The sequence below is a fragment of the Chlorobium phaeovibrioides genome (assembly GCF_003968655.1).
In the GTDB taxonomy this organism is placed as follows: Bacteria; Bacteroidota; Chlorobiia; order Chlorobiales; family Chlorobiaceae; genus Chlorobium; species Chlorobium phaeovibrioides.
On the sequence record NZ_RXYK01000013.1, the window covers coordinates 1 to 55535 of the forward strand.

A 55535-nucleotide genomic window follows, 5' to 3' on the forward strand; every position below is an offset into this window, starting at 1 on the left:
GCTTCGGAGTTCTGTCCTGCGGTGTAGAGTTTATTGCCGCTTGCAAGACCGGCTTTCGCCTTGTCTTCCTGAGCAGCTCGGTGAGCGGGCATCACAATCGAAGCGGCACGAAACAATGGACGACGAAATGGTCCTCAACGCTGCATTCCTCGTCAACCGCGGCGACGTCGATGCATTTGTCGCGACCGTTGAAGCCCTGGACAGCCAGTACCTGAACGCCCTGCATTTCAGGATCGTCGGTCCCCTGCCATGTTACAGCTTCTATACTCTTGAAGTCACAGCGCTTTTTGAAGAGTTCATTGCTGAGAAACGAGCCGTGCTGGGTCTTGATGCCCGGTCCTGTGAGGCAGATGTCAAAAAGGCCTACCATGCCAAAGCGAAGGTGGCGCATCCGGACGTACATGTGCCTGCAGGGGCGAATAATGGTGCTGATTTTACGGTCCTCAACGAGGCATATATGACACTGCACGACTATTATAGCGCGCTCAGGAATTCGGCGTCCTCACGCCATGGCCATGAAGGGCAGGATTCCAGTAATGTGGTTTTTTCAGTTAAAATACTCAATTGACGATGGAGCGGGACGGCAAATACATCTACTGCATCATCGGCGCCGACTGTGAATGCGACTTCGGGCCGATCGGGATAGGTGGCAGGGGAGACCTTGTTTCCACTATAGGGTTCGAGGGGATCAGCATGGTCGTCAGCGACCACCCCCTCAACCGTTTCGTGGTCGATCCCGACGGGATCCTGGCGCACCAGCGGGTCATCGAGGCGGTCATGAAGGAACACGAGAGTGTCATTCCAGTCAGATTCGGCACCGTTGCCGCCACTCCCGACGAAATCCGCAACCTCCTTGACCGCCGGTACGGCGAGCTGTCCGAACTGCTCTTAAGGCTTCGCAACAAGGTTGAGTTCAATGTAACGGGTCGCTGGCATGATATGGCCGCGATATACAAGGAAGTAGAACGGACGCATCCGGAGATCAAGGAGCAGCGGGCCAGAATCGAGTCGATGCGGGACGGTGACGGGGAGGCTCTGAAGCAGTCGCTCATCCTCGAGACCGGCCACCAGATCGAGGCGGCCCTTGAGGTCATGAAGGAGGAGAAATTCGATGCAGTGGCCTCGTTGTTCCGCAAAACGGCAATGGCCTCAAAGATGAACCGGACCACTTCGCCCGACATGTTCATGAACGCTGCATTCCTCATCGACAGGGGGCGGGAGGTTGAATTCGACGGGATCATGGAAATCCTCGGCCAGAAAGACGCAGATCGTTGTGATTACCGCTACAGCGGGCCTCTGGCGATCTTCAATTTCGTCGACTTGAGGATCCTTCCTGAAAAATGGGAACTATAAACAGGGTAGAGAAGCAATGGCACATGAGGCGGCAGAACAGGATGGACTGTATATCTACGGAATCATCAACAACAGCGGGGCGCTGGATTTCGGACCCATCGGCATCGGCGGACGGGAGGAGAGGGTCTATGCGGTGATCCATAATGACATCGCGGCCGTCGTCAGCCGTACCGTGGTAAAGGAGTTCGAGCCGAGGCGGGCGAACATGATCGCCCACCAGAAAGTGCTGGAAGCCGTCATGGTATCCCACGCGGTGCTTCCGGTCCGGTTTTCGACCGTCTCTCCCGGTCACGATGACATGAAAGTGGAAAAGATACTGGAAGAGGACTATTTGAGGCTGAAGAAGCTGCTTGTGAAGATGGAGGGAAAGAAGGAGATGGGGCTGAAGGTGATGGCCAACGAAGAGAAAGTGTATGAGAGCATCATCACGGGATACGACAACATCCGTTCCCTTCGCGACAAGCTCATCAACCTCCCGCCCGAGAAAACCCATTACCAGCGGGTAAAGATCGGCGAACTGGTTGCTGCTGCACTCGAAAAGGAGGTCGGGACTTACAAGGATGCCGTTCTTGACGCGTTGAGCCCCATTGCCGAGGAGGTCAAAGTCAATGACAGCTACGGCAGCATGATGGTTCTGAACGCCGCGTTTTTGATCAGGACGGCCCGTGAGGAGGAGTTCGACCGGGCGGTCAACGCTCTTGACGACCGGTACCATGACATGATGACCTTCAAATATGTCGGGACCCTGCCGCCGTATAATTTTGTAAACATATCGATAAACATCAAGGGGCGCTGACATCTTCATCCTCGACGACATACTGCTTGCACCGCTCAGCGGCATGGTTTTCCTCGGCAGGAAGATCAATGAGATCGTCCAGAATGAAATGTCGGACGAAGGCGCAGTCAAGGAACAGCTGATGAAGCTGCAGTTCCGCTTTGAGATGGATGAGCTCAGCGAGGAGGAGTATGACCGGCTTGAGGATGAGCTTCTCTCCACCCTTGCCGACATAAGGGCACAGAAAGAAAACCGGTGAACGGATTGCGTTTTCACCGTTTCAACCATAAACAACATGAGAGGCAGTTATGGGCAGTTTGATCGAAGCAAAGAACGTCATCACCGCTTTCCTGAAGGAAACCACATCAAGCAGTGATGTTACCGTCATACGGCTTGACCGGGACCCCGATGGCTGGAAAGCCGTTGGCGAGGTCTATGAAGACGATTCGTTCCTGAAATCAATGAACCTTCCCCCGAAGAAAGCGCGGCGCTTTTATGCCGTTTCGGTTGACGGTGACCTGGAAGTCACTTCGTACAGCAGGCTTGCTTCCTACAGCGAAGGGGATTCAGGGGAGGACTGAACGTATGGCGCAGAACATACTGTATGTCTACTGCATCGTCCGGCAGCTCCCGGGTGCCGATATCGTCGCCCGCTACCCCGATCTCGTTTTCATAGAGGCCGGGAGTGCATACGTTGCGGCAAAATATGTGTCGCCGCTCGAGTATTCCGACGCCAGCATGAAACTGAAGCTGGCGGACGAAGAGTGGCTCGACAGGAACGCCCGTGAACATCTGTCGGTGAATGTGATGATCATGGCACAGCAGACCATCATTCCGTTCAACTTCGGTACCATTTTCAAGACCAGGGAATCTCTATCCGGCTTCCTCGGCGATTACGGCAGGAAACTTGATGAGAGTTTCGATGCCCTTGAGGACAGGGAGGAGTGGGCCGTGAAAGCATACTGCAACGAATCCTTACTCCTGAAGAATCTTCATCTCGAAAGCCCGGCCATTGCCGCCATCGAACAGGAAATCCAGGCGGCATCCCCCGGAAAGGCCTATCTGCTCAAGAAGAAAAAAGAGGCGATGTCGGCCTCGGCGCTTGAGGGCGTGCACCAGGGGCATGCCAAGGCTGTATGGGGTGAGCTTGCAGCGCTTTCAAAGGAGCATGTACTGAACAGGCTCATTCCAGAAGATGTTTCAGGGGTGGATGGCCGCATGATTGTGAACGGGGTGTTCCTCATCGCCAATACGGACGTCGGCGCATTCATCAGGACCACTGAAGACCTGGGCGAACGGTATCGTGATGCCGGCGTGTTCCTTGACGTCACCGGCCCCTGGCCGCCCTATGATTTCGTCGACATCCCCTATTGAATTTATCCTATGCAGGAAGACCTTTATACCGCGAACCGGCAGGTAACCCTTCTCGATATCCTCGACCGGGTGCTGAACAAGGGCGTCGTCATCAGCGGCGACATCATCATATCCGTGGCGGGCATCGACCTCGTCTATGTGGGACTCCGGGTTCTCTTGAGCTCGGTTGAGACCATGGAGCGCCTGGATGCTGCGAGGGCGGAAGGTCTGCAGCAATAAAATAAATCATCCCGCAATCTGATGCCGCTTCTCATTCATGCGCTCATTCTACGGCCTGAAGCTCTCGGAGATCTTTCTTCCGCCCTTCAGCATATCGGCGACGTGACCGGTGCCGGCCCATTGGAGCTTGTGGCAGTAAAGGACGCCGGTGCTGTTGCAGTTCCTCTTGAGAAGGTGCCGTCTCCCCCCTCACAGGAAGAACTGCTCCGGTATGCCGACGCCGTAGAGCAGCTTGCCGCACTGGCGACCATCCTGCCCATGCGCTTCGGTTCGACTGCCGCATCGCCCGAAGAGCTGCTCCGGATGCTTTCGGCCAATCGGGATCCTATCCTTGCCGCTCTTGAGCGGGTTGAGGGACGGGTTGAATACTCCCTCAGGATTCTGGCTCCCGGCGAGGACGGGGCCCACCCCCGGGACCTTGAGGGCACCGTACCCGACGCGCTTTCCGGCGGCGGTATCCAGAGAGAATATCTGCGCCGGAAATATCAGGCCCATCGCCAGGCGGAGCAGCTGAGCCGGGAGGCGACGGAACTGAGGGAGGAGCTGAAGCTGAAGCTATCGGCACTCGACCCGTCGACGCAATTTGTCCTGTCGGATGCTTCCGCATTCCTCGTTGACCTCTCCATTCTCATCAGCCGCCCGGCCGCAGCAGGGCTCGGGCCTGTATTCGACCTGTTTGGCAAGGAGCATCCCGAACGGCCGCTCATGGTTACGGGACCATGGCCACCCTATACTTTTTCCAGTCTTACTATTCAATGAGCATGCATGAAGACAAGGTACAGTTCCAGGCTTCCTCGGTAGAGGAGGCGCTCCGGCAGCTTGAGGGGATGAAGCAGGGGAAGGAGTCGCGCATCGAGGCCAACCCCGACAATGTGGAATCCGGCCTTGCCCGGCTGGTGCTGACCCTCATCGAACTGCTCAGGAAGCTTATGGAGAAGCAGGCCATGCGACGCATCGACGGGGGGTCACTTGACGAGGCGCAGATTGACGAGCTTGGCGAGACCCTCATGAAGCTCGAAATGAAGATGGATGAGCTCAAGAAGACCTTCAACCTCACCGACAGCGACCTCAACCTGAACCTCGGCCCGCTCGGGGACCTCATGTGAGGGGAACTCCCATTCCGGATTTTGTGCGGTAGCACTCCATAGCTTATATTGGCGCACGTCCTACTTGTCTGCGATCGTCCCGGCTCCGGGGCCCGCATACGGCAGTAAACAATTGTTTTCAGGAAATCTTGACGGGTGCAGCCTGCCCTATGGCCGCTTCCCGCCATCTGATCGGCAGTGAGCAGTATGGCAGAAAGGGTGAAGAAACTATTCCGCCAGTCCGGGGTCATCCCCGTTCTCGACGAGAGCGTGGTGCTCATCACCGCCCGGCGCTCTGACCGGTGGATCATTCCGAAGGGATACGTGGCCAAAGGTCTTTCGGCTCCGGATTCGGCAGCCAAGGAGGCTCTTGAGGAGGCCGGTCTGCTCGGAAGGGTCGGTGCAGAACCCGCAGGGGAGTACCGGTATCGAAAATTCGGGAAGCATTTTTCTGTTGAGGTCTATCCGCTGTATATAGAGACGATGCTTGAAGAGTGGGACGAAATGCACCAGCGCCGCCGCAGGATTGTTTCACCGGGGGAGGCACTGGATATGATTGTCCACGACAACCTCAAATCAATTGTGGCCGGTTTTTTCAACATGCTTGACTGAGCCTGCTCTCTGTCGCTTTTCTATTGCGCCAGATTATTTTCATTATCATAGTTCATGCGTTCAAAACGGTTGCCTTCATTTATTGCTGCCCTGGCTATTCTCCTTGCCGGATTTGTCATTGCAGCTCTCCTTGGCAGGAAACAGCCTTCGGCCAAAAAGCCTGAGGTCTCCTCAGCTTTCGCCTTCCAGCCGGCTCCTCTCGATACCGTTTCCAATGGCAGGGTGTTTCTTCCGCTGGAGATGAGCGGTCCCATCGAAGCGCTCCGGAAAATAGAGATCTACGCTGAGGTTTCGGGTGTTTTCCGTGATGCTGCTCGCCCGTTCAGGGAGGGGAGCGGGTTTCGGAAAGGCCAGACCCTGCTTCTGCTCGATGACGGGGCCTACCGTAACAGCGTCCTTGCCGAGAAAAGCCGGCTTCTGAGCCAGCTCACTCTGGTTCTTCCCGACCTGATCATTGATTTTCCCGATGAGGCTGAAAAGTGGAAGGCCCATGTCGGAGCGTTCCGTATCGACGCGCCGCTTGCGTCATTACCCGCTCCGGCGTCGGACCGTGAGCGCAACTATCTTGCGGCCCGAGGCATATACGACAGCTTCTATGCGGTCAGGAGCATGGAAGAGACGCTGGGGCGTTACCGCATAACTGCTCCGTTCGATGGCCAGGTTACCCTTTCTGCCATCAATCCCGGGACTCTCGTCAGAACCGGTCAGAAAATCGGTGAGTTTGCTGCCCCCGGCCGTTATGAACTCGAGGTCAGTGTCGGGTTGCGTGACGCGGGTTTTCTTGAGCCGGGAAGCATTGTGATGCTTTCTTCCGAAGATATCGGGGGAACATTCAAGGGGGTTGTCAGGCGTGTCAACAAGGCGATTTCCTCTGCAACACAGACCGTGTCTGTCTATGTTGAGGTGAATGATTCTCGCTTGAGTGACGGCATGTTTCTTTCTGCCCGCCAGGAGATTGCCATGGACTCCGCTTTTGTGGTGCCCCGCAGGCTGTTGCGTCAGGATGACCGGATCTTTGTGATTGAGGATTCGCTGGTGGCTCTCAAAAAGGTGAGGGTCGTTATGGCTTCCGATGACAGGGCTGCGGTCCGTGGTCTTGATGAAGGGACCTTCATTGTGCTTGATCCCGATGCCGGCCTGCGGGAAGGCATGAACGCGGCGCATCTCCTGAAACGCTCATCATCGGGAAGGGCAGAGTGAAGAGCATCATCCGTCATTTCGTCCGCTACCCGGTGCTCGGCAATGTGCTTTTCCTTGCTGTCGTCCTGTTCGGCCTGGTTGCCTTTACCCAGATCAGGACTACCTTTTTCCCCGACATTCCGCCCAATTTCATCTATGTAAGCGCGCTCTATCCGGGAGCTTCGCCCGAGGAGATTGAGGAGGCGGTCACGCTCAAGATCGAAGACCGGTTGAAAGGAGTTGGCGGCATTGACCGGGTGACATCGGTGTCGACTGAAAACAGCATGACGGTGACTGTTGAACTCAAGAAGGGATTCGATCCCGACGATCTTCTGCAGGAGGTGACCAATTCGGTCAACCAGATAAGCACTTTTCCCGCTGAACTCGAGCAGTTGAGGATTTACAAGCAGGAGCGGATGGACTTTGTCATCGCCTATTCCATGTATGGCGATGTTGATCTCAACACCTTGAAAGGGTACGCCCGAAGCCTTGAACGCGAGCTGCGCAACAGCGGGTCAGCGACCAGGATAACCATAAGCGGGTTTCCCCTGGAGGAGATTGAGGTCGGTCTGCGGGAAAATGACATGCGGGCCTATGGCATAACTTTCAGCGAAGTTGCTGCGGCTGTGGGCAGGGCCAACATCAAGATTACGGGCGGGACCATCAGGGGGAGCAGCGAGGAGCTTCTCATACGGGCAGACAGCAAGGGTTATTATGCTTACGACCTTCGCAACCTTGTGGTCCGCTCCGACGGAAACGGCGCTGTCGTGCGTCTGGGTGAGTTGGCTGATGTTCGGGATCGCTGGTCGGACGATCCCGACAGGAGCTGGTTCAATGGCAAGCCGGCCGTTATTGTTGATATTGAGCGCAGTGCCGATGAGGATATGTTCGATATTGTAGGGAAGGTTGAGACCGTGGTTGAAGCTTTTGACCGTCGCCATGAAGACATCAGCATCGATGTACTTCGCAACGGATCGGCCATTGTTAAGGAAAGGGCTGAAATTCTCAGCAGCAACGGATTTTTTGGCATGGTGCTCGTTGTTCTTTTTCTCGCCTTTTCTCTCAACCCCCGTCTTGCTCTCTGGGTGGCCGCCGGCATACCGTTCTCGTTTGCCGGCATGTTCATGCTCGGCGCCGTTTACGGTCTCTCCATCAATGTGGTCTCTCTTCTTGCTATGATACTCGTTGTGGGCATCATTGTCGATGACGGCATCGTCATTGCCGAGAGCATCTATCAGCGGTTTGAAAAAGGCGAAAAACCTCTCGAGGCTGCCTTGAATGGCACCATGGCTGTCATTCCTTCCGTCACGGCGGCGGTGCTGACTTCGGTGGTTCTTTTTTTCCTTTTCCTGTTCCTTGACGGCGATCTTGGCCAGCGGGTGAAGGATATTGCCTTCGTCGCTTCCACGACATTGCTTGTTTCGCTGCTCGAGGGCATCTTCATCCTTCCTGCCCACATTGCCCATTCAAAGGCTCTTCACGGCCGTCCTGAAGGGAAGGGATGGGTGCTTCGGAAGTCGGAGGAGTTCCTCCATTTCCAGCGCGATGTGCTCTATGCGCCTGTCCTTCGCTTCAGCATTGCCAACCCGCTTATCACGGCTGTTGTGCCCGTGGCGCTTCTTGTCATTACTTTCGGTGCCATGCGGGGCGGGTTGATCAAGGCGACTTTCTTCCCGGTCATCGAGCGCGACAATGTTCAGATTACCCTCGAGATGCCTGCCGGCACGCCGGGAGTTGTGACTGCTGAGGTGCTCGCCGTTATGGAACAGAAGATCAGATCTGTCGATGAGGACTATCGCAGAAGTGCGGGTGGTGGTAAGGGGCTGGTGAGCGCTATTGCCCGGGATATTGGGCCGCAGGCGCATGAAGGGGGGTTGAGGGTTACTCTGGTTGAGAGCCGGCTCCGTTCGATAGGCAGCCTCGAGGCCGGCAACAGGTTTCGCGATGCCATTGGCAGGGTGCCCGGGGTAAACAAGCTTCTTGTTGGTGGCGGGAGTCTCTGGGGTATGCCGGTTTCCATAGCTCTCAAAAGCGACAACCTTGCTCAGCTTGACGGTGCCCGTCGCATGCTTGAGTCTGAACTGAAGGGGATGGAGCAGCTCAAGGATGTTGCTGACAACGACCCGCCGGGCCTGGAGGAAGTAAATGTGCGGCTGAAGGAGAAGGCTTACGGGCTTGGCCTGACGACCGGAGAGGTCATGAGCCGGGTGCGCAGCGCGTTTTTCGGCAGCGAAGCTCAGAGTCTGGTGCGGGGCATTGACGAAGTGAAGGTGTGGGTCCGTTACAGTCGGGCTGAGCGTTCCTCGATCGGAGCGCTCGAATCGATGTTCATCAGGCTCGATGACGGGCGTACGATTCCTCTCAGGGAGATTGCGGATCTTTCAGTCAGCCGCGGCATTTCCTCAATTAAACATATAGATGCTCAGCGTGTCGTCAAGATAGAGGCGGATATTGCGGACCCGAAGACCTCTGTTCCTCAGCTTCTTGATGTCATCACCGGACGCATCATGCCGCCGGTACTGGCGGCCTATCCCGATGTGAGCTTCAATTTCGAGGGGCAGAGCCGTGAAAGCGGTAAGACCACAGGCTCTATGCGCATTGCGTTTCCGGTGCTGTTGTTCATCATGTATCTCATCATCGTCGTCACTTTCCGTTCGTTCAGTCAGGCGTTCCTCGTGATGCTGCTCCTGCCTTTCACTCTTGTAGGTGTGGCATGGGGTCATTTCATTCAGGGTTACATTCTCAGCATCCTCTCTCTCTTCGGGGTGATTGCCCTCATCGGCATTGTGGTCAACGATTCGCTGGTCTTCATCAGTACCCTCAACAGCAGAATAAAGGAGGGGGAGCCTTTTGGCAATGCCTTATACGAGGTTGGTCTCAGTCGGTTCAGGCCCATCATTCTTACAACCATCACCACCATTGCCGGGCTGGGTCCGCTGATTTTCGAACAGAGCCGTCAGGCGCAGTTTCTCTCGCCGATGGCCATATCAGTTGCCTACGGTCTCCTGTTCGGCACCACCCTCACATTGATCATTATCCCTGCGCTTCTTGTTCTGCATAATGCAGCACGCCGCAGATTGTTTTCATTCATCGCCCGGAGACCAATAACGCCTGAAGAGGCCGAGCCGGCATGGCGTGAGGAGGCTTTTAGTCGTGAACAATAGGAACTCAGTCAAATGGTCGGTTTTCAGTGGGAATGGGGCGTCCTTTTTCTTCCTGCTCTTCGTCCCGGCCTTTCTTGCTGCTTCCGGGGTGTCTGCCGCTGAAGCCCCTCTCCGGGCGCCTTCAGTTGAGAGGCTCACCCTTGAGGGTGCGCTACGCGATGCTTTGGAGAATAATACCGACATACGGGTTGCCAGAGGGGAAGAGGAGATTGCCCGAAATGGTGTTCATATCGGCAATGCAGGCCTTCTTCCGAAAGTCTCGGCAGTCTCGTCTGTTTCATGGAAAGAGCCTGGAGAAGGCGCAGTTTCAGAGCTTGAGTCGACCACCACCGTTGCGGAGCTGCAGGCCAGCTATACCCTGTTTGATGGATTCGGCAACATCCGGACTTTCACCAGACTGAAGAACAGCGGCAGGCTTGGAGCGCTCTTGGCGCGGGAGCGCATTGAAACAGTTGTGATGGAGGTTGTCAGGGCCTATTTTGCTGCAGCAAATTCCCTTGACCAGCTTGATGCCTCAAAGCAGGCTGTCGATATTTCCGAAGAGCGTCTTCAACGCGCCAGACTTCGGGCCGAGTACGGTCAGGCCAACACTCAGGAACTGCTCTCCGCTGAGGTGGATGCCAACAATGATCATGTTGCTCTTCTCAATGCCCGTCTGGGACGGGAAAGTGCCATGCGTTCGCTCAATGTGCTGCTTGGCCAGCCGGTAGGCAGGCAGTACGCCCTTGCCGATTCAGTTGTGTTTTCTGCTCTTCCCCCCCTTGATTCATTACGCTTGGGGGCATTCGAGGCAAATGCCGGATATCTGGCAAGTGGCAGGGAGGTTCGCGATTCCCGCCTCGCGATGCTTATTTCCCGTTCAGACCATTATCCCGAAGTTTCCCTTCAGGCGGCATGGGGCCTCAACCGTTACGCTGGTGGCCGTGATGCGGGCCTGGATGAGACGACTCCCGGAACATCTGCGGCTGTCGTGATGAGCTGGGATATCTTCAACGGACGCCAGAGTGCAATAAAAACAGAGAATGCCCGGATAGCATGGCTCAACAGCCGCCTTCTCCATGACAGGGCTGCCCGTAAGCTCGAACAGGAACTGAGGGACGGGTGGGAATCATGGTTGAACAGTCGGGAGGTACTCGGCTTCGAAGAGAAGAACATTGAATCGGCCCGACTGAATTTCAGCCGGACCCGAGAGCTCTATGTGCTTGGTCAGGTTACCGGAACCACATTCAGGGAGGCGCAGCTGAATCTGATTCAGGCCGAAAAAAGCAGGGCATCGGCCCGCTACGATGCGAAGATCCGCGAGCTCGACCTGTTGCGCCTGGGCGGCAGGCTTCTCACCCCCTTCGAAGAGGAAGAACAATAAGCGGAGCACTTTTTTTGGTGGGATCGTTATTTTTCTTTGATTCTTCTCGACCGAGTGGTATATTTGGAGCCTTCCGTTAAGAAGGAACGGGGCATGGCGCAGCTGGTAGCGTGCCTGCTTTGGGAGCAGGAGGTCCCGAGTTCGAGTCTCGGTGCCCCGACACAAGTGAAGCGGGAGTGTCGATGTGCCCGTAGCTCAATGGATAGAGCATCAGCCTTCTAAGCTGAGGGTTACTGGTTCGAGTCCAGTCGGGCACACCAATGGAAGTCCGGAAGTTTAGGTTTTCAACGGTGATTGTAGCTCAGTTGGTTAGAGCGCCAGGTTGTGGCCCTGGAGGTCGGGGGTTCGAGTCCCCTCATTCACCCATGTTTTTTGGCCCCATCGACTAGCGGTTAGGTCACCACCCTTTCAAGGTGGCGGGACGGGTTCGAATCCCGTTGGGGTCACACTTCAAAGCTCTGTCCATTAGCGGTGCAGGGCTTTTTTTATTTCATTCATGAACGCAGATTTTCTTCTTATGAAAATATCTGTCAACTGGCTCAAGGATTTTCTCCCCTCTTTCTCTCCTGATATCCCTTCCCTTGTCGATCGCTTGACCTTTCTTGGCCTTGAGGTTGAGGAGGTTCATGAGACTGTGCTTCCCGATGAACGAGTGCTGGTTGGCCGGATTCTTGAGGTTGCGCCACATCCCGATGCTGACAGGCTGAGACTATGCATGGTGGACACAGGAGCTGCGGAGCCGCTGCAGATTGTTTGTGGTGCGCCGAATGTGAAGCCGGAGATGCTCGTTCCTGTGGCAACGGCCGGAGCCCGTCTTGCTGTGGAGGATGGCAAGCCTTTTGTTATCAAACCCTCCAAAATTCGTGGACAGAAATCATTCGGGATGATCTGTGCTGCTGATGAGCTGGGGCTTTCTGGTGACCATTCCGGTGTTATGGAACTTGAAGAAGCCTGTGTGGCTGGTGAGCCCTTTGCCCGTTATCTTAAAGCTGACACGGTTCTTGAAATAGCTGTCACTCCCAACCGGCCGGATGTGCTTTCGCATCTCGGCATAGCCCGTGAACTTGTAGTTTCACCTTCAGACATTGCAATGCCCGATGCCGCTCCAGTAGAATTCAGCGCTACGGGCTCGCGTGTTGAAATACTTGATGGTGCTGCCTGCTCCTCCTATGCGGCCATTGTTATCGAGGGCGTGAAGGTTGGCCCTTCCCCTGCCTGGCTCTCTGCAAGGCTGGAAAGTATCGGCCTGCGTCCAAAGAACAATATTGTCGATATTACCAATTACATGCTTCACGCACTCGGTCAGCCGATGCATGCGTTTGATCTGCATACACTGGAGGGTGAACGGGTGGTTGTCCGCAGCGACATTGAGGGTGAGTTCATGGCCCTCAACCAGCAGCTCTGCCGGGTGGAGAAGGGAATGCCCGTTATTTGTGATGCCCACAGGCCTGTGGCCATTGCCGGCGTTATGGGTGGACTTGATTCAGCGGTAACGGAGGAGAGCCGGGACATATTGCTTGAGGTTGCTTCTTTCTCTTCCTCTCCGATTCGTCGTTCAGCCCGTCTTGCAGGCATCAGTTCTGATTCTTCCTACAGGTTCGAAAGGGGAGTGGACCCTTCCCTCACGCTACCGGCAGCCCGTTCTGCCGTTGCCATGATTCTTGATCTTGCCGGCGGCCGGGTTGCTGAGGCATGCCACAAGGGTGAGGCCTCTCCTCCTCTCCGGGAGGTGTTGTTCCGTCCTCTGAAGGCCAATGCACTGCTTGGTACCGATATCAGCGAAGCTTCTATGCAGGCAATGCTTGAACGAATCGGTTTCAGGGTGCTCTCCCGAACGGATGAGGGTATGAATATTGCTGTGCCATCGTTCAGGGTTGATGTCATCGGAGAAATCGATTTGATTGAAGAGGTTGCCCGTCTTCACGGGTACGATAATATCACTGCGTCGCCACGAATGGCGGCAACATATCCCATTCATCGCAGCATACCGGAATTCTTTCCCGATTTTCTCCGCTCCATTATGGTAGCGCTCAATTTCCGGGAGGTGCTGACAAACCCGCTCATGAAGCGGGAAGAGGCAGAGCTTTTCTCCGATAGGGTTGTTGCGGCGCTGAACCCAATCAGCGAGGGTCTTGAGGTGCTTCGTCCATCGCTTGTGCCGGGTATGCTGAAGGTGATGGCCCATAACATCCGTCACGGAAACCGCGACATGAGGCTGTTTGAGGTTGCCAGTTCGTTTCAGACTGTTCCTGATGATGAGCGCGCCTCTTCTGCTTCGCTGGATGCATTCTCTGAAAAAGAAGGACTTGTCTTTGCTCTCAGTGGCAGCCGTTTCCCAAGGAGCTGGAACCAGCCAACGGACGGAATTGATTTTTATGATGCGCTTGGTGCCGCCCAGATGCTGCTGGAGAAACTGAATTTACTTGATAAATCAGCTGTTAATATTTATAATGAAAATACTGTCAGCATTGATTTGCCGTTGATGGCAGGGAAGAAGAGCGGCACCGTAAGGGTGGGTCTGGTTCAGCAGCTTCAGCGTGAAGTGCTTTCCCGGTTCGGGATTGAACAGGATGTGTTTGTTGCTGTGCTTGATGTTTCGGTTCTTGAGGCCGGGTTCACTCCGGTTGTTGCCTATGAACCCCCGTCAAAATTTCCTGTAGTACAGAGGGATCTTTCCTTTATCCTGCCCGGAGGCGTTTCCGTGCAGTCGCTTGTAGACCTTGTGAGGGAAAGCGATGGCCTTATAAGGAATGTTTCCGTTTTCGATGTTTTCGAACGGCAGAGTGGTGGAGAAGGTGAACGGAGTGTGGCTCTCGGGCTGGACATTGCCGATTACGGGAGAACGCTTCAGGATGAGAGAATCAATGACATTGTTCTTGCCATAGGGAACAGTGCTGAAAGTAAGCTTGGTGCGGTCATTAGACAGGTCTGATACGAAAAAGTTTCCATGCCGGAAAGAGAAGGAGAGAATACAGCTGCTCCATTGAGTCAGCTTGAAGCGAAGATTCGGGCCCTCATGAGTCGGCTGCAGGAGAGCCGCCGTGAGAACGAGATTCTGAAGTCCGAACTTGCAAGTCTTGAGAATATTCTTCGTACCTATAAGCTTCCCGGTGGTTCGGGGATTTCACCGGATGAAGAAAAGGGAAGCCTCTCGGATCCGGTGCCATACGCTGAAAAGCAGCAGATGAAACAGAAACTGCTTCTTCTGCTCCAGAAGATTGAGATGGAACTCCGTAACAATCAGACCGTATAAGAGACCTGATGGAGAAAATTGAAGTAACTGTTTACGGTGACACTTATCCACTTAATTCGTCATCTCCGGAGCTTACAAAAAAAGCTGCCGGGCTGGTGGAAAGCGGAATGCGGCATTATGCCAAACAGGCTCCAAATTGTGATCCGGTGAAACTGGCGGTACTCGCTGGTGTTATACTTGCCGAGAAGCAGATTGAGCTTGAGGGCGAACTTGCAGCGCTGCAGAAGAAAATAGCGGGACTCAACAGTTTGATGGATGAGAGTCTTCTATAAACAGTTACATTGATAGTCGAATTTGTCCGCACCATTCAGTCGAGGTGTCCGGTAAGTAAAAGAACTAACACTATTCTATCGGGAGCTGAACTCTTCTTGTACGATTGCAGGCCTTGAAGGATTTCGGACCGGTTCCGAAATACCCTGAACTGTGGTGACACTGTTCCATTGGAAGCAAAAAACCTGAAGGAAGCACCCACCGTGTATCACGGGTTCTTGAATCTTACACATCTTGCGATGGTGCGGATTTTTTTTGTTTAAAATGCGCCGCTCAGTGATCGGGGCATAAAAAGGAGGTAGAATCGTAATGGGAATTGTCATCAACCTGTTTTTACTTGTTCCCGCATCGATTGTTTTTTTTGCGGCAGGTTTTTTTCTCGGTCGTTTTTTTCTTGAACGGCTTGGCACAACAAAGGTTCTTGAAGCAGAAGAGCGTGCAGTGCAGATAGTTCAGGAGGCTCAGAAAGAGGCTAATGAGTACAAGGACCTCAAGGTCACGGAAGTCAATCAGGAGTGGAAAAAGAAGCGTCGTGAATTCGATCAGGAAGTGGTCATCAAGAACAACAAGTTCAACCAGATGCAGAAGCAGGTTCAGCAGCGCGAGGGCCAGCTTAAAAAACAGGCTCAGGACAATCGCGACATGGAGCGCAGGCTTCAGGACCACCGAAAGGAGAACGAGCAGGTTCAGGAGAGCGTGACGCTTCGTGCCGCAGAGCTGGAAAGGATTATTTCTGAGCAGAACGAACGGCTGGAGAGCATCAGCGGCCTGCAGTCGGAAGACGCCCGTCAGATGCTTATCGATAATATGATTTCGAAAGCGCGTGAGGAGGCGACGGAAACCATTCACCAGATTCATGAAGAGGCCGAACAGGAGGCTGAACGGCTTGCTGAAAAAACTCTGCTTACAGCCATTCAGAGAATCACCTTTGAGCAGGCGACTGAAAATGCCCTCTCCGTCGTACACATCCAGACCGATGAGCTCAAGGGACGCATTATCGGCAGGGAAGGCCGCAACATCAAGGCATTTGAGAACGCAACCGGGGTGGACATCATTGTTGATGATACACCCGAAGTGGTCATTCTCTCCTGTTTTGATCCCCTTCGCCGCGAGCTTGCCAAGCTGACACTCCAGAAGCTGCTTTCAGAAGGTGTGATTCACCCTGTGGCCATTGAGAAAGCCTATGAGGATGCCAGCAAGGAGATTGCCGATGTCATAATGAGTGCCGGTGAGGATGCGCTTTCATCGCTGCAGCTTCCCGACATGCCTGCCGAGGTTGTCAAGACGGTCGGAAAAATGAAATTCCATACGGTCTACGGCCAGAACCTTCTGCAGCACAGCCGCGAAGTTGCTATGCTTGCCGGCGTCATGGCTACAGAGCTGAAGCTCGACGCCCGTCTCGCAAAACGCGCAGGTCTGTTGCATGATATCGGCCTGGTTCTGCCGGCAACCGATGAGCCGCATGCCATATCGGGGCGCAACTTCCTCAAGCGCTTCAATGAATCGGGGGTCGTGCTCAATGCTATTGCCGCACATCATGGCGAGGTTGAAAAAGAGTCACCCATCGCCGAGCTTGTCGATGCGGCCAATGTCATCTCCCTTTCACGGCCCGGTGCCAGAGGTGCCATGACGGCAGATGGCAATGTGAAGCGGCTTGAGAGCCTTGAAGAGATAGCAAAAGGATTCCCCGGAGTCATTAAAACCTATGCTCTACAGGCAGGACGCGAAATCCGTGTGATTGTGGAGGGCGACAATGTCAGCGATTCACAGGCAGATGTGCTCGCTCACGACATTGCCCATAAAATTGAGTCTGAAGCTCAGTATCCCGGGCAGATCAAGGTTGCGATTGTTCGCGAAAAGCGCTCAGTTGCCTATGCCAAATAGGTTGTTTCTCGCTGAAGAGAGTTCCCGCTGAAAATAAAAAAGGCTGCTTCCTTATGGATGCAGCCTTTTTTATTGAGATCGTTTTTTGTCTTCCTTTAGGGGGATGCGCTAAAAAACGCCTTTGGTGGAGGGGACGGCATTGCCTTCAACCTTGATTGCATCTTTCATGGCATAAGCAAACGCCTTGAAAATCGCCTCAATCTTGTGGTGGGTATTGCGTCCTTCAAGAATGGCTATGTGGATATTGGCGTTCATGCTCCCGGCAAGAGAGGTGAAAAAGTGCTCAACCATTTCCGTTGAGAGCCCCTCAATGAGCGGACGGCTGAATTCAGCGCGGAACACCGAGCAGCTGCGTCCTCCAAGATCAACCGCACAGCGTGCAAGAGCTTCATCCATCGGGATCATTGCCCACCCATATCGCCGAATGCCTCGCTTTTCTCCCAGAGCCTCCGTAATGGCTCCGCCAAGCACAATGGCAATGTCTTCAACCGTGTGATGGTCGTCCACCACGAGGTCTCCCTGACACTGCAGTGTGATGTCAATGCCTGAATGGCGGCTGAAAGAGGTCAGCATGTGGTCGAGAAACCCAATGCCCGACTCTATCGAGCTGGAGCCTGTTCCATCAAGAGAGATGCTGATTGTGATGTCGGTCTCTTGTGTCTTTCTTGCTGCCGTTGCCCTGCGGGTCTGTTTTTCTTCTTGTTCTGCCATAAAGAGGGGTTGATAAAACTTGGCTTGGATTTTTTTTAAAAGTTGCTAACTTAAGGACCTTATCTGATAAAGATACACTATTTGAGAATTAATTAAAGCGGCCGGGACATGCATGTTTTTATTGTCGTTTTAGGACTGATAGCCTCACTGCTCCTTATCGGGGTCATTATGCTGCAGAGTCCGAAAAGCGGTAGCGGCCTGACAGGCGGCATAGCAAGCCTGGGCACAGTACAGACCATGGGAGTCAGACGGACGGGTGACTTTCTCGGGCGTGTGACAGCCATTCTTGCGGGTGTTGTCATGCTTCTCTGTTTCATTGCCGTATTTACCCTTCCGGAAAGGGCAGGAGTAAAGACAGGACAGAAAAGCATACTGCAGGAAACACCGGTTACCGCACCTCCAGCTGTTCCCTCAGCACCAGCGCTTCCCGCAACACCGCTCAAGTAGTTTTTTTATGCACTCGTGGCTCAATTGGTAGAGCAAGTGACTCTTAATCACTGGGTTCCAGGTTCGAGTCCTGGCGAGTGCACCATGCAAAAGACCTCTTATGAGGTCTTTTTTTTGTGGTAGGTAATAGGGGACGTTGTTGAATATCGTGAATAAAGTTATTCACGATATTCAACAACGTCCCCTAGTTACGTCCCCTAGTTTCGTCCCCTAGTTTTCGGCTGCATCTTTTGGGGGGAAGATGCGGCTGTTTTTTTTATTGTATATTCTTCCACACTGAAGAGAGGGGCCCCCGGGTCCGCACATTAAGAGCAATGAAGGAATGAAACTGATTGACCGTTACATACTCAAGGCACATGTCGGTCCTTTTTTCTTTGCCTTCCTTACCATCATTTTTGTGCTGATTCTGCAGTTCTTTGCCAGTTTTGCGGATCGTTTTATCGGCAGGGGTATCGGGTTCGGGGCTCTGGTGGAACTCATTGCTCTGCAGTCGGCATGGATGGTGGGGCTTGCAGCTCCCATGGCTGTGCTGATTGCCGTTGTCATGGCGTTCGGGGCATTGACCACAACTTCGGAAATGACTGTTTTCCGTGCTTCAGGCGTGTCGCTTTATCGTCTTATGATTCCCATTCTTCTTGCAGGCCTGGTACTTTCTTTTTTTGTGGAGCGGTTCAATAATGTTGTGCAGCCGCTTGCCAATTATCAGGCCCGGTCGCTGATGGATGATATTGTTAAGGCGAAACCGAATTTTGGGATTACTGAAAATGCCTTTTCTCCCTTGGTGGACGGCTATTCAATTCTTGTCCGGAAGTCCGATGAGCGTACCGGTGGTATTGGCGACATTATCATTTACGATTCAACACGGCCTGATTTCCGGAGTGTGATTACAGCTGAAGAGGGGCGTATCAGCTTTTCTGATGATGGCGGCTATCTTCTTCTGACGCTGCGGAATGGAGAGATTCATGAGGTTCAGCAACCGGATTACAGGCTCTATCGGAAAATGTCGTTTCAGCAGCATCGGTATGTTTTTGAATCTACGGGTTTTGGTTTTTCGCGAAGTGATGACAGGCGCAACCGTGCCGGCGGGAAGGAATTGTCAGCAAAGGAGCTGCTGCTTGTGGCGGGTGAATACCAGAGAAAGGTTGACGATTCTGAAAAGCATATAGGTATGTCGCTTGAAATGTTCGAGCAGGCGCTCTCTGTTGTGACTCCGGCCGGAGCGGTAAGCTATCCTCAGCTCAAAAGCCCCAATGCGGCAGCGGCATCTGCGGTGGCTGGTTATCTTGACAGGCAGATCACTGTTCTGCAGAGTGAACTGAAGAACAGGGATGTGAATCAGGGAATGGTCAACCGTTTCATGGCTGAATACCACAAGAAATATGCCCTTGCATTTGCCTGCTTTTTCTTTGTGCTTGTGGGTGCGCCTCTTGGTATTCTTGCCCGGCGGGGTGGTTTTGGCATTGGAGCCATTCTCTCTCTCTTCTTTTTCGTTCTCTACTGGATCCTGATGATTGCCGGAGAGAAAATGGCGGTTCGTGGTGTCCTTGAGCCCTGGGCTGCAATCTGGATGGCTGACGCCGTGATGGCGGCAATAGGCCTTACTCTGGTCATCAGCCTTACAGGCGCCGTTTTCAACTCCAATCGTTGATTTTGGCGGATGATTATCAGATTGGCTGTTTGTGGCCTTCGCTGTCTACGGCGACGAAGGTGATGTTGGTGCTGAAGGCCATTTCGCGGATCCCGTTTTCAATTTTTTCGGTATAGGCTTTCACTGAGTAGTCCACTGCGGTGTTGCCTTTGTGTTTCTGTTCGGTGACAAAGGCGAGAATGGTTCCGTTTCGTACGCTTTTGCGGAACTCCACCTTGTCCATGGCAACGGTTACAAAGTTGCGACCGGGATAGTCAAGCGTGACGGCAATGTAGCCGACCTCATCAATCCATTTCAGCAGGTGTCCGCCGAAGAGGAATCCGTAGTGGTTGAGATGTTCGGGCAGGACCAGCTTATAGTTTTCCATTGTGTTTTTTTCTAAGGGGGTTCAGGGAAGTTCTTTTTCGGGTTTGACCATGAGGACCTTTTCGCGTTCTACAACAACCTGGCCCGGGGGAAGATTCCTTCCTCTGCGGACATGTTTTTTCAGCGTATAGATGACGGGCACGAGCCCTGAGTGTTTTGCTTTTGAGTGCCATGCGGCTATTGCGGCTGCTTTTTGGATTGCGTCGCTATGGTCGGGGCTGGCTCCTTTGAGAACGCAGTGCGAGCCGGAGGTCCCCCTGGCATGGAGCCAGATGTCGTTGGGACGGGCATGTTGGAAGGTCAGGGTGTTGTTGTCGGCAGCATTTTTCCCTATAAGAAGCGTTATGGTGTCGCTGATGCGGATGCTTTTGAAGGGGAGTCGTTCAGCCGTTTTTTTCTGTGCTGCGCTTCCTGTTGACTTTCTTCGCTGCCGGGCGTCTGAGGGTTCTTCGGCGGTCATTCCTGCAAGCTCTGCTTCAAGTTCTGCTGCCTCCACTTCAAGCTTTTTTCTTCGCTTGAGAAGCCCCTCTATTTTCCCTTTTCCTTTTGAGGATTTCTGGAAATAGTGTTCTGCATTCTGCTGCAGGTTGAGTTCCCTCTGGAGCGGAATTGTTCGGGGCGGGCTTTCGGGGGAGAAGATGTCGGTGAGTGTGATGGATTCAGGTCTTGTTCGCTCCAGGTAAAGTGAGGCGATGAGGAGATGGCCTGAGATCTCATTCTTTTGGGCTTCCGCGGCAACTGCATCGGGGTTTATGGTCTGCAGTTCTTTGCGGATTTTTTTGAGTCGTTCTTTCAGGGTTGAGCGGAGGGGAGGCTCCTGCATAGCTGTGCCGGTGTGGCGGAGTGTGGCAATGCTGTAAGCCGCAAGCCCCTGAAGGATGTTTTCGTGCTGCAGCGATTCATTCAATGGGGAGTGGAGAATACTGAACTCAGGAGCCCCGTCTTGGTTCCTGCCAGTCTGGATATGAGGGTTCTGCAGCTCATGGAGAAGCGTGCGGAAGTGGCTGTGAAGGGCGGTTGCGGGGTGGTGGTTCTCAAGTCTCGTGAGAAGTTCTCTCTGCAGTTTTCTGTCAAATCCCGGCAGGGCGGCGACTGTGTGTTCAATGTCGCCGTTGTGTTGCTGAAGCAGCTCCTCAAAATCTGCCAGCGAGTCTGCCAGCGAGTCAAGCTGCTCGATGATTGAGGAACTCTCTTGCTGTTCGGGAAGATGAGTGCCCTTGAGGATGGTGCTGTTTTTGAATGCGTCGATAACTGTTCTCTTTTCAAGAAGAAAGGCGTTGCTGTTTGTGGCGAAGAGCTGCAGCATGATGCTGAGGCCGCTCTGGAGCGTGATGGTTATTTCACGGTCGACCGGGGAGATGGCGACTGATTGTACGGTGTCATCTTCACTGATATGCCAGAGTGAGGCACTCTGCTTCTTTTTCCGGTGATGGCCGCTTCGCATGAAGAGCGCCGTTTTGGGGTTGCGGATGAAGAGTGTCAGTTCCAGCGGTTCTCCGGCTCTGTTCAGGAAGCTGAGGACAAGCTGGTTTTTCTCCTGTGAGTGCACCCCCGTAAGGGTTCCTCGTGCAAGCGTTTCATGCAGTTCCCCTGCGGCGTGAAAGAGGGTGAAGTAATTGCGGAACATGGGCTCCAAAAGGTTGCGTGGGCACGATCTTTTTCTCTATTTTAAATAAAATGTCGATTTTTTCGTTCTGATAATGCTGAAAATACTACGGATATGACCGAAGAAAACACGGGCGGCTGCACCTGCGGCGGTGAAGTTGGTGACGGGCACTGCGAACAGGAAAAACGGCTTGGGTGGCATGAGTATTTCATGAGTGTTGCACGGCTGATTTCACAGCGGGCAACCTGCACCCGGGGTCATATCGGGGCGGTCATCGTGCGCGATAACAATATTCTCTCTACCGGTTACAACGGGGCTCCTTCAGGCCTTCCACACTGTAATGAAACCAATTGCAGGATATACCGGAGTACGCACCCCGATGGGACGGTTGAGGAGAATTGCGTCAATACCATCCATGCTGAAATCAATGCCATTGCGCAGGCTGCCAAGCATGGGGTCTCTATCAAGGATGCGGATATATACATTACGGCAAGTCCCTGTATTCATTGCCTCAAGGTGCTGATCAATGTGGGGATCAGGACCATTTACTACGAGAAGCCTTATAAAATCGAGCATATTTCCGAGTTGTTGCGCCTGTCGGGGATACGGCTGGTTCAGGTTCAGGTTGACGGGCCGGAAAAGCATTGTTCATGTTGATTGCTGAGGATTTGCGCCATATGGTGCGCTGCCTTGAGCTTGCCCGTCAGGGGGCCGGGGCGGTAAGCCCCAACCCGATGGTGGGCTCAGTCATAGTGTGTGATGGCGAGGTTGTGGGGGAGGGGTATCATGAGGCCTTCGGGGGCCCTCATGCGGAGGTGAATGCAATCGCTTCTGTTGGTGACGGGGCGGTGCTTCGCCGTTCAACCCTGTATGTGAACCTTGAACCCTGTTCTCATCACGGAAAAACACCTCCCTGTGCAGATCTTATTGTTGAAAAAGGAATCAGAAGGGTTGTCATCGGCTGCGGTGACCCCAACCCTCAGGTGGCAGGAAGAGGTGTGGCGAAGCTCCGTTCAGCTGGTGTGGAGGTGCTGGAGGGCGTGCTGGAGGCGGAGTCGAAACGGCTGAACGAGGCATTCATGACAAGCCATGCCGAGGGTCGTCCTTTTGTTGCTCTCAAACTTGCTGAAACGCTTGACGGGAGGATTGCCACTGCTGACGGGCAGTCGAAGTGGATAACAGGGGAGGCTGCCCGGTTGGAGGTTCACCGACTCCGCTGTTCGTATGATGCGGTATTGAGCGGTGCTGCCACCATCCGTGCAGATGGGTCGCGGTTGACGGTCAGGCATTGTGCCGGGAGGAACCCGCTCAGGGTGGTGCTGGATCCTTCTCTTTCCCTTTCACCCGATGCTCCGGTGTTCGGTGATGAGGCCAAAACTCTGCTCTTTGCATCACAATCCATGGAGGGATCGCCCTCTGCCCTCAGATATGCGGCCATTGGTGTTGAAATGGTGTTTGTTGAGGAGGGGACAGGCGGTCTTGACCTGCGGGCTGTGCTTGATGAACTGCACCGGCGGCAGGTGCTTTCGGTTTTGGTTGAGTCGGGCGGCCGGCTCTCGGCATCCCTTGCCCGGGAGCGGCTTCTGGACAAGCTTTATATGTTCATTGCTCCCAAACTCTTTGGCGGCGATGCTCTCGCCTCCTTCGCCCCATTGGGCGTCTCTTCCCCCGATGAGGCCCCCGCTTTCAGGTTTGAGCCTCCCCGCCTGGTTGGGGAGGATGTTCTTCTGGAAGCTTACACAGTCAGATAACCTTTCCTAACAATGGAGGATTCGTCATGCTTGATCGTTTTGTTAACAATAGTGACCTTGCTAAACTGCTTCTCAGGTTGTCGGTTGGCGGGCTGATGCTTTTTCATGGCATCAACAAGCTGCAGCACGGGTATGGTTTTGTTGAGAAAATGCTGGAGAAAGCTCATCTGCCCGGTTATCTGTCGCACGGCATTCTGGTGGGCGAGGTTCTTGCACCGATCCTTATTGTGCTGGGGCTTTATACCCGGGTTGCTGCACTCATGCAGGTGGCTGTTATGGTGATGGCCATCTATCTGGTCCACACCGGCGATATGTTTCGGCTGACCGAGCATGGAGCATATGCTCTTGAGCTGCAGGGGCTTTACCTGTTCGGAGCGCTTGCGCTGTTCTTTTTGGGTGCAGGCCGCTACAGGCCCGGCAAAGGAAAAGGGGTCTGGAGCTGAAGGGCGGGGAACTCTCTGGAAGGCGCAGTGGTTGAACCTTCCTGAACTCCAGAGACATGAGCAGGCAGTATTTTTTTTTAACTTGAGATTTTATTGTTTTATGGCAACGATTACTCTTAAAGGAAACACAATCCAGACTGTTGGAACCCTTCCTGCCGTCGGCAGCGAAGCTCCTTTTTTCTGCCTCGTCAAAACCGATCTTTCTGAAGCGGGCCCTGCGGATTTTGCGGGAAAAAGAATGGTGCTGAACATTTTTCCGAGTCTCGATACTGCAGTATGTGCGGCATCGGTGAGGCGATTCAACAAGGAGGCATCTTCTTTTGACAATACCGTAGTGCTTTGTATTTCTGCCGATCTTCCCTTCGCACACAAGCGCTTCTGTGAGGTTGAGGGTCTTGACGATGTGATCTCTCTTTCAGTATTCCGCTCGCCAGCCTTCGGCAGTGATTATGGGGTGAGCATAGCTGATGGTCCTCTCAGAGGGCTTCTGTCGCGTGCAGTGGTCATTGTTGATGCGGACGGTCGCATTGCATATACCGAGCAGGTTCCGGAAATTGTTGAGGAGCCTGATTATGATGCTGCTCTTGCAGCCCTTGCATAAAGAGAGTATACATGGCTTGTTTCATAATACCCGAAGTGCCGGCACTCTGCCGGCGCTTTGCGGTTCATGGGGCTGGGGGGGAACCCTGCAGGGTGATATTTTTGCTATATTGATCTCTCTTTTCAAGTCACAACAGTTTGCGCCATGTTTACCGGAATCATAAAAGATGTTGGCACAGTTGGCGGAATAAGCCGCCAGCGTGGGGGACTGCGGCTGAAGGTTCGCCACAGCATGCCGGAGGCTTTTGTTGGCCTTGCGGTGGATGAAAGCGTGAGCATCAATGGCGCATGCCAGACTGTTGTCGGCTGCACCCCCGACAGTTTTGAAGTTGACAGCGTCGAGGAGACGCTCGCAAAAACGACGCTTGGCTCCCTCAGGGAGGGTGCCCTTGTGAATCTTGAACGGGCTCTTCGGCCAATGGACCGCATGGGCGGACATTTTGTGCTTGGTCATGTCGACACTTCTGCTCCTGTTTCCGCCATACGGGAACTGGGCTCTAGCCGTGAAATCACCGTTTCGTTTCCTGCTGCTTTCGCGCCCGTTCTTGTTTCTGCCGGTTCCATTGCCATAGACGGGGTAAGCCTGACGGTTGCCCGTCTTGAGGACAACTCCTTTACTGTTGCTGTTATTCCCTATACCGTTGCTCATACCACGATTGCAGCTCTGAAGACAGGCAGCATGGTGAACCTGGAGTTTGACATTCTCGGGAAATATGTTGCCCGCCGTTTTGATGCACCAGCCGCATCTTCGGTTCCTGCTTCTTCCATGGATGAAGCGTGGCTTCGCCAGCAGGGGTTCTGAATGAACATTCGTAAGGGTACGCCCGACATGTTCGGGGTTTCGGGGGGAGAGGGAGGCAATCCATCGCCTTTCCAGCCTCTGGCTGAGAGGGTCCGGCCCCGTTCACTTGACGATATGAGGGGGCAGGAGCATCTGCTTGGTCCGGATGGTCCGCTTCGCAGGTTTCTTTCGGGAGGCCAGCTCCCCTCAATGATATTCTGGGGTCCTCCCGGAACCGGAAAAACGACGCTTGCCGAGATATGCGCTTCGGCTCTCGGGTTCCGCTTTGAAACCCTTTCGGCTATTGACTCCGGAGTGAAGGAGGTACGCAGGGCTCTTTCTGATGCGGCTTCTGCCAGGGAAAGGGGCGAACGAACGATTCTCTTCATTGACGAAATCCACCGGTTCAACAAGGCTCAGCAGGATACCCTGCTGCATGCCATTGAGCAGGGTGTGGTTGTGCTGATTGGAGCGACTACGGAAAATCCTTCGTTCGAAGTGAACGCCGCATTGCTTTCCAGAATGCAGGTCTATATTCTCAAACCGCTTACGGAGGATGATATTGCTTCTCTTATCCAGCGGGCCATGGACGGCGATTCCCTTTTTGCTTCCCGGAAGGTGGAGCTTGAGGATCCCGGATTTCTGCTCCGTTTCGCTGGTGGCGACGCAAGAAAGGCCCTCAATGCACTTGAGGCGGCTATGTCGCTGGTGCCGGAGGGGGATGGGCCGGTTCAGCTCACTGCCGATGTTTTTGAGCGGGCTCTCCAGCATCGGGCTCCGATGTATGACAAGGGGGGGGAGGCCCATTACGACACCATTTCAGCATTCATCAAGTCGCTGCGGGGGTCTGATCCCGACGCTGCCTTGTTCTGGCTTGCCCGGATGATTGATGGAGGGGAGGACCCGAAGTTCATCGCACGGAGGCTGGTGATTTTTGCCAGTGAGGATGTCGGTAATGCTGATCCCTATGCAATCACGCTGGCTGTCTCAGTGTTTCAAGCGGTTTCCATGATAGGGCTTCCCGAGGCCAGAATCAATCTTGCCCAGGGGGTCACCTACCTTGCCTCATGCGCCAAGTCCAATGCGGCATACGCGGGAATCAACGAGGCTCTTGCCGAGTCGAAGTTGCTGCAGAATCTCTCCATCCCCATGCATCTTCGCAATGCTCCCACAAAATTGATGAAGCGTCAGGGCTACGGTGCCAACTACCGCTATCCCCACTCCTTTCCCGGTCATTTTGTGGAGGAACACTATTTCCCCGAAGGGATGGAGCCAAAAACATATTACCGCCCGACTGAAGAGGGGCGTGAGAAATTTCTTGCTGATCGGCTCCGTTCTCTTTGGAAGAACCGTTACTGAAACAAGTCTATAATCCTGTAAATAACTAATTTTTTGATGGTTAAGAATATTGTCGTCTCTTTCCTGCTTGTTGCTGCTTCGTTTACCCCTGTCCATGCAGCAGATAAGGCTCCGAAAGACTCTTCTGTCGCGGGGGAGTTGCGGGTGAGGCTTGAGGACGCGGTGCGAATCGGGCTGCAGAAGAGCCGGACGCTTGAATTGGCACGCCTTGACAGAAGGATGAGCTCTGAAAAACTGATGGAGGCAACCTCTCCCGTGCTGCCCCAGATCACCTCCGGCTTCACTTATACCCGTTCACTGCAGCCCTCCGTCATGTTTCTGCCGAACTTTCCGGGCGATACGAGTCCGATGGAAATCAGTTCCGACAATTCCGCCACTGCGACGCTTGAGGTGAGCCAGTCTCTTTTCAATGGTTCCGCCTATGCTTCCATCCGTGCGGCTGCAACGGCCGGGAAAATGAGCGATGAGGCTTACCGGAATGCAGAGTCGGCGGTTCTTTCCGATATTTCCATGGCTTACTACGATGCTCTCATTTCGCGCGATCAGCTGAAGCTTGTAGAGGAGAGTATTGCCCGATGGGAGGAATCCAGAAAGGATACACAGGCCATGTTCCGTCAGGGGGTTGTTGCCGATATCGATACCCTCAAGGCCTTTCTCTCGGTTGAGAACCTCCGCCCTGATCTCATTCAGGCAGAGACCAGAGTGAATGCCACCATGACCAGGCTGAAAAACACCATGGGTGTTTCGCTTGAAACCCCTCTGGTTCTTCTCGATACCCTCTCGGTTGGTTCCCGCTCCTATCCCGGCGACCTTGGGGCTGCCTGGAGCGAGGCGATGGAGAAACGCCCCGACATCCGTCAGCTGGAGCTGCAGGTCAAGGCGGAAAAGGATAAAATTACCGCTGTTCGTGCCGAGCGTTTTCCCATGCTGACCGCCGTTGGTCAGCTGGAGTCGCAGACCGCCTTTGATGACGAAGTTCAGCTCTCCGATTCCCGATGGCCCGTTTCCTCGTGGGTTGGCGTGCAGGTGAGCCTTCCCATTTTTACCGGTTACCGTATCAGTTCGCGGGTGCAGCAGGCCAAGATTGCGCAGTTCCAGACAATGACCCGTCTTGAGGATCTCAGGGCGAATGCAATGGCTGAAATTGAGCTGCGGCTTTCGGCTTGGCGTGAGGCTGAGAAGCGCATTGATGTGCAGTCGAGCACCATAGCTATGGCGCAACGGGGGTATCGGATATCGTTGCTCCGTTTCAGGGAGGGTGTGGGTTCGCGTCTGGAGCTGACCGATTCAGAGCTGCAGCTCAACAAAGCAAGGACCAACTACCTGCAGGCCGTTTATGACTACCTTGCTGCCGGCGTCCTGCTCGACCGATCTCTCGGGCGTATTCCCCGCTGAGCGTTCAGGTTGTTTTTTCTACCGTGTAAATGACTGATGAGCTTCCTGTGGGGTTCAGAACAGAGCGGAGGGTGAAGCGTCCTGCTTGAACAAGTGCGGCTGGTATGTTTTGAGCACCGTGCGGTTTTCGGGTGCCTGTTGCAAGGAGCTTTTCACTGAGAAGGGTGTTGTAGATGGTGTCGGGCAGCCATTGGGAAGTATTGCTGACGGTGAGGCCATGGAGTGCCAGCAATGCTGAAAGAGTGTCGGGCGTGAAGTGCCAGAGGTGTCGGGGGGCGTCCCATGCAGCCCAGTATGCCCCGTAGTGTTGTGCATCGTAGCTGAACGGATTGGGAAGTGCGAGGATGATCTTTCCGTCTGGAGCAAGAAGCTGTTCCATCTCTTGGAGTGTGGCGTGAAGATCGTCAATATGTTCCAGTGTATGCCAGAGAACGATGCGGTCATACCCTTTGTCGTTCTCCGCCAGTTCGCCCAGAGCGTGAAGTATCCTCAGTCCGTATCGTTCCCTGGCGTAAGCAGCTGATTCTCTGTCGGGCTCAATGCCGGTGAGATGTTCCCTTTGCAGGCCGTTTTTCCTATGGAGCGTCCCGAGCAGCGTTCCTGTGGCGCAGCCAATCTCAAGGAGACGCGTTTCCTCCCTCTCTTTATTCAGCCCTTTCAGGACTACTGCAGCCCGCCAGGAAAGGAGCAGTTGGTGTGCTGCCTGCTGAAGCCGCTCAGCGGGGGAGTGTGCTGATTGCATATGAGGGCTGTATCCGCTGTGTTGGTAGTGCTGTTCCAGCTCCTCCCTGTCGGGACGGGGGTTCAGCATCATGAGGCCCGAAGGGTTTATCTGTACAATGTTCCATCTGCATCCCTTTTCGGGGTGGAATCGATCAGGAACCGAGAGGAAAGGTGTGGAGTCAGCGGAGCCGGTTATCGGGCAGATGGCATTTTCCATTGGAGACGGCCGATTCAGGAGGGGTCTTCGGCAAGACATTCTCCGATTGCCGTTTTCAGATTTCTGTAGAGGGCTCGCATATCGTTGCTGAGCACTTTGGCTTCGGCAAGTACCGGCATGAAGTTGGTGTCGCCCTCCCATCGGGGGACAATATGGAAATGGATGTGGGTGTCGACGCTGCCTCCCGCTACCCGGCCGAGGTTTGCTCCGAAGTTGATTCCCTGTGGTTTCAGTGTTTTTTCAAGAGCTCTGATTGAGAGATCGGTCAGCTCCATGACCTCAAGCTTCGTCTCCCGGTCGAGACCGGTGAAGGAGGCTGTCTGAAAGTAGGGAATGACCATCAGGTGGCCGCAGTTGTAGGGGTAGAGGTTCATGATGATAAAACACCTCTTGCCCCGGTAGAGGACGAAGCGCTCTTCATCTTCCTCGGGAGGAATGTCGGCAAAGACAGATTTCCCTGAACTTGCAGCGCTCTTTTCTTCCTTGAACGACTGCATGTATGTTTCACGCCATGGTGAGTACATCCTGTCCATGCCTGCTGCGGTCTTGTCCTGCGGTTGTGTATTGTACCAAAGGTGGGGCTCGAACCCACACGGGTGTTATCCCACTGGATTTTGAGTCCAGCGCGTCTACCAGTTCCGCCACTTTGGCAACTTCCCGGGGGGAGTGCGAGAGAAGGGACTCGAACCCTTACGCCTCACGGCACTAGTTCCTAAGACTAGCGTGTATACCAATTTCACCACTCTCGCAGTGGAGTGAGAATATAAATGGATTTTAACTTATTAAAAAGTTATCTTTATGAATACTTTTTCGCGCGTCATGCGCTTACATCAACAGAGCTTACCCCTTGTGCCCGTGCAGTTTGACAGACACCGTTCAGCAAATGTCATTTCATGGGTTATCAGTCCTGTGGTTGTTGCTCCGCTTGCCTATCTCTGTATTGTCATGTTCGGTTACCGTGATGATGCTGCCCGTCTGGCCTATATCTCCGTCCTCTTTTCTGCGAGCATTCTGGCTCCAATGCTCCTCATTTACGGGTTGAAAAAAATCGGCAAGGTATCCGACTACAACATCTCCTTCCGGGAGCAGCGGTTCCTGCCTCTCCTTGTGCTTGTTGCGGTAAATTTTCTTGGGTATGAGTTCATGCAGCAGATGCATGCACCAAGGTTTCTCGGAGGGATTCTTCTGTTCAATGCGGTCAATACTGTTCTGATTCTCCTGGTGACGCTCCAGTGGAAAATCAGCATTCACCTCTTTACCTTTGCCTCTTCGGCAGCGCTTGTCTTTCTCCAGTTCGGGGCGCAGTCGCTGTGGCTGCTTTCTGGCGTCCCCTTGTTGATGTGGGCGCGGATAGAGTTGAAAGCTCATAATTTCATGCAGACGCTGGTGGGTTCCATCCTGGGGTTTGCGGTCATGTATCTTGAACTGAAATGGTGGACAGGGCTGTGAAGAGGAAGCGATACGCTGTTGTTGTTGTTACCTATGGTGAAGTTGAAAAGCTGACGCTGAGGAACCTCTGGCCAAGTTCCCGCCGTATTCTCAAGGTCATTACCAGCCAGATTGTCAAAGTTCCCTCGTTTCTCATCTATCTCATTGCCGACTACCGCTCGATGAAACACTTCATCAACTGGCGCTGGAACGGGTATGAATCTTCGCTTCTTTCCACAAATCGGGCGCAGACGAAACGCCTTCGGTGCGAGCTGGAGTCAAATGCCGCCACACTCCCTTCAGGGGTGGATGTTGATGTGTTTGACGCATATTATTTTGTTCCCCCCTATCTTGAGGATCTGCTCCAGCGGCTTCGCCAGGAGTATGACGGCATTGTTGTTGTTCCGATGATTCCTGTTGAATCGGCATTTTCATGCGGGGTCGCCTGCAGGACGGTGTCCGATGTTTACGGCAATGAACGCTACAGCCTTGTCAGACTGATGAACAAGTTCTGGGCTGATGATGAACTGCAGCGGATTTATGTAGACCATCTGTTCAACCGGCTTTCAGGAACAAGGTTTCAGAAGGGCGCAGGAAAATTTGGTCTTGTCCTGGTTATTCACGGCACTCTTGTCAAAGATCGTGCAGGAAATCCCCCCAGGGTCTTTACCGGACTTGATGAAACCGGACGCTTTTTTGAGATGGTGAAGCGAAAAATCATGGCTGACCCCCGCAATGTGTTTGCCGATATCCGTCAGGGGTGCATGAACCATTCGGCAGGAGGGGAGTGGACCGCTGATACGGTTCAGAAGGCCATAGCGGAGTTCCGCGATGAAGAGTGCGACGGGATGGTTATGTTTCCCTACGGATTTTTTGCCGACAACAGCGAGACCGAGTACGAAGCCCGCCGTCTGCTCGACAGGTCGGGGCTTGGTATGCTTCAGTATGTCGGATGCATCAATGATTCGCCGGCTTTTGGCGGGTGGTTGTCGGGCAAGGTGGTTGACGAGGTACGCACCCTGAAAGGTATTCAGGATGCATATGCAACGCTTGGGGTTGATGAATGAGTATGTCAATGTAATGTTCTGATGACGGATGCTGATATGACTGAACCAACAGGCGACAACCAGAATGCGCGGTACAGCGAAGCGCTTGCATGCATTGAGCGGCAGGAGCATGACGAGGCACTTGCGCTTCTTGACGGGCTTCTTTGTGATGAGCCCCGCAACCCGCAGGCACTTTACGCACGGGCTCTTACCCTCATAGCAGCGGGTGAATACCGGAAAGCCGGCTGCAGCCTTCTTCGTTCAATTGTTCTCGATCCCGGCCATGTTCCTTCAAGAAGCTATCTTGGGTTTGTGCAGCTTACCCTCGGTAAAGAGGAGTCTGCACTCAGCACCCTCAAGGCCGCTCTTGAGATTGATCCCGGATATGTTGAGGCGTGGTGCGTTCTTGGCGATGTTTATCTTGACCTTGGCGAGTATGACGATGCAAAGGATGCGTTTATGGAGGCACTTCGGCTTGAGCCGGAAAATCCGGAGCCTCACCGGAAAATGGCCATGTACCTTGTTTCAAGGGGAGAAATGGAGAAGCTCAGGGAGGTCTGTGAGAGGCTCGGGACGCTTGACCCCTCAATGGCCGAACAGATTCGAACCCTCTTCTTTGATGAACAATGAAGCTTTTCCCTGATACCGATTCACGGAACCTTTTCATGAAAAAAGGTCTGCCGGTAGTGCTTGCAGTTGTGTGGGCCCCTGTTGTCTGGCTTGCGCTCAGTGGATTCATCGCTCCTCTCCTGAGGCCCGTCACTTCGTCTGATCTTCTTTCCCAGGTGGTTGTCATTCCCTTGACCCTCATTGCTACGCGCCTGTTATTAAGGCTTTTTGTGCGATTGAGCCGTTCTTTCAGTGGAACAACATCGTGAAAGGTTACGCTTTTTATGAAGAGCGTTTAAAATTGTTAACTTTCTCCCGACAGGGCCCTGTTTTTTTCTTGTCTGTGGGTAATTTTTTTTATATTTGCGCACCTGCTCCGGGTATTAACATTAGAATGGCATCACATGGACCAGACGCTGAGTGAATTTGGCAATGTCTTTGTATTTTTTCTTCTTGGCGTTGTCTTCGTCGCCGGGGGATATCTTACCGCCCGCATGCTGCGTCCCAGCCGCCCAAACCCAGTCAAGACATCTACTTACGAATGCGGTGAAGAGGCCGTGGGTTCAGCCTGGGTCAAATTCAATATCAGGTTTTATGTTGTTGCCCTTATCTTCATCATTTTTGATGTGGAGGTCGTTTTCCTGTTCCCCTGGGCAACCGTCTTCCGCCAGCTTGGGAGCTTCGCCCTCGTTGAGGCACTTGTGTTTGCAGGCATTCTCATTCTCGGGCTCGTCTATGCATGGGTGAAAGGCGATCTTGACTGGGTGAGGCCGACCCCATCCGTTCCGAAAATGCCGGAGATGCCGGCCTCCAAATCAACTTCCCAGAGGGACTGACCACTTATCCATCTCTATTCACAGCTATCATGGGTTTACTCGACGCAGCGGTTTCAAGGCAGAATGTACTGGTAACTTCAGTTGACAGTGTCCTGAACTGGGCCCGCCTCTCCTCCCTCTGGCCAATGGGTTTCGGTCTTGCCTGCTGCGCCATTGAGATGATGGCGACCAACGCTTCCAACTATGATCTTGAGCGGTTCGGTATTTTCCCCCGTTCCTCTCCGCGCCAGTCGGATCTGATGATTGTGGCCGGTACGGTTACCATGAAAATGGCCGAGCGTGTTGTGCGCCTGTATGAGCAGATGCCTGAGCCCCGCTATGTGCTTTCGATGGGAAGCTGTTCCAACTGCGGCGGTCCCTACTGGGAGCATGGATATCATGTTCTCAAGGGTGTTGACAGGGTCATTCCCGTCGATGTCTATGTTCCCGGATGTCCTCCCCGTCCTGAAGCTCTGATTGGCGGCCTGATGAAGATTCAGGAGCTGATACGCATGGAGGGGCTTGGCGTTTCAAGGGCTGATGCGCTGAAAAAACTTGCTGAAGCAGAAAGTGATCCCCAGCCTCTCATTGAAGAGGCGAGAAAGCAGAAAACAGCATAAGAAATTGAATAACCCGGCAGACTAACGGCTGAATAACGGAAGAATGGAAGAAGGAAAGGTATTGTCCAATGCGGCGCAGGAGAGTGGAGCGGCATATGCCGTCATCCATGAAAAATTCGGCGAGGCCATATCGGCATTCGACGACAACGCCACCATGCCGTTTTTCGAGGTTCTTGATACAGCGCTCTGGACTGATATTGCGCTTTTCATGCGCGACCATCCAAAGCTGAAGTTCAACTACATGGCCTGTCTTTCAGGTGTCGACTACCCTGAGGAGGGAAAGCTTGGCCTGGTTGCCAACCTTGAGTCTCTTGGTGTGTTCGGTCACAAGCTTGCCGTCAAGGTCAAGTGCCCCCGTGAGGGAGGATCGATTCCCAGTGTTGCCGGTGTGTGGCATACGGCCAACTGGCATGAGCGCGAGGCGTATGACATGCTGGGAATGCTCTTTGAGGGCCATCCCGACATGCGCAGGATTCTCTGCCCTGACGACTGGGAAGGCTGGCCGCTCCGCAAGGATTACAAGGTACAGGAGAGCTATCATGGCATCAAGGTGCCATACTGACATGGGTTTAAAAAGTTAAAGCCGCATCTCTATGCAGGAATTGGAAATGGCTGGACAGGGATCCCTCCGTCTGAGCCGAAAAAGCGATACTATTGTGGTTCTTGAAAAGGACCTTTCAACCGAGCAGATGGTGCTCAGTATGGGTCCCCAGCACCCCTCAACCCATGGCGTGCTTCGCCTTGAGTGCCTGACAGACGGTGAGGTTGTTACCGAGGCTGAACCATACCTTGGTTACCTGCATCGCTGCTTTGAAAAGCATTGTGAGCATGTCGATTATCCGGCGATTGTTCCCTATACCGACAGGATGGATTACCTTGCAGGCATCAACAGTGAAATGGCATACTGTATTGCTGTGGAAAAACTGCTTGATCTGGAAATTCCCCGCCGGGTCGAGTTCATCCGCGTCATTGTTTCCGAGCTGAACCGGATTGCCTCCCACCTTGTGGCCATCGGTACCTACGCAATTGATCTTGGTGCATTTACACCGTTTCTTTTCTGTTTCCGGGACCGTGAGCACATTCTCAATATGCTTGAGTGGGCTACGGGTGCACGGATGCTCTATAATTATATATGGGTCGGTGGTCTTGCCTATGATGTACCGGCAGGTTTCAACGAACGGGTTCTGGAGTTTGTCAACTATTTCCGTCCCAAGGCTCTTGAACTACAGCAGCTGCTGACAGAAAACGAGATTTTCGTGAAGAGGACCAAGGGCATCGGCATCATGCCTGCCGATGTTGCCATCAATTATGGATGGTCAGGCCCCATGCTTCGCGGCTCAGGTGTCCAGTGGGATATAAGACGCAATGATCCGTATTCCATCTACCCCGAACTTGATTTTGCCGTCCCTGTTCCTGACGGGAAGCTCTCCGTTGTGGGCGACTGCCTTTCACGCCACCTTGTGCGTGCTCTTGAAATTGAGGAGAGCCTCAAGATAATCGAGCAGTGCATTGACAAAATGCCCGGTACCCAGGGTTTTGATCCACGCTCAGCCGTGCCGAAAAGAGTCAGGCCGAAAGCGGGCGAGGTATACGGCCGTGCCGAAAATCCCCGTGGCGAGCTTGGTTTCTACATTCAGAGTGACGGGAAATCAACCAGTCCGCTGCGCTGCAAGGCCCGCTCTTCATGCTTTGTTAACCTGTCGGCCATGAAAGACCTTTCACGGGGTCAGTTGATTCCCGATCTTGTTGCCATTATCGGCAGCCTGGACATCGTTCTCGGGGAGGTTGACCGATGATACACTCCGCCTTACCGCAATTCAGCATGCCACTTCTTATGGGTAACAGCCTCAACGCGTGGTCGGACGCCCTTGCAGGGTTCCAGCCTGCAGGACTTCCTCTTGGTCTTCTCATCATAGCCGCCATTCCACTGGTCTTCATCGCTCTCTACGCTCTTACCTACGGTGTGTACGGTGAACGGAAAATTTCAGCTTTCATGCAGGATCGCCTCGGTCCCATGGAGGTCGGCAAGTGGGGCATTCTGCAGACACTGGCTGACATTCTGAAACTGCTCCAGAAGGAGGATATTGTTCCCACCTCCGCCGACAAGTTTCTCTTTGTCATCGGCCCCGGTGTTTTGTTTGTCGGTTCGTTTCTCGCTTTTGCCGTGCTCCCTTTCAGCCCCGCCTTTATTGGAGCAAACCTGAATGTGGGTCTCTTTTTTGCCATTGGCATTGTGGCCCTTGAGGTGGTTGGCATTCTTGCGGCCGGCTGGGGTTCAAACAACAAGTGGTCGCTCTATGGCGCTGTGAGAAGCGTTGCGCAGATTGTGAGCTATGAAATTCCCGCTGCAATTGCGCTGCTTTGTGGCGCCATGATGGCCGGAACCCTCGACATGCAGCAGATCAACATCCTCCAGTCGGGCACATATGGTTTTGCGCACTTCTTTCTTTTTCAGTCGCCCATTGCATGGCTGCCGTTTCTCATCTATTTCATCGCCTCCCTTGCCGAGGTGAACCGTGCTCCCTTCGATATCCCTGAAGCTGAATCAGAGCTGGTTGCAGGGTACTTTACCGAGTACTCAGGCATGAAGTTCGCAGTCATATTCCTCGCGGAGTATGGCAGCATGTTCATGGTGTCGGCCATTATTTCCATCGTCTTCCTTGGCGGATGGAATTCACCGCTGCCAAATATTGGTCCAATAGCCCTGAACGACATGACCACCGGGCCGGTATGGGGCGCATTCTGGATTATCTCAAAAGGCTTTTTCTTCATCTTCGTGCAGATGTGGCTTCGCTGGACCCTTCCCCGGCTCAGGGTTGACCAGCTGATGTATGTCTGCTGGAAGGTTCTTACACCCTTTGCTTTCGTCAGTTTCGTTCTGACGGCGATCTGGGAAATCTATGTCCCCTGAGGGGCGAGTACTGAGAGTCAAGTAACCGTTGAATGACATTATGAGCGAGTATTTCAAAAATATTGCAACCAGCGCCAGCACCATAGCTACCGGTATGGGCATAACGCTGAAGCATTTCCTCAATGCCTTCAACCGCAAGGGTGATGCGGGTATTGATGATGTCGATTATTTCCGGCAGGTTGACGGTCTCGTCACGCTTCAGTACCCGCGTGAAGCGGTTCCTACACCTCTGCGTGGCCGCTACCGCCTTCACAACGCCATTGATGACTGCATTGGATGTGGACAGTGCGTCCGTGTATGTCCTGTGAACTGCATTGAGATAGAGACCATCAAGGTGATGCCCGAAGATCTGGCGGCCTGTGGCAAGACTTCAGGGGGGCAGCAGAAGAAGTTCTGGGTTCCTGTTTTTGATATAGATACGGCAAAGTGCATGACCTGCGGTATGTGCACCAATGTCTGCCCGACCGAGTGCCTTGTGCATACGCCGGTCAGCGATTTTTCTGAATTCGACCGTCAGAACCTGCTCTACCATTTCGGCAATCTGAGCCGCATAGAGGCCGATGCCAAACGCCGGAAGGCGGCTGAGGCTCAGGCTAAAGCGCAGGCCGAGAAGGAGTGTAAGGCGGCAGAAGCTAAAGCTGCGCAGGCCGAAGGCCCTGCAGGCGAACAATAAACGCATACTGAGCTATGAGCAACCCGACCTATACGGCGATTTTCTATCTCTTTGCGGCCATCACGGTGTTTTCAGCCGCGTTTGTCGTTTTTTCGCGCAATGTCATCTATTCGGCATTTTCGCTTCTCTTCACCTTTTTCGGCATAGCGGCTCTCTATGTTTTTCTGAGTGCCGACTTCATTGCCGTGACGCAGGTTGTGGTGTATGTTGGGGGCATTCTGGTGCTTCTTCTTTTTGGTGTCATGTTTACCAATAACATCATGGATACCGACCTGAAAACCGATGTGCTGCATGCCATTCCCGGAACATTCCTTTTTCTCGGTATACTCGCCGCACTGCTCTTTACTTTCTACACCACCAACGGGTGGATGCCTTCTGATACCCAACTGCAGGGCAGTGTGGTGGAGCGGATTGGGTTTGAGACCATGTCGCGCTATGTCCTTCCTTTTGAAATGGCATCAATTCTTCTTCTTGCTGCGCTTATAGGCGCGGCATTTCTTGCGCGCTATGACAATGGCGGCACCAACGAACATTAAGCAGTTTTATTCATGGAACAGCTGACGACCATAGGAATCAATCACTACCTGACCATATCGGCGATTCTTTTCGCTCTTGGTCTGTACGCCGTCATGACCCGCAAAAATGCCATTGTCGTTCTGATGGGGGTTGAGCTTATTCTCAATGCGGCAAACATCAACTTTCTTGCGTTTTCCCACTATAATGGAGGGATGGAAGGGGTGATGTTCAGTCTGTTTGTCATCGTGCTTGCGGCTGCCGAGGCTGCAGTTGCGCTGGCCATCATCATCAATATCTACAAGATCTTCAAGAGTGTTGATGTCTCCTCGATCGACTCCATGAAAGAGTGAACAAGGAAAGACGAATTACCAGTTTTCAATTTTTTCTGTAAACCGAAAGGAACATGCACAGTTTAATCCAGTTGTCAATAGCCGTTCTGCTGCTGCCACTGCTCTCGTTTGTCATCCTCATTTTCTTCAACCGCCGCCTTCCCAGACGGGGCGACTTTATCGGTGTGGGGATACTGGGTGCAACCTTCGGGCTCTCGGCATATATTTTCTGGACTGTCATTGTACAGCATTACGATCCGGCGTTCCGTGTTGCATGGGATTTTACCTGGATTGATTTTGGCAATGTTCCAGGCGTCGGGCCGCTTGTCATCAAGATGGGCATTGTCATTGACAACCTGACCGCCATCATGCTGGCAATGGTGACGCTCATCAGTTTTCTGGTTCATCTCTACTCGACGGGTTACATGAAGGGCGACAAGCATTACGGTCGCTTTTTCGCCTATCTCGGCATTTTCACCTTCTCCATGCTCGGCATTGTCCTGGCCGACAACCTTTTTGCTATCTACATTTTCTGGGAACTTGTGGGTCTCTCCTCTTATCTGCTCATCGGGTTCTTCTTTGAAAAAGAGAGTGCCGCAGATGCACAGAAAAAGGCTTTCCTTGCCAACCGTGTGGGCGATATCGGCATGTGGCTCGGCATTCTGATTCTCTACTCACAGTTCCATACTTTCAGCTACCATGAGATTTTCGGCCATCTTGCAGCAGGGGAGTTCGGTATGTCCCATGCCTGGCTGACCGCCGCAGGAATTCTGCTTTTCATGGGCTGCGTCGGCAAGTCTGCCCAGTTCCCGCTCCATGTCTGGCTGCCTGACGCCATGGAAGGCCCGACACCTGTTTCCGCCCTTATCCATGCAGCCACAATGGTTGCTGCCGGCGTCTACTTTGTTGCCCGTATCTTTGTGCTTCTGACACCCGAAGCACTCTATGTCATCTCCTTTGTCGGTGCATTCACCGCGTTCATGGCTGCCACCATAGCAATCACCCAGCACGACATCAAACGGGTTCTTGCATACTCAACTGTGTCGCAGCTTGGATACATGGTTCTCGGCCTTGGTGTTGGAGCTTATTCCGCAGCCATTTTCCATCTTGTTACCCACGCATTTTTCAAGGCCTGCCTCTTTCTTGGTTCAGGTGCCATCATCCATGCCATGCATCATGAACAGGATATGCGCTGGATGGGAGGGCTTCGCAAAAACATGCCCTGGACATTCGTAACATTCTCTGTTGCAACCCTTGCGCTTGCCGGTCTTCCGCTCAGCAGCGGGTTCATGAGCAAAGATGCCATCCTTGCTGGTGCCATAGGGTTTGCCCAGGCTGAGGGCGGCGGAATCTACTACCTTGTTCCTTTCCTCGGATTCATCTCTGCCCTGATGACCGCATTCTATATGGGCCGGCAGATATGGCTTGTTTTCTTTGGTGAAAGCCGCACCCATCTGAAGCCTGCCGCTCCGGACGACCATCACGCTGCGCATGCACATGATGACGGCCATGAGGGGGAGCATCACGCAGTTCATGAGGTTGCCTGGAACATGCGCCTTCCGCTGGTCATTCTTGCAGCACTCTCAATTTTTGTGGTTTACTCTCCCGACCCGCTTGATGGCGGAAAGGGGTGGTTCATGCACATGATTCAGACTCCCGCAACGGTTGTTGGCGAAACGGTGCATGCAGAACCGGCTCTTCATATGGAAGCCGGGGAAAGTCTGGCTGCCGGTGAGGGTCATGAAGTGGTTCCGGGGCACGGTGCTGCTCAAATGCATGCCGAAACCCACACTGAGGGCCATACATTTGCCGACCCACGGCAGGCCGAAATAGGCCATCTGTCTCATGCGGCCCACAATCAGGCAATCATGATTTCAAGCATCATGGTGGCACTCGGTATCGTTCTTGCTCTTGTCTTCTATGTTTTCCGACTCATCGATCCCGACAAGACTGCAAAGGCAATACGCCCCCTCTACCTTCTCTCGTTCAACAAGTGGTACTGGGATGAAATCTATAATGCAACCGTAATCAAAGGCTCTTTGGGGATTGCGCGGCTTCTGTCTTGGTTTGATGCCAACATTGTTGACGGTGTGGTCAACGGTGTAGCCACCCTGACCCGGAAATTCGCATTTGCCAATGGAAGCTTCGACAGATATGCAGTTGACGGAATGGTGAACTTTACCGCATTCTTCGTCAATACCTCTGGAGCATTCATGAAAAAGCTTCAGACCGGAAAGGTGCAGACCTATGTCGTTATGGTCATTCTTGCACTCTTCGGGTACTTCGTCTATTACTTTACCCAACTGGTCTATTAAGCGCGATTTTCTTTTACATTGATAACTTACCGATAGGGAACATGCTCAGTTTAATTGTTTTTCTGCCTGTTATTGCCGGCCTGATCATTCTTGCCGTGCCCTCTTCACAAAAGCAGATCATACGGATTGTGTCGCTTCTTGCGGCGGTGGTCCAGATGGTGCTTGCTGTCATGATATGGCGCGGATACGATCCATCGCTTGCGGGCATTACCGCCATGGCAGGAGGCATGCCGGAAGGTTCGTTCCAGTTCATTGAGCGGCTTCCATGGATCAGCCTTGACCTCGGCAACATGGGCAGCATGAACATTGAGTACTTCCTCGGTGTTGACGGGCTCTCCATCACCATGGTCATTCTTACCGCCCTTGTTTCCACCATCGGCGTGCTTTCAAGCTGGACCATCAAGAAGCAGGTGAAAGGGTACTTCCTGCTCTACAACCTGCTTGCCACTGCGATGATGGGCTGTTTTGTGGCGCTTGATTTCTTCCTCTTCTATGTTTTCTGGGAACTGATGCTTCTTCCGATGTATTTCCTTATCGGTATCTGGGGCGGCCCCAACCGTGAATACGCGGCAATCAAGTTCTTCCTCTATACCCTGTTCGGTTCCGTTTTCATGCTTCTTGTCATGATCGGCCTCTACTTCAGCGTCATTGATCCGCTCACCGGCAACCATACCTTCAGTCTTGTTGCCATGGCAAGCCAGGAGAACTACATCAAGGATGCCATTCTCGGCCCCGATAACGCAATGTGGCGCTATGTTGCCTTCATCGTGCTTTTCATCGGTTTTGCCATCAAAGTGCCAATGTTCCCGTTTCACACATGGCTTCCCGATGCCCATGTTGAAGCACCAACTCCGATTTCCGTCATCCTTGCCGGTGTGCTGCTGAAGCTCGGTACCTACGGCATGATGCGCATCAACTTTCCGCTTTTCCCGGAGGTATTCCAGGCTTCCATGTATGTCATCGGGGTGTTCGGTGCCATCAACATCATCTACGGGGCATTCTGCGCCCTTGCCCAGCAGGATCTGAAAAAGATGGTTGCATATTCATCAATCAGCCATATGGGATATGTGCTTCTCGGTCTTGCCGCAGCCAACAGCGAAGGGATGACCGGTGCGCTCTACCAGATGTTCAACCACGGCACCATAACCGCCATGCTCTTTCTTCTTGTGGGTGTTATTTATGACCGTGCCCACACCCGACAGATTGACAAGTTCGGCGGCCTTGCTTCCTATATGCCGGTCTACGCAGGTATTGTGACTGTTGCATGGTTTGCTTCTCTTGGCCTTCCCGGTCTCAGCGGATTCATCTCCGAAGCATTTGTTTTTGTGGGGGCGTTCAGCTCTGAAACCACCCGCTACATTGCCATGGTTTCCGTTCTCGGCATTGTTTTTGGTGCTGCCTATCTGCTCTGGTCGCTCCAGCGGATGTTCCTTGGCAAAAGGAAAGACGACGCTGCCTACGATCTTGTGACTGGTCCTGATGGACAGGAACAGATTCATTTCCACGACTGGAACGGTAAACTTGATCTTGACGGCCGTGAACTGGCCATGCTGATTCCGCTTGTGGTGATCACCATTTTCCTTGGCATCTACCCAATGCCCATCATGGGCCTGATGACAACCACCGTCAACCATCTGGTGGAGGTTCTCTCTCCGGTGATGATGGCAGTGGTGAATTAATCGGATACAACGAGGTAACAGAATAAACGAAGAGAATTATGTTCGAGCTGCCATCAGGTGCTGAAATCCAGAGTATCATTTCGATCCTGAAATCGGGTCTGGGGTTCTTTATCCCTGAAATCTACCTCTCTATTCTTTTTATGGGCCTGATCATTCTTGATCTGGCTCTTAAAGGCAGGAACAAGAGCGGCATTCTTGGGTGGGCTACCCTCATCGGACTCGGGGGAAGCTTCTATTTCATAGCCCAGCAGCATGCAATGCAGGCGGGGGAGCATTTTTTCGGGATGTATGTGCTTGACGAGTACGCCATCTTCTTCAAGTACTTCTTTGTGGCTTCCGGCATGTTTGCTGTTGTTGCCACGCTTGCTGACAGGAAGTTCGACGCAGAGGTTAAAAGCATCGGAGAGTACTATGCGCTTGTGGTGGCAATGGTTATCGGTATGGTTATGATGGCAGCCGCCTCAGACCTTCTGATGATTTTCCTTGCCATGGAGCTGGTCAGCCTCAGTGCCTACATCCTTTCCGGCTACTTCAAGCGGGATGCCCGCTCTTCAGAGGCCGCTCTGAAATATCTGGTGTACGGTGCAGTTTCCTCGGGGCTGATGCTCTATGGTTTCTCCCTCATCTATGGTATGACCGCCGAGACCAACATTCTGAAAATCAGCATGGAACTGGCCGATCACGGCTACGATCCGCTGGTGATGATTCTGGCGACTCTGTTGATCATGGCCGGATTCGGTTACAAAATCGGTGCTTTCCCTTTCCATTTCTGGAGCCCCGATGTCTATGAGGGAGCACCCACTCCCATTACCGCCTATCTCTCCGTTGCATCAAAGGCAGCCGGGTTTGCCCTTCTTCTCCGTTTTTTCTATATCGCCGTGCCTCATGGCGTCAGCCCATACGAGGACATTCTCGGTATTGACTGGCTCACGCTGCTCGTCATCATGTCGGTTGCTTCAATGATTTACGGCAATGTGGTGGCCATCTGGCAGAAAAATGTGAAGCGGCTTCTTGCCTACTCCTCAATTGCTCATGCCGGCTACCTGCTGCTTGGTGTTATTGTTATGGATGAAATCGGCACACAGGCAGTGCTCTTTTACCTGCTTTCCTACTTCCTGATGAACTATGCCGCCTTCTATGTGGTGGTACTCATTTCCAACAGGACAGGAAGTGAAACTCTTGACGACTACCGCGGCCTGGGCAGCAAAATGCCCCTTGCCGGTGCAGCGCTCACCGTGTTTCTCATCTCGCTTGTCGGTCTTCCTCCTACGGTCGGCTTCATCGGAAAGCTGATGATCTTCTCCGCGCTGCTTTCCAAAGGCGCTCTCTACATCTGGCTTGCGCTTATCGGTGTGTTGACAAGCGTTATTTCTCTCTACTACTACATGCTCATTCCTCTGAATATGTTCCTTCGCGAGTCGCTTGAGCCGAATGAAAAATCACTCAATCCCGGCTTCCTGGCTCAGCTCATGATGGCGGTGCTGATGATCCTCACCATCTGGTTCGGCCTCTTCTTTGAGCCGCTCTCGGAATTTGCCCGCTACTCGTCTGCCATGTTCGGCCTCTCACTTTACTGAACCAACAGTTCAACGGCCGGAAGAAGTCTGTAAAAGAAAACCCCGTTGCTTCACGAAGAAGGACGGGGTTTTCTTTTATATGGATGGGAGAGCTGTGATTTTTTCGGTTCAGGGGCGTATCAGCCTCAGAAATTCTCCTCTCGTTGATTCCGAGGAGATGAACTCGCCCGACATTGCAGATGTTGTTGTGACAGAGTTGAGCTTCTCAACGCCCCGCATCACCATGCACATGTGCTTCGCCTCAATGACAACTCCCACACCTTTCGGGTGCAGCACATCCTGGATTGCATCACGAATCTGCTGGGTCAGGCGTTCCTGCACCTGAAGGCGGCGTGCAAACACCTCAACCACCCGTGCCAGTTTTGACAGCCCCACTATCTTTCCATCAGGAATGTATGCAACATGTGCCTTGCCGAAGAAAGGGAGCATGTGATGCTCGCACATTGAAAAAATGTCAATGTCCTTCACCAGAACCATTTCATCATAGGATTCTGTAAAAACAGCTTTTTTCAGCATCTCTTCAGGATCCTGACGGTATCCTCTTGTCAGGAATGCAAGTGAACGGGCTACCCGCTCGGGCGTTTTCAGCAGCCCTTCGCGCTCCGGATCCTCTCCAACCCCTTCAAGGAGTGTATAGACAGATTCTGACATTGACTCCATTATCTCTGCTGGAAGTTGTGCCGGGTCGTTCAGGCACTCGTCGTCATCACAGCATGTGCCGCGTCCCGTAAGTGCCGGGTTATTCACCAAGGTAGCTGACACTGTTTTTTCCTGTTTCATGTATTTTTACAGCTTGTAGGGAGATTTCCCTGTTGTCGATGTTCTGGAATCGTTGTTCAAGAATGTCCCATATAAGAACTGCCAGCACCTCCGTTGTAGGCACAAGGTCGTTGAGCTCAGGGACATCATGGTTCAGATGGCGGTGGTCGAATCGGGCCATGACCTCCTCCTCAAGAATCCCTTTCAGCTCCTTCAGGTCAAACAAGAACCCGGTGTCCGGATCCATGATGCCGCCAAGGGTTATCTCAAGCAGGTAGTTATGACCATGGCCATGCGCATTGGCGCATTTCCCATAAATCTCACGGTTTTTCTCATCACTGAACTCCGGATTGAACAGCCGGTGCGCCGCATTGAATTCGATTGTGCGGGTGACATAGAGTTTACGGGGCCTGTTGGCCGGGGCAGGGGGGGGAGGACTCTTTTTCTTTTTCATCAGTTCTTCATGCAATCGGATTTCAGACAACAATGTACTCAAATAACCTCATTGACAGAACCAACCCGTACGATTTCCTATAAGTTTCACCACTCCCAGGAAAATACCTTGACCGGGAACCCTCAGCCATATGCAGTGTGTTCTTGTTATCGCAAATACACTTACCCCTTAAACGACAACAGGATTTATCATGGCAACTTCCCTTGAAGAGCTCTTAAAAACCAGTTCCACCCCTGTCTTTGTAGACTTCTGGGCCGCATGGTGTGGCCCCTGCAAAATGGTGGCTCCCTCAGTAAAGAAACTTGCCGAAGAGTTCAAGGGACGGCTGACGGTGGTGAAGGTCAATGTTGACGAACAACCTTCAGCAGCTGCCCGATTTCAGGTGCAGGGTATTCCTGCCCTTATGCTATTCAAGAACGGTGAAAAGGTTTGGAGTACAGCCGGAGCCCTTTCCTATCCCCAGCTTAAAGCCGAGGTTGAGAAGGTGCTGCGGTAAACAGAAAAAGGCCGGTTGAGTTTCCGGCCTTTTTCATGATTATGTTCTGCTGCAGTTCAAGGCATCATTTGCCTGGATTCTCCTTGACGGCCTCATTTTTTTTTCTGTTGTTGTCGTTCTCATTGTCCTGAGCCGGTTGCGGTGCATTGACCCTGTAGTTATTGCTGATGTTGACTTTCCGGCTGTTCTCGCTGTCAATCAGGACCAGGAATGTTCCTCCAATGGTGGCTGTGGGTACGGTAACACCTCCACTTTTGGATGCCCCTGATGCAAGCCCGCTTAAGACACCAGCAGGGCCATTGATGAATCCCGAGACAAAAGGCGACAGAGCGTAACCGGCTGTTTTGGTATCAACTCCCAGAGTATATGTCAGGGCCTCTGTGAGGCTCAGCAGAGTGATGTTGTATCCCTTGAGCTCATCAACATCGTTGATGTAATTGCTCGCATCGTGGATAAGTGTAGGAAAATCAACCTCGTCCGCCTTGTTCTTTCTGCTCTGGATGGTAATGGCGCCAACAACTTCACCTTCGGAAATCCCGTTGAAGCTGAAGGAGATCTTCCGCTCTTTTACCCCTTTTCTTTTGTTGATATCGGCGCCGTTGTAAATGATTTTCGTTCCCCTGCTGCAGCCAATGGTTACATCATGCTTAGCTGTGGAAAAGAAGTTTTTAGTCAACATCGGAAAGCCTTTCACCTGTGCAGGAAGACCCTGAATCGAAAAAAGAGTTGGAGATGCTATCGGTCCTGTAACCACTCCCGGAGCATACGGTGGCGGGTGATCGTTCCCTCCGATGTTGTAGTTGAAATAACCAATGGCTGTTCCCTCGCCTGAATTGGTTATGTCCGTCTCGGCCTTAGATTGAACAGGCTGTGCCATAAGGAGGCCTGCCAATAGCAGTGAAAGTTGAATCTTTTTCTGTTTCATGAGATAATACTTTAATGATGAAACTATTCAAGATTTCAATGCGCATGCACCGAGCAACATCTTGAAACACTTGATATTCATTACTTCTTCATATTCAGTAATTGCCGCCAACGGCCATTGCCGAGGCAGAATTGTTGATCTGTACAACGCCGCTGCCATAGGCAACGCCGACACTGCTGGTCATACTTGCGTTGGATTGGTTGCTTGTCGCTGAGCCTGATTCGGCATTATTGTACACATTGACAGTAAGTCCGCTGACAGTCTGACTGGCGTTGCTTGTTGCCTGCACCAAATTGCCATAAATCAGATAGGCCTGACCCTGATCACTTGCCATGACAAAGTTGTTTCCCGGATCTTCAGCATGAACGGTCGGCGCCGTCATGCAGAGCGCAACCATTCCGAGTCCGATCCATTTCAAAGATTTCATGATTCCGCGTTTGTGTGGTTTGATAAAACCGGGGCTGAACATTCAGCCCCGGGATTGTGTGATGTATCAATTCAGCTATACGGATTACTCACTAGGAGTGACACCATATCCGCCACCGGTAACGAGAACCGTCGGACTGCTGAATGCCTGGAAGGCTGCGCTTGCATTGTTGAAGCCAATGGCAGAGTCAAATGTAGCACCGCTCTGATTGACAGTCATGCTTCCGGGAACGCTGGCAAGGGACTCTGTAACAGTCGTATTGCAGCACTCGGTGGTCGTTGTTTGAACAGGCATAATGGCTGTGGAAGGAGCTGTCGCATTGCCATTGTTGGTTATGCTGAAGCTGTTGATATCCATACTGGCATCAATTGAGCCTTCAACATAGTTGCCGTTAACCTTGACAGCATCACCTGCTCCAAGAGAAACAATGACATCGTTTACCGTTATCGTAGCAGTCAGTGCATCGTTGTCCTGATTGTAGGAATTCGCGATGGACTTGTCGTTGAGAGCATCGGTGAGATCAACGGTCAGTGCATCGTTGTCCTGATTGTAAGAATCAGCGATGTCGTTGTCCTGAGACTTGTCGTTGAGCGCATCGGTGAGATCAACAGCCAATGCATCGTTGTCCTGATTGTACGAATCATCGATGTCATTGTCCTGAGACTTGTCGTTGAGTGCATCAGCGACATCGAGACTGACATCCAGTTTGTTTGCATCTGTGACACTGTTGTCGGTTTTGTAAGCATCATTGATGCTGCTGTCATCAGCAGATTTGAGAGCATCCTCGAGGTTTACTTTCACAGTGGTTTCTTCGAGACCGCTATTGCATACATCATCGGTCTCGATAGCTGCAGCGGTGCCGGCAAAACCGAATGCGGCTACAACTGCGAGCGTTGTGATCATTGTTTTTTTCATCATTGTCTCCTGAAAGAGTTAGTGAATTGGTTGAAATGTGATTTACCGATCCCTTTTCTGGTAGATTCACTGCTGAGCTTTGCATCTTTTCTTTGTAGGTGAGTGCAGATTGCTTTCTGTTGAATCCTGCCGTCAAGAGCCCCGGCAATAATGGTATCATCAAGAATCGTGCCAGAAAATGGTGCGGCCCGGCAAACGCCTTTCAAATAGAAATTTGGCGGTTTCTGGGCGTGTGGTGTGGTGGAAGTGGGTGAGACGGATAAGAGACGGAAATTTGTCTCACGGCTCTCGGAGGTGTGTCACTTTGTGACGGGGAGGGCGTTCATGTGTTCAGAGATCTTGAATCCGCCTGAAAAGCGAAGTGTAGGGACTGGCGGGGAGTTTTTCTCCTGATGGAATGGCGACATGCTTTGCTACGATTTCAAGCATGCGGTCGTTGAGGTGTTCGGCGATCTGGAGCATGCGGGTGAGGTGGTGGCGGAGTTCGGTTATGATGAACTTTTCGGCGTGGTGTTTTTTCATTTTACCGAGAATTTCAGCCATCATGGGTGCGTCAATGTGTCGGGAGACCTCGGTGAAGTATTCGGGGGGGAGGTCGTTGGCATAGCTTGTGGCTTGGTCTACACCCATTTTGAGGCAGACGCCGGCGGCAATCTGGGGTTTGATGTGTTCTACCATCAGCGGTATGACCACGAAGTGGGGGATGTATTTGACAATCATGCTGATGGCATGGTAGAGCTCCTCAAAGCCTTCGGTTTTGGTGTCTACCACTTCACGCGTCCATGAGGCTATGGCTTCCTGCTGGTGTTCGTTCATTTGCTGTATTGTGAGGGGAACGGGTACTTCAGCCCATGCGAGGGAGTCGGTGATGGTAGCCATGCTGCGGTTTGGATTCAGGTGCGGAAACAGTCGGGGGCCATGGGCCCTTTTTTTATTGTACTCAAAAAAACAGGGAACCCGAAATAGTGAAATGCCGCATGTCTGCTTCTTGCGGAGTGTGGGGGCAAAACCCGATGCTTTGTCTATATTGGGGCGTTCCGCAACGCATGCGGTGTTGATTAAATTCCCTGGTAAAGGAGCATATGGTTTTACTGACGGTTGAGGGATTGAAAAAGCAGTACGGTCTGAAGCATCTGTTCTCGGATGTTTCGTTCGGCATTGACGATGGCGACAAGGTGGGTATCATCGGGGCGAACGGAAGCGGCAAGAGCACGCTTCTGAAGATTCTGGCCGGAGCTGAAACCCCGGACGGCGGACGGGTGATGATTGCCAACAAGAAGAAGATTTCCTATCTGCCGCAGGATTCGCCTTTCGACCCTGAGGACACTGTGCTGGAGGCTGTGATGCGTTCGAGCGACCGGGTGATGGACCTTATCCTTCAGTATGAGCTGGTGTGCGAGAAGCTTGAGCATCACCATAGTGAAGACCCATCATTGATAGATACCATGAGCGAGCTGGCTCATGAGATTGATGTGGCAGGAGGATGGGAGCTGGAGTCGAATGCGAAGGCTGTGCTTGGCCGTCTGGGGCTGTATGACCTGGGTGCTGAAATGGGAACTCTTTCGGGTGGGCAGCGCAAGCGGGTGGCTCTTGCCCATGCGCTTGTTGTGCCAAGCGATGCTCTCATTCTTGACGAGCCGACCAACCATCTTGATGCCGACAGTGTTGAGTGGCTTGAGCAGTACATCAAACGATATCAGGGGGCGGTTATTCTGATTACGCATGACCGTTATTTTCTTGACCGTGTGGCTATGCGCATGATTGAGCTGGACGGGAACACGGCCTCCATGTATACGGGTGGGTACTCCAGTTACTTGCAGCAGAAGGCGGTGGAGGAGGAGCAGGCGGTGCGTGATGAACGCAAACGGGAGGCATTGGTGAAGCAGGAGCTTGACTGGATGCGGAGTGGCTGCAAGGCTCGGACTACGAAGCAGAAGGCCCGGCTTCAGCGGGCTGAGGGTCTGGTGTATGCTCCGGTGAAGGAGAAGGAGCAGGCGCTTTCAATCGATTTTGGAGCTGACCGGCTTGGCGACCAGATCATCGAGTTTCATGATGTTTCGAAATCGTACGGTGAGAAAGTGCTTCTCAAGAAGTTTGAGTACCGTATCCGCAAGGGCGACCGGATTGGCATCATCGGCCCGAACGGGTCGGGAAAAACCACCTTGTTCGAGATGATTACCGGAAGGGTTCAGCCCGATAGTGGTGATATTGTTATCGGCAAGACGGTCAAAATCGGCTATTACGACCAGCAAAGCCGTGACCTTGATGAATCGAAACGGGTGATTGAGTTCATCCGTGATGAGGCGGAGCAGATAAAGACGAAGGATGGAACGGTGGTGTCGGCCGCTAAAATGCTTGAACGCTTTCTGTTTTCGGGTTCACAGCAGTATAACCCGGTTTCCACCCTTTCGGGTGGTGAGCGCCGCCGGCTTTATCTTCTTCGGTTGCTGATGAGTGCACCCAATGTGCTGCTGCTGGATGAGCCGACGAACGATCTTGATATTCCCACCCTCCGGGTGCTTGAGGATTATCTCGACAGTTATGCGGGCTGCCTTGTGGTGGTGAGCCATGACCGGTATTTTCTTGATCGCACGGTTGAGGATATTTTCGCCTGGGAGGATGGCGGTACCATCCGGCGCTATCCCGGCAATTACAGCGTTTATCTTGAATTGAAGGCTTCTGAAAAGCAGGAGAAACAGGAGAAGGAGAAGAGTGCAAAGAAAAAGCCTGTTGTTCCCGATAATGCCCGGCCGGCAGCACCTTCAACCAAACAGCGGAAACTGAGCGGGAAGGAGAAAAAGGAGCTTGAGCGGCTTGAACAGGCTATTGCCCTTGCCGAGGAACGGCAGAGCGCCATATCGGCTGAACTTGCTGCTGCAGGGAGCGACTTTGTTGTGGTGCAGCGGCTTGGCGATGAGCTGCAGGAACTTCAGAAGAGGCTGGAAGTTGATATGGCCCGCTGGTCGGAGCTTGCAGAGTTTGCCTGAACAGCAAGAGAGACTGGTTTCGTTATTATTTCCCGGGCTGGAAATCAGGATGTCCGGTCTGCCAGAGACCGAAACTGAGCACATCGGCCAGTGCTTCGAACTCTTTTGTTTTTGTGTTTCCCATTCCGTGGCCGGCGTCAACATCGGCAAAGAAAAGTACGGGTTTGCCTGAACTGCTTGCCTCCTGCAGCCGTGCGGCAAATTTTGCGGGCTGCCAGGCGCTGACTCTCGGATCATTCATCCCGGTTGTAACCAGTGCGGCGGGGTAGCGGGTGCCATCAGTAATCTGCAGATAGGGGTCCATGGCTATGAGCGCCATGCACTCTTCATGAATTGTAACGGTGCCGAATTCGGGGACATTGACCGGGCCGTTCGGCGTCTCCTCTCCGCGCAGTGGGTTCATTGCCCCTACCTGCGGAATGACGGCGGCAAACAGGTCGGGCCGCTCGTTCATGGCCATGCCCACAAGAATTCCGCCGGCGCTTGCCCCGTTGACTGCAATGTTTTCGGGACTGGTGTACCCGTTCTTCACAAGATACTCTGCACAGCCGATCAGGTCTTTCCAGCTGTTCGGCTTGGTTGTTTTCATGCCGTCGGTATGCCACTCATCCCCCCGTTCACCACCACCCCTTACATGGGCGATTGCCAGCACGCCACCATTGGCAGTCCACAGAAGCATTGAGGGGCTGAAAAAGGGGGTCAGTGATTTTCCATAGGCACCATATCCGTAGAGAAGAACCGGGTTTTTCCCGTTCTTTTTGAGTCCTTTCTTGTAAACCAGCGAGAGCGGGACCAGCATGCCGTCGTGAGATGGGGTCATGATCTCTTCAACCTTCAAATTCCGGTATTCGGGATAGCTGGCCGGAGATGAGATGGTTTCCACGCTGAATGTGTTGGCGTCCGGGTTGTAGCGGTATCGCCTGTAGTCGCTGCTCCATCCGGCTATGGTGACCCAGAGGTCCCGAAAGCGGGTTCCTTTTGAGGAGATGTATGCAGAACCGGCCTTGAAAGGGAGGGAGAGTTCAGTTGTGCTGCCGCTCGCGTCCTCTATTCTGAACAGCCTGGCATCAACTCCGTTCAGCGAGAAGGTGTAATACATTGCGTCACTGGTTAGTGCAAATGCATCAACCCGGCCTTCAGGCTGTTCGTCAACAACGGTTTCAGCGTTGCGGAAATCCGGGTTGGCAAGCTGTGTTTTCATGATCTTGAAGCGCGGGGCACCTTCCGGTGTTGAGAAGTACAGCTCCCCGTTTTTGACGGCGAAGTCGTGAATGTTGTCTTCCGGGGTTATCAGTGATTTCCATTTTGTGGACGGCGCGTTGAGCTCCCCGAGAGGGGCAACGAACACCCGCAGCCGTCTGTCTACGGTTGAAAGAAATCCGAAGAGAGAACCGCTCTCTTTGTCGTATATGACAGAGGGAATGTCTGCGCTGTCTATGTCGAGTTCCGGGTTTGCTGTGCGTGAGAAGATCTCTCTGTCTTCAGCGGGGTCTGTGCCAATGCGGTGCAGCCAGGTGCTGCTGTCGTATTGGGGATTTTCTTCAGGCCCGCTGACCGTGCGCATGCGGTTGTAGAGAAATGATTTGCCATCCTTTGTCCATGAGGGTGAGGCGAAGCGGCAGCGGTCGATGGTTTCGGAGTAAAGCTTGCCGGAGTCAACATCCATGATGAGGATGGAGTCGTCTTCGGAGCCGTTGGCTGAAACCGAAATAGCAAGGGTTTTCCCGTCGTCTGAGGGTGAGTGGCTGCTGACGACAAAGGTCGGGCCGTTTTCCTCTGAGAGTGATTCGGGGTCAAACAGAAGCGTTTCTTTCCCCTTGAAGCCGTTACGGAAAAAGAGTTTTCCTGTTTCGTCTTTAGGGGTTCGCTTGAGGTAGAAATACCGGTTGCTGTCGGTAATGGTGAGGCTGTAGGCTGTTGATTTTCTCCGGCCGTCGAACGAGGCCATCTTTTTCAGCAGCGTCTTCCTGCCCGGGATTGAGTTGAGTACGGTTCGGGCCTGGGCGGCCTGCTGTTCTATCCATGCAGCTACTTTCGGGTTGCCTAACTGCTCCAGTGACCGATAGGTGTCGGTTATTTGGGTTCCCCAGTATGTGTCCGTTACTGCACCCTCAGCAATGGAGTGCCTCTGCATCTGCAGGGGCTGTTGTTCGGCTATGGCCTGGCCGGCCGCGGCGGGAATGAAAAGGCAGCATAACAGCAGAACGGATCGGTATCGGATCATGATGGAGCGGTAGTACGGCAGTTTACAGAAAAACGGCACGGCAGTTTCCTGCCGGCCGTGTTGTTGAAGATATGCGTATAGCGTAACCGTTAACGCCAGCGGGGTCTATTGTCGTCCCGGTCACGGCGGTCATTTCTGCTGTCCCGGTCATTTTTGTCGCGTTTATCGCCCCGGTACCTGTCGTTGCTGATTGAACGGCTTCGTCGGTCATAATTTTCTGCACGGCGGTATTCAGTGTCACGGAATCTGCGGATGTCCTCATACCTGTGACGGGTGATTTTTGTTGGTACCCGACGGCTTTTTACCCTGTCCCATGGTCCGCTGTGATTTTTTGACCGGTACCAGCTACCTTCATTGTAAATATAGTAACGGTTGCCATAATAGATAACATCATATGGCGCTCCAACAGAGACATAAAACCCGAGGTCGGGGGTGTAGAGGAACCGGGGTTGCGACTCAATGACAAAATGGGCAGGACGGCGGCTGCTCTGAACGAGAACAGGGCGTTGGGGGCCTATATTGACATTCAGGTGTACTTCGGCGTTTGCCTGCGGGGCGTAGCTGCTGAGCGCAAACAGGGCAGCAGCGGCAAGGATTGTTGCTCTTTTTTTCATAATCTCACTTCCTTTGCTTCATGGTTATCAATTCATCATCATCACATTCATTCACGCCTATCTGTTGGCGCTCCTGTATATGACGCGGATTTTGTCGATTGCTTGCGCCATGTCAAGCGGAAGCGGTGCATGGAAGGAGATTGTCTCGCCTGTAGTGGGATGTTGAAAAGAGAGGGATTCGGCGTGAAGAGCCTGGCGGGGAAGAAGGTCAAGAAGGTTTCTGACGAAGCTTTCGCTTTTGGGGAAATCAAGGTTTCTGATTGAGGCTCCGCCATAGGTTGCGTCACCCAGAATCTGATGGCCGAGGTGCTGCATATGGGCTCGTATCTGGTGCGTGCGGCCGGTATGAAGGGTAAGGGAGAGAAGGGAAAACCAGTGCAGATCTTCTTCCAGGCGGTAGTCGGTTATGGCCGTTTTGCCCTCCTCCCCTTCATAGGGAAAGTTGGCCATAACCTTCCGGTCTTTTCTGGAGCGCCCGATATTGGTCCGTATCGTGCCCTCAGGGGTGGCGGGAACTCCCCAGACCAGTGCTTTGTAAGTTTTCACCACTTTCCGGTCGGCAAACTGCTTGGCCAGGCGGTGCAGGGCCGTCGGGTTTTTGGCTATGATGATGAGGCCGGAGGTGTCTTTGTCGAGGCGGTGGACAATTCCAGGGCGCAGTTCGCTTTCGTCAAGTGAACCGGCATTCTCACCGATATGGTGGAGGATTGCGTTGGCAAGTGTGCCGGTCCAGTTCCCGAACGCCGGATGCACCACCATTCCCGGTTCTTTGTTGATGATCATCAGCTCGCTGTCTTCATAGACAATGGCAATGGGTATGTCTTCCGGGGCGAGTTCTGGAGCAGGCGGCCGGAGGAAAGTCATCTCAATCAGGTCGCAGGATTTGATGCGGTAGTTTGATTTGATCACTTTATCGTTCACCAGAACGCGCCCGTCTTCAATGGCTTCCTGAACCTTGTTGCGTGTTGCATTTTCAACTTGTCGGGAGAGGTACTGGTCAATGCGCATCGGAATCTGCACCTTGCTTACCTGGAGTGTGATTTTTTTGGGTTCAGGACCCTCAATCTCACTTCCGTCTGATTGGGTATTGACTGGCTGATTTTGCATTTTTAAAGTACCTGCTCGAATTGGGTGAAATGAGCCGGAAGTATACTAAAACCTTGCCATATATCAGCCATGGATGCAATGAGTGAATCTTCAGTCACACAGTATGATCTTGCCCTCATCGGTTCAGGACCGGGGGGGAGCGAGGCGGCCATGCTTGGAGCCCGTGCGGGCCTGAGGGTCTGCATAATTGAAAAGGGCGCACCCGGAGGAGTCTGCGTCAACTGGGGATGCATTCCCACCAAGGCGCTGCTCAGAAGCGCTGAGATGTTTGATTCGCTCAAAAAGGGGGCCTCTTTCGGGGTTTCTGCTCCTGATGGCGCCTTTGATCTTGCTGCCGCAGTCAAACGCAGCCGCACCGTTGCAGGAAAGATGTCGAAAGGCGTTGCCTTTATGCTTCGCAAGGCTGGTGTGGAGTTTCTTCAGGGCGAGGCTGTATTCCGTTCCCCCACTGAAGTGGATATTGTTCGTGAGGGGAGCAGGATCGGCTCAGTGCATGCCAAACATTTTATTATAGCAACAGGAGGCCGTCCCCGAAGCATTCCGGGGATGGAGCCAGACCGTCGTCGGGTGATTACCAGCCGGGATGCGCTTGCCATGACTGCTCTGCCCGCTTCAATGCTTGTTCTTGGCGGAGGGGCAATCGGTGTGGAGCTGGCCTGGTTTTATGCGACTGCGGGTACGAAGGTGACTATTGTTGAAATGGCGGATAGACTGCTTCCTCAGGAAGATGGTGAAATTTCCGAAGCACTTCGCCGTTCCCTTGAGAAAACGGGCATCAGGGTGGCGACCGGGGCAAAGCTTGAGAATGTAGCCGTTCAGGATGACGGGGTTTCTGCGGCGCTGTTGATTGAGGGTAAAGAGGATGAGCGGGTTACTGCAGAGCAATTGCTTGTGGCTGTGGGGGTTGGCGGCAATACGGAAGGTATTGGCCTTGAGGCTGCTGGCGTTTGTGTTGAACGGGGTTTTGTTGTAACTGATGCTTCATGCAGAACTTCGGCACCAGGCATATACGCCATCGGCGATGTCAGGGGGGGGATGCTTCTTGCCCACAAGGCATCTGCCGAGGCGGAGATTGCCGTGAAAACGATACTTGGTGAAAAGAGCGCTCCGCTTCACGACAGCCATATTCCCCGCTGTGTGTATGCTGAACCCTCAATTGCCAGCATTGGTCTTTCTGAAGAGCAGGCCCTTCAAGAGGGAGTTGCTGTTCATATAGGTCGCTCTGCGTTTGCTGCATCGGGCAAGGCCAATGCTTATGGTAGTCTTGAGGGGATGGTGAAGCTTCTTTTCAGTGCAGAGGATGGCCGAATGCTTGGAGGACACTGTATTGGTCATGGGGCTGTGGAGCTGATCGGCGAGCTTGCTCTCGCACTCTCTTTCTCGGCAACAGCCGGGCAGCTCACAAGTGTTGTTCATGCGCATCCAACCCTCTCGGAATCCATAAGGGAAGCCGCTATGCAGGTTTCGTGAGGGTAGCGGGGGAGGCTCGGTGAAAAGCATTTTCGATTGTCTCTGTAAATGCATAAATTCA

Annotated in this window: 58 protein-coding genes and 7 tRNA genes; 49 read left to right on the plus strand and 16 right to left on the minus strand. The window is 53.0% G+C overall.

The genetic code is table 11. From position 1 onward, the window contains the following. The first annotated feature begins 40 nt into the window (after positions 1–40). From EKD02_RS07900 to rny, 21 genes are all read left to right on the plus strand, one after another. Positions 41–568, plus strand: coding sequence for a GvpL/GvpF family gas vesicle protein (locus EKD02_RS07900; RefSeq protein WP_185805721.1), 528 nt, complete (start codon positions 41–43; stop codon positions 566–568). A gap of 2 nt (positions 569–570) precedes the next feature. Further along, positions 571–1353 (plus strand): GvpL/GvpF family gas vesicle protein, encoded by a 783-nt coding sequence (locus EKD02_RS07905; protein ID WP_126384907.1) that lies wholly within the window; start codon positions 571–573, stop codon positions 1351–1353. A gap of 16 nt (positions 1354–1369) precedes the next feature. Then, positions 1370–2149 (plus strand): GvpL/GvpF family gas vesicle protein, encoded by a 780-nt coding sequence (locus EKD02_RS07910; protein ID WP_126341360.1) that lies wholly within the window; start codon positions 1370–1372, stop codon positions 2147–2149. A 22-nt stretch (positions 2150–2171) separates the two neighbouring features. After that, the gene (locus EKD02_RS07915; RefSeq protein ID WP_202127136.1) at positions 2172–2387 is read left to right on the plus strand and encodes a gas vesicle protein GvpG; all 216 of its coding nucleotides are present in this window, start codon (positions 2172–2174) and stop codon (positions 2385–2387) included. Between the two features lie 49 nt (positions 2388–2436). After that, complete coding sequence (locus EKD02_RS07920) at positions 2437–2709, plus strand: gas vesicle protein GvpO (protein ID WP_011357454.1); 273 nt, start codon at positions 2437–2439, stop codon at positions 2707–2709. A 4-nt stretch (positions 2710–2713) separates the two neighbouring features. After that, positions 2714–3502: a GvpL/GvpF family gas vesicle protein gene (locus EKD02_RS07925; RefSeq protein ID WP_160460358.1), complete on the plus strand. Its 789-nt coding sequence runs from the start codon at positions 2714–2716 to the stop codon at positions 3500–3502. 9 nt (positions 3503–3511) lie between these two features. Further along, positions 3512–3721 carry a gas vesicle protein gene (locus EKD02_RS07930; RefSeq protein ID WP_011357456.1) on the plus strand — a complete coding sequence of 70 codons (210 nt, stop codon included), beginning with the start codon at positions 3512–3514 and terminating at the stop codon, positions 3719–3721. Between the two features lie 21 nt (positions 3722–3742). Next, a complete protein-coding gene (locus EKD02_RS07935; RefSeq protein WP_126341363.1) occupies positions 3743–4480 on the plus strand; it encodes a GvpL/GvpF family gas vesicle protein in 738 nt (245 codons plus the stop codon). 2 nt (positions 4481–4482) lie between these two features. Next, complete coding sequence (locus EKD02_RS07940) at positions 4483–4827, plus strand: gas vesicle protein K (protein WP_041464036.1); 345 nt, start codon at positions 4483–4485, stop codon at positions 4825–4827. A 186-nt stretch (positions 4828–5013) separates the two neighbouring features. After that, the gene (locus EKD02_RS07945; protein ID WP_126384910.1) at positions 5014–5418 is read left to right on the plus strand and encodes an NUDIX hydrolase; all 405 of its coding nucleotides are present in this window, start codon (positions 5014–5016) and stop codon (positions 5416–5418) included. A gap of 54 nt (positions 5419–5472) precedes the next feature. Next, positions 5473–6618 carry an efflux RND transporter periplasmic adaptor subunit gene (locus EKD02_RS07950; RefSeq protein WP_126384914.1) on the plus strand — a complete coding sequence of 382 codons (1146 nt, stop codon included), beginning with the start codon at positions 5473–5475 and terminating at the stop codon, positions 6616–6618. Then, on the plus strand, positions 6615–9761 hold the full coding sequence (locus EKD02_RS07955) for an efflux RND transporter permease subunit (RefSeq protein ID WP_126384917.1): 3147 nt from the start codon (positions 6615–6617) through the stop codon (positions 9759–9761). The genes EKD02_RS07950 and EKD02_RS07955 overlap by 4 nt, the downstream gene beginning before the upstream one ends. Then, the gene (locus EKD02_RS07960) at positions 9751–11124 is read left to right on the plus strand and encodes a TolC family protein (RefSeq protein WP_126384920.1); all 1374 of its coding nucleotides are present in this window, start codon (positions 9751–9753) and stop codon (positions 11122–11124) included. Before EKD02_RS07955 ends, EKD02_RS07960 begins: the two co-directional genes overlap by 11 nt. An 87-nt stretch (positions 11125–11211) precedes the next feature. After that, positions 11212–11284: transfer RNA gene (locus tag EKD02_RS07965), tRNA-Pro, on the plus strand. A 24-nt stretch (positions 11285–11308) separates the two neighbouring features. Then, a tRNA-Arg gene (locus EKD02_RS07970) sits at positions 11309–11384 on the plus strand. Between the two features lie 29 nt (positions 11385–11413). Then, positions 11414–11489, plus strand: a tRNA-His gene (locus EKD02_RS07975). A 9-nt stretch (positions 11490–11498) separates the two neighbouring features. Next, positions 11499–11570 (plus strand) — tRNA-Glu (locus tag EKD02_RS07980). A gap of 71 nt (positions 11571–11641) precedes the next feature. Next, positions 11642–14056, plus strand: coding sequence for a phenylalanine--tRNA ligase subunit beta (gene pheT, locus EKD02_RS07985; RefSeq protein ID WP_185805722.1), 2415 nt, complete (start codon positions 11642–11644; stop codon positions 14054–14056). 15 nt (positions 14057–14071) lie between these two features. Then, positions 14072–14377 carry a hypothetical protein gene (locus EKD02_RS07990; RefSeq protein WP_011890351.1) on the plus strand — a complete coding sequence of 102 codons (306 nt, stop codon included), beginning with the start codon at positions 14072–14074 and terminating at the stop codon, positions 14375–14377. An 8-nt stretch (positions 14378–14385) separates the two neighbouring features. Next, positions 14386–14649, plus strand: a complete 264-nt coding sequence (locus tag EKD02_RS07995) for a cell division protein ZapA (protein ID WP_011890350.1) — start codon at positions 14386–14388, stop codon at positions 14647–14649. A 307-nt stretch (positions 14650–14956) separates the two neighbouring features. After that, positions 14957–16531 (plus strand): ribonuclease Y, encoded by a 1575-nt coding sequence (gene rny / locus EKD02_RS08000; RefSeq protein WP_126384927.1) that lies wholly within the window; start codon positions 14957–14959, stop codon positions 16529–16531. Positions 16532–16639: 108 nt separating this feature from the next. On the opposite strand, the gene hisB is transcribed toward rny, so the two are convergent. Further along, positions 16640–17242, minus strand: coding sequence for an imidazoleglycerol-phosphate dehydratase HisB (gene hisB / locus EKD02_RS08005; protein WP_011890348.1), 603 nt, complete (start codon positions 17240–17242; stop codon positions 16640–16642). A gap of 108 nt (positions 17243–17350) precedes the next feature. Between hisB and secG the strand changes: the two genes are divergently transcribed. The 3 genes from secG to EKD02_RS08020 all read left to right on the plus strand — a co-directional run bounded on the left by secG (position 17351) and on the right by EKD02_RS08020 (position 19337). Continuing rightward, entirely contained in the window at positions 17351–17689 is a 339-nt protein-coding gene (gene secG, locus EKD02_RS08010) for a preprotein translocase subunit SecG (RefSeq protein ID WP_011890347.1), read from the plus strand. Positions 17690–17698: 9 nt separating this feature from the next. Continuing rightward, positions 17699–17774 (plus strand) — tRNA-Lys (locus tag EKD02_RS08015). A gap of 237 nt (positions 17775–18011) precedes the next feature. Next, on the plus strand, positions 18012–19337 hold the full coding sequence (locus EKD02_RS08020) for an LptF/LptG family permease (RefSeq protein WP_126384931.1): 1326 nt from the start codon (positions 18012–18014) through the stop codon (positions 19335–19337). 16 nt (positions 19338–19353) lie between these two features. Here EKD02_RS08020 and EKD02_RS08025 read toward each other — a convergent pair whose 3' ends face one another. Continuing rightward, on the minus strand, positions 19354–19704 hold the full coding sequence (locus EKD02_RS08025) for an acyl-CoA thioesterase (RefSeq protein ID WP_011890345.1): 351 nt from the start codon (positions 19702–19704) through the stop codon (positions 19354–19356). Between the two features lie 21 nt (positions 19705–19725). Then, complete coding sequence (locus EKD02_RS08030) at positions 19726–21330, minus strand: NFACT RNA binding domain-containing protein (protein ID WP_126384933.1); 1605 nt, start codon at positions 21328–21330, stop codon at positions 19726–19728. A 93-nt stretch (positions 21331–21423) separates the two neighbouring features. On the opposite strand from EKD02_RS08030, the gene EKD02_RS08035 reads away from it, so the two are divergent. The 7 genes from EKD02_RS08035 to EKD02_RS08065 all read left to right on the plus strand — a co-directional run bounded on the left by EKD02_RS08035 (position 21424) and on the right by EKD02_RS08065 (position 27638). Then, positions 21424–21966, plus strand: a complete 543-nt coding sequence (locus EKD02_RS08035) for a deoxycytidylate deaminase (RefSeq protein WP_126341375.1) — start codon at positions 21424–21426, stop codon at positions 21964–21966. Next, on the plus strand, positions 21960–23060 hold the full coding sequence (gene ribD / locus EKD02_RS08040; protein ID WP_223267084.1) for a bifunctional diaminohydroxyphosphoribosylaminopyrimidine deaminase/5-amino-6-(5-phosphoribosylamino)uracil reductase RibD: 1101 nt from the start codon (positions 21960–21962) through the stop codon (positions 23058–23060). The genes EKD02_RS08035 and ribD overlap by 7 nt, the downstream gene beginning before the upstream one ends. Positions 23061–23086: 26 nt before the next feature. Beyond that, positions 23087–23503 (plus strand): DoxX family protein, encoded by a 417-nt coding sequence (locus tag EKD02_RS08045; RefSeq protein ID WP_126341376.1) that lies wholly within the window; start codon positions 23087–23089, stop codon positions 23501–23503. Between the two features lie 100 nt (positions 23504–23603). Further along, complete coding sequence (tpx, locus tag EKD02_RS08050) at positions 23604–24104, plus strand: thiol peroxidase (protein ID WP_011890340.1); 501 nt, start codon at positions 23604–23606, stop codon at positions 24102–24104. A gap of 144 nt (positions 24105–24248) precedes the next feature. Beyond that, positions 24249–24905 carry a riboflavin synthase gene (locus tag EKD02_RS08055; protein ID WP_011890339.1) on the plus strand — a complete coding sequence of 219 codons (657 nt, stop codon included), beginning with the start codon at positions 24249–24251 and terminating at the stop codon, positions 24903–24905. Next, on the plus strand, positions 24906–26243 hold the full coding sequence (locus EKD02_RS08060; RefSeq protein ID WP_126341377.1) for a replication-associated recombination protein A: 1338 nt from the start codon (positions 24906–24908) through the stop codon (positions 26241–26243). 36 nt (positions 26244–26279) lie between these two features. Further along, positions 26280–27638 carry a TolC family protein gene (locus EKD02_RS08065; RefSeq protein WP_126384935.1) on the plus strand — a complete coding sequence of 453 codons (1359 nt, stop codon included), beginning with the start codon at positions 26280–26282 and terminating at the stop codon, positions 27636–27638. A gap of 4 nt (positions 27639–27642) precedes the next feature. Here the strand turns inward: EKD02_RS08065 and EKD02_RS08070 are convergent, their stop codons facing one another. The 4 genes from EKD02_RS08070 to EKD02_RS08085 all read right to left on the minus strand — a co-directional run bounded on the left by EKD02_RS08070 (position 27643) and on the right by EKD02_RS08085 (position 29327). Then, the gene (locus tag EKD02_RS08070) at positions 27643–28578 is read right to left on the minus strand and encodes a class I SAM-dependent methyltransferase (protein WP_185805723.1); all 936 of its coding nucleotides are present in this window, start codon (positions 28576–28578) and stop codon (positions 27643–27645) included. Between the two features lie 14 nt (positions 28579–28592). After that, positions 28593–29111: an HIT family protein gene (locus tag EKD02_RS08075; RefSeq protein ID WP_011890335.1), complete on the minus strand. Its 519-nt coding sequence runs from the start codon at positions 29109–29111 to the stop codon at positions 28593–28595. Positions 29112–29145: 34 nt separating this feature from the next. Then, a tRNA-Leu gene (locus tag EKD02_RS08080) sits at positions 29146–29229 on the minus strand. Between the two features lie 16 nt (positions 29230–29245). Continuing rightward, positions 29246–29327, minus strand: a tRNA-Leu gene (locus tag EKD02_RS08085). A 106-nt stretch (positions 29328–29433) separates the two neighbouring features. On the opposite strand from EKD02_RS08085, the gene EKD02_RS08090 reads away from it, so the two are divergent. From EKD02_RS08090 to EKD02_RS08160, 15 genes are all read left to right on the plus strand, one after another. Beyond that, on the plus strand, positions 29434–30027 hold the full coding sequence (locus tag EKD02_RS08090; RefSeq protein ID WP_041469825.1) for a hypothetical protein: 594 nt from the start codon (positions 29434–29436) through the stop codon (positions 30025–30027). Continuing rightward, positions 30009–31073 carry a ferrochelatase gene (locus EKD02_RS08095; RefSeq protein ID WP_011890333.1) on the plus strand — a complete coding sequence of 355 codons (1065 nt, stop codon included), beginning with the start codon at positions 30009–30011 and terminating at the stop codon, positions 31071–31073. Before EKD02_RS08090 ends, EKD02_RS08095 begins: the two co-directional genes overlap by 19 nt. Before the next feature lie 36 nt (positions 31074–31109). After that, entirely contained in the window at positions 31110–31682 is a 573-nt protein-coding gene (locus EKD02_RS08100; RefSeq protein WP_225739494.1) for a tetratricopeptide repeat protein, read from the plus strand. Positions 31683–31717: 35 nt separating this feature from the next. Continuing rightward, positions 31718–31930 (plus strand): hypothetical protein, encoded by a 213-nt coding sequence (locus EKD02_RS08105; RefSeq protein ID WP_244924429.1) that lies wholly within the window; start codon positions 31718–31720, stop codon positions 31928–31930. Between the two features lie 135 nt (positions 31931–32065). Further along, the gene (locus tag EKD02_RS08110) at positions 32066–32497 is read left to right on the plus strand and encodes an NADH-quinone oxidoreductase subunit A (RefSeq protein WP_126341382.1); all 432 of its coding nucleotides are present in this window, start codon (positions 32066–32068) and stop codon (positions 32495–32497) included. Positions 32498–32526: 29 nt separating this feature from the next. After that, complete coding sequence (locus EKD02_RS08115; protein ID WP_011890329.1) at positions 32527–33096, plus strand: NADH-quinone oxidoreductase subunit B; 570 nt, start codon at positions 32527–32529, stop codon at positions 33094–33096. A gap of 43 nt (positions 33097–33139) precedes the next feature. Further along, a complete protein-coding gene (locus EKD02_RS08120) occupies positions 33140–33658 on the plus strand; it encodes an NADH-quinone oxidoreductase subunit C (protein WP_011890328.1) in 519 nt (172 codons plus the stop codon). Positions 33659–33689: 31 nt separating this feature from the next. Further along, positions 33690–34892: an NADH-quinone oxidoreductase subunit D gene (locus tag EKD02_RS08125; protein ID WP_126384939.1), complete on the plus strand. Its 1203-nt coding sequence runs from the start codon at positions 33690–33692 to the stop codon at positions 34890–34892. Beyond that, a complete protein-coding gene (gene nuoH / locus EKD02_RS08130) occupies positions 34889–36007 on the plus strand; it encodes an NADH-quinone oxidoreductase subunit NuoH (protein ID WP_011890326.1) in 1119 nt (372 codons plus the stop codon). The genes EKD02_RS08125 and nuoH overlap by 4 nt, the downstream gene beginning before the upstream one ends. 40 nt (positions 36008–36047) lie before the next feature. After that, on the plus strand, positions 36048–36680 hold the full coding sequence (locus EKD02_RS08135) for a 4Fe-4S binding protein (RefSeq protein WP_126341384.1): 633 nt from the start codon (positions 36048–36050) through the stop codon (positions 36678–36680). A gap of 14 nt (positions 36681–36694) precedes the next feature. Continuing rightward, positions 36695–37216, plus strand: a complete 522-nt coding sequence (locus EKD02_RS08140) for an NADH-quinone oxidoreductase subunit J family protein (protein ID WP_126341385.1) — start codon at positions 36695–36697, stop codon at positions 37214–37216. 12 nt (positions 37217–37228) lie between these two features. Further along, positions 37229–37546 (plus strand): NADH-quinone oxidoreductase subunit NuoK, encoded by a 318-nt coding sequence (nuoK, locus tag EKD02_RS08145; protein WP_011890323.1) that lies wholly within the window; start codon positions 37229–37231, stop codon positions 37544–37546. A gap of 53 nt (positions 37547–37599) precedes the next feature. Continuing rightward, entirely contained in the window at positions 37600–39840 is a 2241-nt protein-coding gene (nuoL, locus tag EKD02_RS08150) for an NADH-quinone oxidoreductase subunit L (RefSeq protein WP_011890322.1), read from the plus strand. A 41-nt stretch (positions 39841–39881) separates the two neighbouring features. Further along, positions 39882–41519, plus strand: a complete 1638-nt coding sequence (locus EKD02_RS08155) for a complex I subunit 4 family protein (RefSeq protein WP_011890321.1) — start codon at positions 39882–39884, stop codon at positions 41517–41519. Between the two features lie 38 nt (positions 41520–41557). Continuing rightward, on the plus strand, positions 41558–43096 hold the full coding sequence (locus EKD02_RS08160) for an NADH-quinone oxidoreductase subunit N (protein WP_126384941.1): 1539 nt from the start codon (positions 41558–41560) through the stop codon (positions 43094–43096). Positions 43097–43204: 108 nt separating this feature from the next. Here the strand turns inward: EKD02_RS08160 and folE are convergent, their stop codons facing one another. Then, positions 43205–43876, minus strand: coding sequence for a GTP cyclohydrolase I FolE (gene folE / locus EKD02_RS08165; RefSeq protein ID WP_011890319.1), 672 nt, complete (start codon positions 43874–43876; stop codon positions 43205–43207). After that, on the minus strand, positions 43836–44309 hold the full coding sequence (locus EKD02_RS08170) for a 6-carboxytetrahydropterin synthase (protein WP_011890318.1): 474 nt from the start codon (positions 44307–44309) through the stop codon (positions 43836–43838). The genes folE and EKD02_RS08170 overlap by 41 nt, the downstream gene beginning before the upstream one ends. 190 nt (positions 44310–44499) lie before the next feature. Between EKD02_RS08170 and trxA the strand changes: the two genes are divergently transcribed. Further along, positions 44500–44805: a thioredoxin gene (gene trxA / locus EKD02_RS08175; RefSeq protein WP_126384943.1), complete on the plus strand. Its 306-nt coding sequence runs from the start codon at positions 44500–44502 to the stop codon at positions 44803–44805. A 64-nt stretch (positions 44806–44869) separates the two neighbouring features. Here trxA and EKD02_RS08180 read toward each other — a convergent pair whose 3' ends face one another. The 4 genes from EKD02_RS08180 to EKD02_RS08195 all read right to left on the minus strand — a co-directional run bounded on the left by EKD02_RS08180 (position 44870) and on the right by EKD02_RS08195 (position 47951). After that, the gene (locus EKD02_RS08180) at positions 44870–45682 is read right to left on the minus strand and encodes a hypothetical protein (RefSeq protein ID WP_223267088.1); all 813 of its coding nucleotides are present in this window, start codon (positions 45680–45682) and stop codon (positions 44870–44872) included. A 142-nt stretch (positions 45683–45824) separates the two neighbouring features. Further along, positions 45825–46157 (minus strand): hypothetical protein, encoded by a 333-nt coding sequence (locus tag EKD02_RS08185; protein WP_126384945.1) that lies wholly within the window; start codon positions 46155–46157, stop codon positions 45825–45827. A gap of 84 nt (positions 46158–46241) precedes the next feature. Next, positions 46242–47075, minus strand: coding sequence for a hypothetical protein (locus EKD02_RS08190; RefSeq protein ID WP_126384947.1), 834 nt, complete (start codon positions 47073–47075; stop codon positions 46242–46244). Between the two features lie 327 nt (positions 47076–47402). Next, positions 47403–47951: a hypothetical protein gene (locus EKD02_RS08195; RefSeq protein WP_126384949.1), complete on the minus strand. Its 549-nt coding sequence runs from the start codon at positions 47949–47951 to the stop codon at positions 47403–47405. Positions 47952–48154: 203 nt separating this feature from the next. On the opposite strand from EKD02_RS08195, the gene EKD02_RS08200 reads away from it, so the two are divergent. Beyond that, positions 48155–50059, plus strand: a complete 1905-nt coding sequence (locus tag EKD02_RS08200; protein ID WP_126384951.1) for an ABC-F family ATP-binding cassette domain-containing protein — start codon at positions 48155–48157, stop codon at positions 50057–50059. 25 nt (positions 50060–50084) lie between these two features. On the opposite strand, the gene EKD02_RS08205 is transcribed toward EKD02_RS08200, so the two are convergent. The 3 genes from EKD02_RS08205 to EKD02_RS08215 form a co-directional block, all read right to left on the minus strand. Next, positions 50085–52283, minus strand: coding sequence for a prolyl oligopeptidase family serine peptidase (locus EKD02_RS08205; RefSeq protein ID WP_126384953.1), 2199 nt, complete (start codon positions 52281–52283; stop codon positions 50085–50087). 89 nt (positions 52284–52372) lie between these two features. After that, the gene (locus tag EKD02_RS08210; protein WP_126384955.1) at positions 52373–52897 is read right to left on the minus strand and encodes a hypothetical protein; all 525 of its coding nucleotides are present in this window, start codon (positions 52895–52897) and stop codon (positions 52373–52375) included. Between the two features lie 57 nt (positions 52898–52954). After that, complete coding sequence (locus tag EKD02_RS08215; protein WP_126341396.1) at positions 52955–54004, minus strand: RluA family pseudouridine synthase; 1050 nt, start codon at positions 54002–54004, stop codon at positions 52955–52957. Positions 54005–54073: 69 nt separating this feature from the next. On the opposite strand from EKD02_RS08215, the gene lpdA reads away from it, so the two are divergent. After that, complete coding sequence (gene lpdA, locus EKD02_RS08220; RefSeq protein ID WP_126384957.1) at positions 54074–55474, plus strand: dihydrolipoyl dehydrogenase; 1401 nt, start codon at positions 54074–54076, stop codon at positions 55472–55474. Positions 55475–55535: the final 61 nt, after the last annotated feature.

Excerpts from the sequence above, each read along its gene's own strand:
- EKD02_RS08155 (WP_011890321.1), top strand. The coding sequence starts at position 39,882 with ATGCTCAGTTTAATTGTTTTTCTGCCTGTTATTGCCGGCCTGATCATT.
- EKD02_RS07925 (WP_160460358.1), top strand. The coding sequence starts at position 2,714 with ATGGCGCAGAACATACTGTATGTCTACTGCATCGTCCGGCAGCTCCCG.
- trxA (WP_126384943.1), top strand. The coding sequence starts at position 44,500 with ATGGCAACTTCCCTTGAAGAGCTCTTAAAAACCAGTTCCACCCCTGTC.
- EKD02_RS07905 (WP_126384907.1), top strand. The coding sequence starts at position 571 with ATGGAGCGGGACGGCAAATACATCTACTGCATCATCGGCGCCGACTGT.
- EKD02_RS08205 (WP_126384953.1), bottom strand. The coding sequence starts at position 52,283 with ATGATCCGATACCGATCCGTTCTGCTGTTATGCTGCCTTTTCATTCCC.
- pheT (WP_185805722.1), top strand. The coding sequence starts at position 11,642 with ATGAAAATATCTGTCAACTGGCTCAAGGATTTTCTCCCCTCTTTCTCT.
- EKD02_RS08160 (WP_126384941.1), top strand. The coding sequence starts at position 41,558 with ATGTTCGAGCTGCCATCAGGTGCTGAAATCCAGAGTATCATTTCGATC.
- EKD02_RS08215 (WP_126341396.1), bottom strand. The coding sequence starts at position 54,004 with ATGCAAAATCAGCCAGTCAATACCCAATCAGACGGAAGTGAGATTGAG.
- EKD02_RS07995 (WP_011890350.1), top strand. The coding sequence starts at position 14,386 with ATGGAGAAAATTGAAGTAACTGTTTACGGTGACACTTATCCACTTAAT.
- EKD02_RS07990 (WP_011890351.1), top strand. The coding sequence starts at position 14,072 with ATGCCGGAAAGAGAAGGAGAGAATACAGCTGCTCCATTGAGTCAGCTT.
- EKD02_RS08180 (WP_223267088.1), bottom strand. The coding sequence starts at position 45,682 with ATGGCACAGCCTGTTCAATCTAAGGCCGAGACGGACATAACCAATTCA.
- EKD02_RS08185 (WP_126384945.1), bottom strand. The coding sequence starts at position 46,157 with ATGAAATCTTTGAAATGGATCGGACTCGGAATGGTTGCGCTCTGCATG.
- EKD02_RS08200 (WP_126384951.1), top strand. The coding sequence starts at position 48,155 with ATGGTTTTACTGACGGTTGAGGGATTGAAAAAGCAGTACGGTCTGAAG.
- EKD02_RS08210 (WP_126384955.1), bottom strand. The coding sequence starts at position 52,897 with ATGAAAAAAAGAGCAACAATCCTTGCCGCTGCTGCCCTGTTTGCGCTC.
- EKD02_RS07950 (WP_126384914.1), top strand. The coding sequence starts at position 5,473 with ATGCGTTCAAAACGGTTGCCTTCATTTATTGCTGCCCTGGCTATTCTC.
- EKD02_RS08095 (WP_011890333.1), top strand. The coding sequence starts at position 30,009 with ATGGTGGACAGGGCTGTGAAGAGGAAGCGATACGCTGTTGTTGTTGTT.
- rny (WP_126384927.1), top strand. The coding sequence starts at position 14,957 with ATGGGAATTGTCATCAACCTGTTTTTACTTGTTCCCGCATCGATTGTT.
- EKD02_RS08035 (WP_126341375.1), top strand. The coding sequence starts at position 21,424 with ATGACCGAAGAAAACACGGGCGGCTGCACCTGCGGCGGTGAAGTTGGT.
- secG (WP_011890347.1), top strand. The coding sequence starts at position 17,351 with ATGCATGTTTTTATTGTCGTTTTAGGACTGATAGCCTCACTGCTCCTT.
- EKD02_RS08125 (WP_126384939.1), top strand. The coding sequence starts at position 33,690 with ATGCAGGAATTGGAAATGGCTGGACAGGGATCCCTCCGTCTGAGCCGA.
- EKD02_RS08115 (WP_011890329.1), top strand. The coding sequence starts at position 32,527 with ATGGGTTTACTCGACGCAGCGGTTTCAAGGCAGAATGTACTGGTAACT.
- EKD02_RS08140 (WP_126341385.1), top strand. The coding sequence starts at position 36,695 with ATGAGCAACCCGACCTATACGGCGATTTTCTATCTCTTTGCGGCCATC.
- EKD02_RS08045 (WP_126341376.1), top strand. The coding sequence starts at position 23,087 with ATGCTTGATCGTTTTGTTAACAATAGTGACCTTGCTAAACTGCTTCTC.
- nuoK (WP_011890323.1), top strand. The coding sequence starts at position 37,229 with ATGGAACAGCTGACGACCATAGGAATCAATCACTACCTGACCATATCG.
- EKD02_RS08075 (WP_011890335.1), bottom strand. The coding sequence starts at position 29,111 with ATGGACAGGATGTACTCACCATGGCGTGAAACATACATGCAGTCGTTC.
- EKD02_RS07930 (WP_011357456.1), top strand. The coding sequence starts at position 3,512 with ATGCAGGAAGACCTTTATACCGCGAACCGGCAGGTAACCCTTCTCGAT.
- tpx (WP_011890340.1), top strand. The coding sequence starts at position 23,604 with ATGGCAACGATTACTCTTAAAGGAAACACAATCCAGACTGTTGGAACC.
- EKD02_RS07910 (WP_126341360.1), top strand. The coding sequence starts at position 1,370 with ATGGCACATGAGGCGGCAGAACAGGATGGACTGTATATCTACGGAATC.
- EKD02_RS08195 (WP_126384949.1), bottom strand. The coding sequence starts at position 47,951 with ATGGCTACCATCACCGACTCCCTCGCATGGGCTGAAGTACCCGTTCCC.
- folE (WP_011890319.1), bottom strand. The coding sequence starts at position 43,876 with ATGAAACAGGAAAAAACAGTGTCAGCTACCTTGGTGAATAACCCGGCA.
- EKD02_RS08120 (WP_011890328.1), top strand. The coding sequence starts at position 33,140 with ATGGAAGAAGGAAAGGTATTGTCCAATGCGGCGCAGGAGAGTGGAGCG.
- EKD02_RS08190 (WP_126384947.1), bottom strand. The coding sequence starts at position 47,075 with ATGATGAAAAAAACAATGATCACAACGCTCGCAGTTGTAGCCGCATTC.
- EKD02_RS08055 (WP_011890339.1), top strand. The coding sequence starts at position 24,249 with ATGTTTACCGGAATCATAAAAGATGTTGGCACAGTTGGCGGAATAAGC.
- EKD02_RS08105 (WP_244924429.1), top strand. The coding sequence starts at position 31,718 with ATGAAAAAAGGTCTGCCGGTAGTGCTTGCAGTTGTGTGGGCCCCTGTT.
- ribD (WP_223267084.1), top strand. The coding sequence starts at position 21,960 with ATGTTGATTGCTGAGGATTTGCGCCATATGGTGCGCTGCCTTGAGCTT.
- EKD02_RS07940 (WP_041464036.1), top strand. The coding sequence starts at position 4,483 with ATGCATGAAGACAAGGTACAGTTCCAGGCTTCCTCGGTAGAGGAGGCG.
- EKD02_RS08110 (WP_126341382.1), top strand. The coding sequence starts at position 32,066 with ATGGACCAGACGCTGAGTGAATTTGGCAATGTCTTTGTATTTTTTCTT.
- nuoH (WP_011890326.1), top strand. The coding sequence starts at position 34,889 with ATGATACACTCCGCCTTACCGCAATTCAGCATGCCACTTCTTATGGGT.
- nuoL (WP_011890322.1), top strand. The coding sequence starts at position 37,600 with ATGCACAGTTTAATCCAGTTGTCAATAGCCGTTCTGCTGCTGCCACTG.
- EKD02_RS08060 (WP_126341377.1), top strand. The coding sequence starts at position 24,906 with ATGAACATTCGTAAGGGTACGCCCGACATGTTCGGGGTTTCGGGGGGA.
- EKD02_RS07920 (WP_011357454.1), top strand. The coding sequence starts at position 2,437 with ATGGGCAGTTTGATCGAAGCAAAGAACGTCATCACCGCTTTCCTGAAG.
- EKD02_RS07945 (WP_126384910.1), top strand. The coding sequence starts at position 5,014 with ATGGCAGAAAGGGTGAAGAAACTATTCCGCCAGTCCGGGGTCATCCCC.
- hisB (WP_011890348.1), bottom strand. The coding sequence starts at position 17,242 with ATGGCAGAACAAGAAGAAAAACAGACCCGCAGGGCAACGGCAGCAAGA.
- EKD02_RS07935 (WP_126341363.1), top strand. The coding sequence starts at position 3,743 with ATGCCGCTTCTCATTCATGCGCTCATTCTACGGCCTGAAGCTCTCGGA.
- EKD02_RS08030 (WP_126384933.1), bottom strand. The coding sequence starts at position 21,330 with ATGTTCCGCAATTACTTCACCCTCTTTCACGCCGCAGGGGAACTGCAT.
- EKD02_RS08135 (WP_126341384.1), top strand. The coding sequence starts at position 36,048 with ATGAGCGAGTATTTCAAAAATATTGCAACCAGCGCCAGCACCATAGCT.
- EKD02_RS08170 (WP_011890318.1), bottom strand. The coding sequence starts at position 44,309 with ATGAAAAAGAAAAAGAGTCCTCCCCCCCCTGCCCCGGCCAACAGGCCC.
- EKD02_RS08100 (WP_225739494.1), top strand. The coding sequence starts at position 31,110 with ATGACTGAACCAACAGGCGACAACCAGAATGCGCGGTACAGCGAAGCG.
- EKD02_RS08025 (WP_011890345.1), bottom strand. The coding sequence starts at position 19,704 with ATGGAAAACTATAAGCTGGTCCTGCCCGAACATCTCAACCACTACGGA.
- EKD02_RS08065 (WP_126384935.1), top strand. The coding sequence starts at position 26,280 with ATGGTTAAGAATATTGTCGTCTCTTTCCTGCTTGTTGCTGCTTCGTTT.
- EKD02_RS08020 (WP_126384931.1), top strand. The coding sequence starts at position 18,012 with ATGAAACTGATTGACCGTTACATACTCAAGGCACATGTCGGTCCTTTT.
- lpdA (WP_126384957.1), top strand. The coding sequence starts at position 54,074 with ATGGATGCAATGAGTGAATCTTCAGTCACACAGTATGATCTTGCCCTC.
- EKD02_RS08070 (WP_185805723.1), bottom strand. The coding sequence starts at position 28,578 with ATGGAAAATGCCATCTGCCCGATAACCGGCTCCGCTGACTCCACACCT.